This window comes from Streptomyces jeddahensis (assembly GCF_001642995.1).
Taxonomy (GTDB): domain Bacteria; phylum Actinomycetota; class Actinomycetes; order Streptomycetales; family Streptomycetaceae; genus Streptomyces; species Streptomyces jeddahensis.
Genome location: NZ_LOHS01000030.1, coordinates 1 through 50,188 on the forward strand (window position 1 = coordinate 1; position 50,188 = coordinate 50,188).

At 70.2% G+C, this 50,188-nt stretch carries 36 protein-coding genes and 5 pseudogenes; 22 read left to right on the forward strand and 19 right to left on the reverse strand.

The genetic code is table 11. The features are described 5' to 3' along the window. Positions 1-270: 270 nt before the first annotated feature. Together STSP_RS41105 and wrbA are read left to right on the forward strand one after the other, a co-directional pair. Positions 271-465: pseudogene (locus tag STSP_RS41105) on the forward strand (SDR family oxidoreductase); the annotation flags it as partial. Between the two features lie 269 nt (positions 466-734). Next, the gene (gene wrbA, locus STSP_RS03315) at positions 735-1,352 is read left to right on the forward strand and encodes an NAD(P)H:quinone oxidoreductase (protein ID WP_067271756.1); all 618 of its coding nucleotides are present in this window, start codon (positions 735-737) and stop codon (positions 1,350-1,352) included. Between the two features lie 258 nt (positions 1,353-1,610). Here wrbA and STSP_RS03320 read toward each other — a convergent pair. After that, positions 1,611-1,970: pseudogene (locus STSP_RS03320) on the reverse strand (transposase); the annotation flags it as partial. 8 nt (positions 1,971-1,978) lie between these two features. On the opposite strand from STSP_RS03320, the pseudogene STSP_RS03325 reads away from it, so the two are divergent. The 4 genes and pseudogenes from STSP_RS03325 to STSP_RS03340 all read left to right on the forward strand — a co-directional run. Then, positions 1,979-2,272: pseudogene (locus tag STSP_RS03325) on the forward strand (transposase); the annotation flags it as partial. A gap of 759 nt (positions 2,273-3,031) precedes the next feature. Then, entirely contained in the window at positions 3,032-4,102 is a 1,071-nt protein-coding gene (locus STSP_RS03330; RefSeq protein ID WP_198547248.1) for an aromatic ring-hydroxylating dioxygenase subunit alpha, read from the forward strand. Then, positions 4,099-4,284, forward strand: a complete 186-nt coding sequence (locus tag STSP_RS03335; protein WP_067271765.1) for a hypothetical protein — start codon at positions 4,099-4,101, stop codon at positions 4,282-4,284. The genes STSP_RS03330 and STSP_RS03335 overlap by 4 nt, the downstream gene beginning before the upstream one ends. Beyond that, a complete protein-coding gene (locus tag STSP_RS03340) occupies positions 4,281-5,216 on the forward strand; it encodes a PDR/VanB family oxidoreductase (protein ID WP_067271767.1) in 936 nt (311 codons plus the stop codon). Before STSP_RS03335 ends, STSP_RS03340 begins: the two co-directional genes overlap by 4 nt. Positions 5,217-5,299: 83 nt before the next feature. On the opposite strand, the gene STSP_RS03345 is transcribed toward STSP_RS03340, so the two are convergent. Further along, complete coding sequence (locus tag STSP_RS03345; RefSeq protein WP_067271769.1) at positions 5,300-6,085, reverse strand: IclR family transcriptional regulator domain-containing protein; 786 nt, start codon at positions 6,083-6,085, stop codon at positions 5,300-5,302. Between the two features lie 245 nt (positions 6,086-6,330). Between STSP_RS03345 and STSP_RS03350 the strand changes: the two genes are divergently transcribed. The 4 genes and pseudogenes from STSP_RS03350 to STSP_RS03365 all read left to right on the forward strand — a co-directional run bounded on the left by STSP_RS03350 (position 6,331) and on the right by STSP_RS03365 (position 9,999). Beyond that, positions 6,331-7,314, forward strand: coding sequence for an ABC transporter substrate-binding protein (locus STSP_RS03350; protein ID WP_067271771.1), 984 nt, complete (start codon positions 6,331-6,333; stop codon positions 7,312-7,314). Further along, complete coding sequence (locus STSP_RS03355; RefSeq protein WP_078066859.1) at positions 7,311-8,171, forward strand: ABC transporter permease; 861 nt, start codon at positions 7,311-7,313, stop codon at positions 8,169-8,171. The genes STSP_RS03350 and STSP_RS03355 overlap by 4 nt, the downstream gene beginning before the upstream one ends. Beyond that, positions 8,168-8,932, forward strand: a pseudogene (locus STSP_RS03360) (ABC transporter permease); the annotation flags it as partial. The gene STSP_RS03355 and the pseudogene STSP_RS03360, both read left to right, overlap by 4 nt. Before the next feature lie 284 nt (positions 8,933-9,216). Further along, the gene (locus STSP_RS03365; protein WP_067271774.1) at positions 9,217-9,999 is read left to right on the forward strand and encodes an ABC transporter ATP-binding protein; all 783 of its coding nucleotides are present in this window, start codon (positions 9,217-9,219) and stop codon (positions 9,997-9,999) included. 43 nt (positions 10,000-10,042) lie between these two features. On the opposite strand, the gene STSP_RS03370 is transcribed toward STSP_RS03365, so the two are convergent. Beyond that, positions 10,043-11,857 carry a LamG-like jellyroll fold domain-containing protein gene (locus STSP_RS03370; protein WP_067271776.1) on the reverse strand — a complete coding sequence of 605 codons (1,815 nt, stop codon included), beginning with the start codon at positions 11,855-11,857 and terminating at the stop codon, positions 10,043-10,045. A 374-nt stretch (positions 11,858-12,231) separates the two neighbouring features. Between STSP_RS03370 and STSP_RS03375 the strand changes: the two genes are divergently transcribed. After that, the gene (locus STSP_RS03375) at positions 12,232-13,890 is read left to right on the forward strand and encodes a PHP domain-containing protein (protein ID WP_067271778.1); all 1,659 of its coding nucleotides are present in this window, start codon (positions 12,232-12,234) and stop codon (positions 13,888-13,890) included. Positions 13,891-14,197: 307 nt separating this feature from the next. On the opposite strand, the gene STSP_RS03380 is transcribed toward STSP_RS03375, so the two are convergent. Both STSP_RS03380 and STSP_RS03385 read right to left on the reverse strand, forming a co-directional pair. After that, a complete protein-coding gene (locus STSP_RS03380; RefSeq protein WP_232789510.1) occupies positions 14,198-15,709 on the reverse strand; it encodes an MFS transporter in 1,512 nt (503 codons plus the stop codon). Beyond that, positions 15,706-16,929, reverse strand: coding sequence for a M20 metallopeptidase family protein (locus tag STSP_RS03385; RefSeq protein WP_067271781.1), 1,224 nt, complete (start codon positions 16,927-16,929; stop codon positions 15,706-15,708). The genes STSP_RS03380 and STSP_RS03385 overlap by 4 nt, the downstream gene beginning before the upstream one ends. 104 nt (positions 16,930-17,033) lie before the next feature. On the opposite strand from STSP_RS03385, the gene STSP_RS03390 reads away from it, so the two are divergent. Then, entirely contained in the window at positions 17,034-18,131 is a 1,098-nt protein-coding gene (locus STSP_RS03390) for an Lrp/AsnC family transcriptional regulator (RefSeq protein ID WP_078066860.1), read from the forward strand. Between the two features lie 45 nt (positions 18,132-18,176). Here the strand turns inward: STSP_RS03390 and STSP_RS03395 are convergent, their stop codons facing one another. After that, positions 18,177-19,181 (reverse strand): alpha/beta fold hydrolase, encoded by a 1,005-nt coding sequence (locus STSP_RS03395; protein ID WP_067271838.1) that lies wholly within the window; start codon positions 19,179-19,181, stop codon positions 18,177-18,179. Between the two features lie 417 nt (positions 19,182-19,598). Between STSP_RS03395 and STSP_RS03400 the strand changes: the two genes are divergently transcribed. The 3 genes from STSP_RS03400 to STSP_RS03410 all read left to right on the forward strand — a co-directional run bounded on the left by STSP_RS03400 (position 19,599) and on the right by STSP_RS03410 (position 23,436). Then, the gene (locus tag STSP_RS03400; RefSeq protein ID WP_067271841.1) at positions 19,599-19,838 is read left to right on the forward strand and encodes a hypothetical protein; all 240 of its coding nucleotides are present in this window, start codon (positions 19,599-19,601) and stop codon (positions 19,836-19,838) included. A gap of 389 nt (positions 19,839-20,227) precedes the next feature. After that, on the forward strand, positions 20,228-22,063 hold the full coding sequence (locus STSP_RS03405) for an AMP-dependent synthetase/ligase (RefSeq protein WP_067271783.1): 1,836 nt from the start codon (positions 20,228-20,230) through the stop codon (positions 22,061-22,063). A 209-nt stretch (positions 22,064-22,272) separates the two neighbouring features. Then, positions 22,273-23,436, forward strand: a complete 1,164-nt coding sequence (locus STSP_RS03410; protein WP_067271786.1) for an ATP-grasp domain-containing protein — start codon at positions 22,273-22,275, stop codon at positions 23,434-23,436. A 117-nt stretch (positions 23,437-23,553) separates the two neighbouring features. Here the strand turns inward: STSP_RS03410 and STSP_RS03415 are convergent, their stop codons facing one another. After that, positions 23,554-25,347, reverse strand: a complete 1,794-nt coding sequence (locus STSP_RS03415; protein WP_067271788.1) for a bifunctional sugar phosphate isomerase/epimerase/4-hydroxyphenylpyruvate dioxygenase family protein — start codon at positions 25,345-25,347, stop codon at positions 23,554-23,556. 87 nt (positions 25,348-25,434) lie between these two features. After that, on the reverse strand, positions 25,435-26,319 hold the full coding sequence (locus tag STSP_RS03420; protein ID WP_067271791.1) for a shikimate dehydrogenase: 885 nt from the start codon (positions 26,317-26,319) through the stop codon (positions 25,435-25,437). 235 nt (positions 26,320-26,554) lie between these two features. Between STSP_RS03420 and STSP_RS03425 the strand changes: the two genes are divergently transcribed. Next, a complete protein-coding gene (locus STSP_RS03425; RefSeq protein WP_067271799.1) occupies positions 26,555-27,220 on the forward strand; it encodes a TetR/AcrR family transcriptional regulator in 666 nt (221 codons plus the stop codon). A gap of 214 nt (positions 27,221-27,434) precedes the next feature. After that, positions 27,435-28,775, forward strand: coding sequence for an MFS transporter (locus STSP_RS03430; RefSeq protein ID WP_067271801.1), 1,341 nt, complete (start codon positions 27,435-27,437; stop codon positions 28,773-28,775). A gap of 70 nt (positions 28,776-28,845) precedes the next feature. On the opposite strand, the gene STSP_RS39020 is transcribed toward STSP_RS03430, so the two are convergent. The 7 genes from STSP_RS39020 to STSP_RS03465 form a co-directional block, all read right to left on the reverse strand. Continuing rightward, positions 28,846-29,160: an RICIN domain-containing protein gene (locus STSP_RS39020; protein ID WP_067271803.1), complete on the reverse strand. Its 315-nt coding sequence runs from the start codon at positions 29,158-29,160 to the stop codon at positions 28,846-28,848. Further along, positions 29,142-30,140, reverse strand: coding sequence for an arabinan endo-1,5-alpha-L-arabinosidase (locus STSP_RS03440; protein ID WP_078066861.1), 999 nt, complete (start codon positions 30,138-30,140; stop codon positions 29,142-29,144). Before STSP_RS03440 ends, STSP_RS39020 begins: the two co-directional genes overlap by 19 nt. A gap of 327 nt (positions 30,141-30,467) precedes the next feature. Continuing rightward, the gene (locus STSP_RS03445) at positions 30,468-32,924 is read right to left on the reverse strand and encodes a CBM35 domain-containing protein (protein ID WP_067271804.1); all 2,457 of its coding nucleotides are present in this window, start codon (positions 32,922-32,924) and stop codon (positions 30,468-30,470) included. Between the two features lie 109 nt (positions 32,925-33,033). Continuing rightward, the gene (locus tag STSP_RS03450) at positions 33,034-33,879 is read right to left on the reverse strand and encodes a carbohydrate ABC transporter permease (RefSeq protein ID WP_067271847.1); all 846 of its coding nucleotides are present in this window, start codon (positions 33,877-33,879) and stop codon (positions 33,034-33,036) included. Positions 33,880-33,893: 14 nt separating this feature from the next. After that, complete coding sequence (locus STSP_RS03455) at positions 33,894-34,829, reverse strand: carbohydrate ABC transporter permease (RefSeq protein ID WP_067271806.1); 936 nt, start codon at positions 34,827-34,829, stop codon at positions 33,894-33,896. Between the two features lie 46 nt (positions 34,830-34,875). Beyond that, positions 34,876-36,198, reverse strand: a complete 1,323-nt coding sequence (locus STSP_RS03460; protein ID WP_067271807.1) for an ABC transporter substrate-binding protein — start codon at positions 36,196-36,198, stop codon at positions 34,876-34,878. 131 nt (positions 36,199-36,329) lie between these two features. Next, a complete protein-coding gene (locus tag STSP_RS03465) occupies positions 36,330-37,367 on the reverse strand; it encodes a LacI family DNA-binding transcriptional regulator (RefSeq protein WP_067271810.1) in 1,038 nt (345 codons plus the stop codon). 115 nt (positions 37,368-37,482) lie between these two features. On the opposite strand from STSP_RS03465, the gene STSP_RS03470 reads away from it, so the two are divergent. Together STSP_RS03470 and STSP_RS03475 are read left to right on the forward strand one after the other, a co-directional pair. After that, on the forward strand, positions 37,483-39,612 hold the full coding sequence (locus STSP_RS03470) for an alpha-galactosidase (protein ID WP_067271813.1): 2,130 nt from the start codon (positions 37,483-37,485) through the stop codon (positions 39,610-39,612). A gap of 67 nt (positions 39,613-39,679) precedes the next feature. Then, a complete protein-coding gene (locus STSP_RS03475) occupies positions 39,680-41,371 on the forward strand; it encodes a BCCT family transporter (RefSeq protein ID WP_067271816.1) in 1,692 nt (563 codons plus the stop codon). 7 nt (positions 41,372-41,378) lie between these two features. Here STSP_RS03475 and STSP_RS03480 read toward each other — a convergent pair whose 3' ends face one another. After that, positions 41,379-42,020, reverse strand: coding sequence for a CBS domain-containing protein (locus STSP_RS03480; RefSeq protein WP_067271818.1), 642 nt, complete (start codon positions 42,018-42,020; stop codon positions 41,379-41,381). A 284-nt stretch (positions 42,021-42,304) separates the two neighbouring features. Between STSP_RS03480 and STSP_RS03485 the strand changes: the two genes are divergently transcribed. Then, positions 42,305-42,793, forward strand: coding sequence for a hypothetical protein (locus STSP_RS03485; protein ID WP_067271826.1), 489 nt, complete (start codon positions 42,305-42,307; stop codon positions 42,791-42,793). Between the two features lie 225 nt (positions 42,794-43,018). After that, positions 43,019-44,266, forward strand: a complete 1,248-nt coding sequence (locus STSP_RS03490) for an ROK family protein (protein ID WP_067271828.1) — start codon at positions 43,019-43,021, stop codon at positions 44,264-44,266. Positions 44,267-44,386: 120 nt separating this feature from the next. On the opposite strand, the gene STSP_RS03495 is transcribed toward STSP_RS03490, so the two are convergent. The 3 genes and pseudogenes from STSP_RS03495 to STSP_RS03505 all read right to left on the reverse strand — a co-directional run. Next, entirely contained in the window at positions 44,387-45,775 is a 1,389-nt protein-coding gene (locus tag STSP_RS03495) for a GH1 family beta-glucosidase (protein ID WP_067271829.1), read from the reverse strand. A gap of 8 nt (positions 45,776-45,783) precedes the next feature. Next, entirely contained in the window at positions 45,784-46,677 is an 894-nt protein-coding gene (locus STSP_RS03500) for a carbohydrate ABC transporter permease (protein WP_067271831.1), read from the reverse strand. Continuing rightward, positions 46,674-47,300, reverse strand: a pseudogene (locus STSP_RS03505) (carbohydrate ABC transporter permease); the annotation flags it as partial. The pseudogene STSP_RS03505 and the gene STSP_RS03500, both read right to left, overlap by 4 nt. 479 nt (positions 47,301-47,779) lie before the next feature. On the opposite strand from STSP_RS03505, the gene yicI reads away from it, so the two are divergent. Continuing rightward, on the forward strand, positions 47,780-50,068 hold the full coding sequence (gene yicI / locus STSP_RS03510) for an alpha-xylosidase (RefSeq protein ID WP_067271849.1): 2,289 nt from the start codon (positions 47,780-47,782) through the stop codon (positions 50,066-50,068). Positions 50,069-50,188: the final 120 nt, after the last annotated feature.

Consider the following 50,188-nt stretch of genomic DNA (forward strand, 5'->3'; position numbering starts at 1 on the left):
CATGCAAGCATCAACGCATTGGCGTTCGGCGTGATCCTGCACGTGGCGGTCTGCCACCGCTGGCCACTGGACGACAAGACCTCGGCACTGCGGCAGTCCGAGGCGCCCGACCAGTCGCCGTGAGCCGGACCGGACCGGCGTCCGCCCGGCGCCACAGATACCGGTGCAGCGGCTCCACCACCTGCCCAAACTTCGCGCCTTCGCCGCCGCGGATGTCCGGTTACGTGGTCTCCAAGCGGGGGAGCCGCGGACTGGCCAAGACCCGCCGCACTGGAACTGGGCGCCTACGGGATCCGAGTGAACGCAGTCCACCCGGGGCAGACCCGCACGCCGATGACCGAGGGCGTCACCTTCGACACAAGCAACATCGCACTCGAACGGGTCGGCGAGCCCGATGACGTCGCCCACACGGTGCTCTTCTTCGCCTGCGACGACTCTCGATTCGTCACCGGGAGCGAGGTCGCCGTCGACGGTGGGCAGATCGCCTGCCAGGCGACAACCAGGGTCTTCCCGACTAGCGGCAGCGCTTCCCGCGTCACCCAGTGGTGCCGATACGCAGCAGCACGGACGGATCCGTTCATGCCGGTTGTGTGCAACCAGGCGGCACAGGCCGCCGCTTCCGATCCGAACCACCGAGTTCGGTTTTGCAGCTCACGGCACTGGTCAGACAAGACCATCGCCCGGGCGTCATACGCCCCACTTCACCATCACCTTCAGCAAATCGGAGTACAACTGTGTCCACCCCCGTCAAGCTCGCGGTCATTTACTACTCGTCCACGGGTTTCAGCGCCGAGATCGCCAAGGAGATCGCCCAAACCGCCGAGACGGCGGGCGCCGAGGTCCGCCTGCTCAAGGCCGCCGAACTCGCCCCCGAGGCCGCCATCGCCTCCAACGAGGCCTGGGCCGCGCACGCCGCCGCCAGCGCCGGCATCCCGGTGGCCACCCCCGCCGACGTCGAGTGGGCGGACGCCGTGATCTTCGGCTCTCCAACCCGCTTCGGCAACATCTCCTCCCAGCTCAAGCAGTTCATCGACACGCTCGGCGGCCTGTGGGCGCAGGGCAAGCTCGCGAACAAGGTGTACAGCGGCTTCGTCACCACCGCCACAGCCCACGGTGGACATGAGTCCACCCTGCTGGCCCTGTACAACTCGATTCACCACTTCGGCGGTCTGATCGCCTCCCCCGGCTACACCGATACCGTGAAGTTCGTCGACGGCAACCCTTACGGCACCTCTCACACCGACGCCCAGGGCAATAACCCCGTCGGCGAGCAGACCCGCAACGCCGCGCGTCACCAGGCAGAGCGGGTGGTCCAGATCGCGGCCGCTTTGAAGGCCGGCCTCGCCGCCTGACCGGCTCACCACGTCCCCGACGTATGACGTCGGGGACGTGGTGCCATGCACCACTCGGGTGTCTGAGCCCCTTTCCAGCGGCCGAAGGTCCACCATCTCTGCTGACTCTGTGACGGTAAGGACATCCAGCACAGGGGGCCACACTCCTTGAACAAGGAGGCGCTCGTGGCTGAGCTCGCCACCCTCATAGCCGGTGGAGCTGTCCTTCTCGCAGGGGCCGGGTGTGTCAATTAACGGCTGATCTTGGTTGCTGAGTGATCAGTTGTTGCTCGGGTTCAGGTGGCCCTCGAAGGCGATCTGGAACGCGTTGAGGGGTGCCTTCCAGCGCATGGTCCACCTCATGCGGCCCTTACCCGTCGGGTCCAGGCTCATCAGCGCCATGTAGATGCACTTGAGGGCCGCGGCTTCGTTGGGGAAGTGGCCGCGGGCGCGGACGGCCTTGCGGATGCGGGCGTTGACGCTCTCGATGGCGTTCGTACTGCAGATGACCTTGCGGATCCCGACGTCGAAGGAGAGGAAGGGCACGAACTCGGCCCAGGCGTCCGACCACAGCTTCACGATCGCCGGATACGTCCGGCCCCACGCCTCCTGGAACTCCAGGAGGCGTTCCGTCGCCGCGTCCTCGCCTGGAAGCGAAGGAGGACTTGACCGCGTTCGCGGACTTCCCTGATCGGCACTGGAAGAAGATCCAGTCGACCAACCCGCTGGAGCGGATCAACCGCGAGATCAAACGCCGGACCGACGTCGTGCAGATCTCCCCCAACCCCGACGCCCTCGAACCTCTCACCACCGCCGTGCTCATCGAGATGCACGACGAGGGGATCGCCTTCCCACGCCGCTACCTCCCCGAAGGCAGCATGGACAAGATCTACCCCAACAACGATCAGATCGGTCCGGCTACACCACCACAGGGGACATGACCCCTCCGGCCTCAACTTCTTGCGGAAGGCCCTCCGCTCGTCGGCCAGCCCGCCCATTGCGCATACCTCATCCAGTCGGCAAACCGGAGGGATCATGAGCCGTCAGCCCCTGCCGACACCACGCTATGAGGCTCAGTAGCCCTCGCCTCTCCCTCCTCCGACAGGAGGCCTAGACAGGGGCGAGCCCAGCCGTCCACGGCGGCCCTCACCACCGCAACTTGCCCCGTCCGTTCCCCCAACCCACTTCTGCGAGGACGCCAGCAACTGTGCCGTGCAGCCGTCCGCTTCTCCCCACGCGGTTTGATCCTGCCTGTCGCCTCCCTGACCTGCGATAACTCAACCAGGTACGCCAAGACGGGCCAATTCGACCCGGATTCGACCCAGCACGCCCTCGCCACTGCACTGACCAGTCTTGAACTGCAAGAATGCAACTTCTGCCGGTGTACCGCTCAAGAACCAGCAAGAAGTTGGTGCGTTAACCAATAAGAATCCCACTTCCGGACAATTACGACAGCACCACGATCGGACGTGCTCGCCAAATGCATCAGCGGCCGCCTCGGGAGTGATCCACCCAGCGGCGTCACTCCGCAGCCGCTGCCAGTGATACGCAAGGCGGATGGCAGGGCCCTGACCAGCTCTTTCATAGAGACGCTTCCGCCTGGCGGAAGCCGCCTTGCGCGGCAACCGCAGTCGTCAGGAGCCTGATCCCAACCACGGCACGCGGGGCGAAGACGCCCCGCCGACAGGGACGGGAACCCCATGCCTCACATGACCGCCTTCGCCAGGAACCAGTGGTACGTCGCCGCCTACGCGCACGAGGTGGGCCGCGAGCTGCTCGGCCGGACGATCCTCGGCGAGCCCCTCGTCTTCTACCGCACCGAGGAGGACGGGACGCCCGTCGCCCTGCACGATCGGTGCGTGCACCGCCGCTTCCCGTTGTCCGAGAGCCCGACCCGCCTCGACGGCGACCGGATCGTGTGCGGCTACCACGGCTTCACGTACGACACGACGGGCACTTGTGTGTACGTGCCGGGTCAGAAGCGCGTCCCGCGCACGGCCCGCGTCGCCTCGTACCCGGTGGTCGAGCAGGACTCCCTGATCTGGGTGTGGATCGGGGACCCGGCCCTCGCCGACCCGGGAGCCATCCCGCGGGCGAAGCACCTGGACTCCCCCGGCTGGGTCACCGTCCGCGGCATGGAGCCCATCGACTGCGACTACGGGCTCCTGGTCGACAACCTCCTCGACCTCTCCCACGAGACGTATCTGCACGGCGGTTACATCGGCACCCCCGAGGTCGCCGAGACGCCGATCACCACCGAGGTCGACGAGGGCGCGGGCATCGTGCGCGTCAGCCGGCACATGGACGACGCCGCATGTCCGCCCTTCTACGCCAAGTCCACCGGCATCGAGGGCCGCATCACCCGCTGGCAGGACATCGAGTACCACGCGCCGTGCCTGTACCTGCTGCACAGCCGTATCGCCCCGGTCGGCGTGCTGCCCGAGCCGGACGGCAGCGACCCGAACGGCTTCCACACCGAGATCACGTACGCCATCACGCCGTCCGCCGACGGCAAGGTGTACGACTTCTGGATGGTCTCGCGCGACTGGGCGACGGATGATGAAGAGGTCACCGAGTTCCTGCGGGGCAACAACCACACGGTCGTCATGCAGGACGTGGACGCGCTGAACCTGCTGCAGAAGACCCTGGTCACCGAGCCCGCCGGCTACCAGGAGCTCAGCATCAACATCGACACCGGCGGTCTCGCCGCCCGCCGCATCCTCGCCCGGCTGGTCGAGGAGGGCGCGAAGCCCATGGAGAAGGTCCAGTGACCGCACCGACCGGAGAGATCTACCGCATCGACTGGCTGCCGGGCACGGACATCCTGCACGGCACCTGCCACTGCGGCCGCGAGCACACCGCGCAGGACCCCATCGAGATGTGGGAGTGGATGCTCGCCCATCCGCAAGGACACGAGCCGCACGGACACGAGCCGCAAGGAACCAGCTCATGACCTCGTACGAAGCCGAACTCGTCGTCGACCGCCGGGAGTCCGCGGCCGACGGCGTGCTCGCCCTGACGCTCCGCCACCCGCTGGGCGAACCGCTCCCGGTCTGGGAGCCGGGAGCACACATCGACGTGCTGCTCGGCCCCGGCCTGGAGCGGCAGTACTCGCTGTGCGGGGACCCGGCGGACCGTGGCGTCTGGCGGATCGCCGTCCTGCGCGAACCCGACGGGCGCGGCGGATCTGCTTACGTCCACGGGGAGTTGAGGGAGGGCGACAAGGTCCGCGTGCGCGGCCCCCGCAACCACTTCGCACTCGAGCCCGCCCCGCGCTACCGCTTCATCGCGGGCGGCATCGGCATCACCCCGATCCTGCCGATGCTGGCCGCGGCCGAGGCGGCGGGCGCGGAGTGGACGCTGCTGTACGGCGGCCGGACGCGCGGATCAATGGCGTTCACCGACGAGCTGGACGCGTACGGGGACAGGGTCACGATCGCTCCGCAGGACGAGACGGGGCTGCTGGATCTCGGCTCCGTCCTCGACGACGTTCCCGAGGGCACCCTCGTCTACTGCTGCGGTCCGGGACCGCTGCTGGACGCGGTCGAGGCGCGGTGCCCGGGCGGGCTGCTGCACGTCGAGCGGTTCCAGCCGAAGGAGCAGGAGACCGGCCCGGACACCGCCTTCGAGGTGGAGCTGTCCCGCTCGGGCAAGACGGTGACCGTGGCCGAGGGCGTCTCGGTACTGGATGCCGTGCGGTCGGCGGGTGTCGAGGTGCTGTACTCCTGTACGGAAGGGACCTGCGGCACGTGTGAGACCGACGTCCTCGAGGGCACACCGGACCACCGGGACTCGGTACTCACCGATGAGGAGCGGGAGGCGGGCGAGACGATGATGATCTGCGTGTCGCGCTGCCGAGGGCCACGGCTCGTCCTGGACCTCTGACCTGCAGGAGACCGCGCACGGGCCGTCCGTCGACCGGCCGTCGGCGACCAGCTGTCGGCTGTCGGCCAGGCCGGCCGGTGCGCTCAGCGCCGCCGCGCCACCACCCGCAGATCGGCCTCGATCCGCGCCACCGCGGCCAGCAGCGGCGGCAACAGGTCCCTGCGAACGGACTCGACCGAGTTCCGGCTGGCGTGGACCGGGATGTTGACGGCTGCGACGACGTCGCCGTCCCGGTCCCTCACCGGGGCGGCCACCGAGCGGAGCCCTTCCTCCAGTTCCTGGTCGACGATGGCGTACCCGTGGCGGCGCACGCGTCGGAGCTCGGCGCGCAGCAGGCCGGTGGTGACGATCGTGCGGGCGGTCAGCGCGCGCAGTTCGGCGCGTGCGAGCCGGGCGTCGATCTCCTCGTCCGGCAGGTGCGCGAGCATCACCCGGCCCACGGACGTCACATGGGCCGGGAAGCGCGTGCCGACCGTGATCGACGCGGTCATGATGCGGCTGGTGGGCACCCGTGCGACGTAGACGATGTCGTCGCCGTCGAGCACGCACAGCGAGGAGGACTCGCGTACCTCGGCGACCAGCTGCTCCAGATGCGGTTCGGCGATGTCCGGGAGCGAGAAGCTGGAGAGATACGCGTAGCCGAGCTCCAGCACGCGGGGGCTGAGCCGGAACAGCCGGCCGTCCGTTCGTACGTACCCCAGGTCGGAGAGCGTGAGCAGGAAGCGGCGCGCCGCCGCCCGCGTGAGGCCGCACGTACGCGCGACCTCGCTGAGGGTCAGTTCGGGGTGGTCTGCGTCGAAGGCGCGGATGACGGCCAGTCCCCGTTCGAAGGACTGCACGAAGTGCGGTTCCCGTGCTCCGGCGCTCATGGCTGCCTTCCCGAGAGCGGACGAGGGTGCGCTGTGCGCACGCTAGGAGCGCGCTTCACGCGTGTCAACGGACAGGAAGACTCCTCCCAACTCCCTTGCGAAGAGGGGAAATCGACAGTTTCGGCACGCCCCATTGACCCTCGCTTGTGCGGGCTCTACGTTCGCGCTCAGCACTGCCGTGCGGCCTGCGCACACTCGCTCGGAGCGATGTCCATCCGGTCCATCCGGTCCCACAAGGGGGATTCATGCGTCGTCTGCTCATCGGCTTCGCCGTCGGCGCGTTACTGGTCGCCACGACGGCCTGCGGCTCGTCCGAGTCCCCCGGTTCGTCCGGGCCCTCCGGTTCCGGCAAGGGATCGGGGAGCGGTACCACCACGCTCAAGGTCGGCGTCATCCCGATCGTCGACGTCGCGCCCCTCTACCTCGGCCAGGAGAAGGGCTTCTACAGCAAGCGCGGCATCAAGCTGGAACTCACCACCGCCCAGGGCGGCGCGGCGATCGTGCCGGGCGTGGTCAGCGGCCAGTTCCAGTTCGGGTTCTCCAACATGACCTCGCTGATGATCGCCCAGACCAACAACGTGCCCGTGAAGGCCGTCGTCAACGGCGCCTCCTCGACGGGCGTGGAGGGCGAGGACTTCGGCGCGCTCACCGTGAAGAAGGGCAGCGCCATCAAGACGGCGAAGGACCTGGAGGGCAAGAAGGTCGCCGTCAACACCCTGAAGAACATCAACGAGACAGCGGTGCGCGAGTCGGTACGCAAGGCCGGCGGCGACCCCGACAAGGTGAAGTTCGTCGAGCTCGCCTTCGACCAGATGCCCGCCGCCCTCGACAAGGGCCAGATCGACGCCGCCATGGTGGTCGAGCCCGCGCTCGCCACCATCAAGGGCCAGGGCGGCAGCGCGATCGCCTCGTCGCTGGTCGACGTCGCGAAGGGCCTCACCGTCGCGATGTACTTCACGTCGACGCAGTACGCGCAGCAGAACCCGGAGTTGGTGAAGAAGTTCCAGGAGGCCACCGCGGAGTCTCTCGCCTACGCGAGCGAACACCCGGATGAGGTCCGCGAGATCGTCACCACGTACACGAAGATCCCGGCGGCGACGCTGGAGAAGGTGACCCTGCCGAAGTGGCCCGCCGAGCCGAACCGCGCCTCGATCGAGGCGCTCGCCGCACTCGGTGAGAAGGACGGCCTCTTCAAGTCCTCGCCGGATCTGGACACGCTGCTGCCATGAAGGAGAGGCGACTCAGCGACCCCGGGGCGGGGTCGGGACCGCTCGTCAGCCTGACGAACGACGAGCGCCCCGGCCGCCCGCGTCCGGGGCTGACGAACGCCGTTCTCGGTGTGGCCGGGCTCGCGGCCTTCCTCGCCCTGTGCGAGGCGGTGCCGCGGCTCGGCATCGTCTCCGCGGAATTCTTCCCGCCGGCCAGCCGCATCGCCCGCGCCCTCGTCACCGAGCTGGGCGACGGGGCGTTCTGGACGGCGCTCGGGGACACGCTCACCGGCTGGGCGCTGGGACTCGCGATCGCGGTGACGGCGGGAATCCTGACGGGAGTCGTCGTCTCGGTCGTCCCGTACCTCCGCGAAGCGACCGCCTCCACCATCGAGTTCCTCCGGCCGATCCCCTCCGTCGCCCTGATCCCGCTCGCCGTCCTGCTCTTCGGCACCGAACTCCGCTCGGTCCTCCTCCTGGTGGTGTACGCGTCCTTCTGGCAGGTCGTGGTCCAGACGCTGTACGGCGTCCAGGACGTCGACCCGGTCGCCGAGGAGACGGCCCGCAGCTACGGCCTTGGCACCTGGGCGCGGATCCGTCACGTGCTGTGGCCCACCGCCCTGCCGTATGTCATGACGGGCGTCCGCCTGGCCGCCGCGGTCGCCCTCATCCTGGCGGTGACCGCCGAACTCGTCATCGGCGCACCCGGGTTGGGCTCGCGCATCGCCGTCGCCCAGACCTCCGGAGCCGTGCCCGCGATGTACGCCCTGGTGGTGGTCACCGGCGTGCTCGGGCTGCTGATCAACGTGGGTGCGCGCACGGTGGAGCGGCGGGCGCTCGCCTGGCACCAGTCGGTGCGCGGGGAGGTGGCGGTATGAAGCACCTGGCGCTGCGCTTGTTCTTCGTCATCGCTCTGCCCGCGCTGCTGGTGGCGACGTGGTGGCTGGCGTCGGATGACAGCACCGACGTGTACTGGCCGCCGCTGCGGACGATCCTCACGGCGTTCCCCGAGGTGTGGACGGGCGAGCGGCTGCGCGACGACGTACTCCCCAGCGTGCTGCGGCTGTCGGCCGGCTATGCGTCGGCGGCCGTCGCCGGCGTCGTGCTCGGCACGGTCATCGGCTCGTACCGCCGGGTGCGGGCCGTCTGCGAGCCGGTTCTGGAGTTCCTGCGCGCTGTGCCGCCGCCCGTCCTGGTCCCGGTGATCATGCTCTTCGCGGGCATCGGCGACACCATGAAGATCGCTGTGATCGCGAGCGGCTGCGTGTGGCCGGTCCTGCTCAACACGGTCGAAGGGGTCCGGGCGGTGGACTCCGTGATGTCCGAGACCGCACGCTCGTACGGCATCACGGGCGTCGCGCGACTGCGCCATGTGGTGCTGCGCTCGGCGAGCCCGCAGATCTTCGCCGGGCTCCGCCAGGCCCTGTCCATCGGCATCATCCTCATGGTCATCAGCGAGATGTTCGCCGCCAGCAACGGCCTCGGCTTCACCATCGTCCAGTTCCAGCGCGGCTTCGCCATCCCCGACATGTGGACGGGGATCCTGCTGCTCGGGCTGCTCGGCGTCCTGCTGTCGCTCCTGTTCCAGCTGGTCGAGCGGCGGGCGCTCGGCTGGTACCACGGCCTTCGCGCCGCTTCCCTTTCAAGGCTCGGTTCGCCTCCGGGGCGCAGAAGTCGGTTTCGAGTGACCGACCGTGCTCAGCCCTCCTCCGTCGGGCCTCCGCGCTCCCCCAAGCTCTCGGCTTCGCTCGAGCAGGGGGGACCCCCACGCCCCCTCGAAACCGACGCGCCCCTTCGGCTCACTCGCCGCCGGCGGTCGCAGTGAACGTTCCGGACACTCCTGCAACTCTGGCCGATTCCCCAGCGAGGCCCCTCGCGAAGTCCCGCCCACTCCGTGGCGAAGCCCTTGCGAAAGGACGCTCCATGCAGCCCCTGCTCGCCGTCTCCGGACTGCAGAAGGTCTACGAAGGGTCCGGGCGCCGGGTGGAGGCGGTCCGTGATCTGACCTTCACCATCGAGCCGGGTGAACTCGTCTGTCTCGTCGGCCCGTCGGGATGCGGCAAGACAACGCTGCTGAAGTGCGTAGCCGGACTACTCACGCCCACCGGTGGTGAGGTCCTGCTCGAGGGGCGCCGGGTGAGCGGGCCGCCGCCCGGCATGGCCGTCGTGTTCCAGGAGTACGGCCGCAGCCTCTTTCCCTGGATGCGGGTGCGGGAGAACGTCGAGCTTCCGCTCAAGCAGAAGAGTCCGCTGAGCAGGGCTCGACGTCGTGAACTGGTCGCGGAGGCCCTGGAGTCCGTCGGCCTCGCGGACGCCGCAGGAGCCTATCCATGGCAGCTGTCGGGCGGTATGCAGCAGCGCGTCGCCATCGCCCGCGCCCTCGCCTACGAGCCCGGCGTGCTGCTGATGGACGAGCCGTTCGCCGCGGTGGACGCCCAGACCCGTGCGGATCTGGAGGACCTGGTGCGGCGGCTGTGGCGGGAGCGGGGCATGACGATCCTGTTCGTGACCCACGACATCGACGAGGCCGTCTACCTCGGGGAACGGGTACTGGTCCTCTCGGCGTCCCCGACCGTTGTACAGGAACAGCTGAAGATCGACCTGCCCGCTGAACGGGACCAGTTGCACACGCGCGTCGCCCCGCGCTTCGCGGAGCTGCGCACGCACGTGTACGAGCAGATCCAGGCGGCGAAGCGCGGGTCATAAGACGCCGCCGGGGGCGACACGAGGACAAGCCACAGTCACCGTCCTATGCGTTCATGAACTCCCGTACCACCAGCGCTCGGTCCACGACTCTGACGTCCCCGACCCAGGCGCTGAGCAGCTGGTCGAGGACGCCTGCGTACTCGTATCCGCCCAGCAGCCAGGGCAGACCGCGCGTGGCGACACCCGTGGACACCGCCGTCGGGTTGCGCACCACCGGGCAGCTCTCGATGTACATCGTGGTGTGCCGCCCGTCGTTGACCACCGCCACGTGCTGCCACTGCCCGAGTGGTGTCTCGTGGCCCCAGTTGGTGATCACATCGCCGCCCGCGGGCGGGAAGACCGCCCACTGTGTCTCGCGGTCGTTGGAGAGCGAGAGGGTGGCCGGGGGTTCGTCGGAGCCCTCGGCCGCGCCCGCCCTGCCGAGGATCGCGGACCAGGCGTTGCGTGAGGCGTCCCAGTCGGCCGGGAGCCGGAAGAAGGCCTCGATGGTGTAGCCGCGCGGGAACGTGGCCTGGTTCAGCGGGGCGTCGTCGGCGGTGCGCAGGTATCCGCCCCGCAGCGGTGGCTTGCCGCCGTCCAGGCGCAGGCTGCCGTGGCCGGGCTGGTCGGGGTGGTGCGCGCCCGACCAGGTGAGGGCTCCAGAGGGGCTGCCGGACACGCGTACGGCGGTGAGGTCGTTGCCGTGCCCGGACAGATCGCGGACCCGGGCGCCGTCGGCAAGCGCCGTCCCGTCCTCGCCGGTGTCGAAGCGCCAGTACGCGACCGTGCCCGGTACCAGCAGGGCTGAGGCGGGACGGGCCGGGCGCGCGGGCACCGGGGCGAAGCCGGAGAAGCGCTGCTCGAAGTCGATCGCCAGGGAGAACCGGTCGTCGGGACCGGTGAGTTCGATCTCCTCGCGCTCGAGCTCGTTCAGCTCGTCGGCGGCCTTGCTCAGCAGCCAGGGCGAGAAGGTCTCGACGTCGATCGTGCCGCGGGCGAGGTCGAAGTGGTACAGGCGGATCATCGCGGACCCGCCGTAGTAGCGGTTCTGGTAGTTGGTGAGGTGCAGATGGACCTCGCGTCCGGCGGCGTTTTTGCGGACGGTGCGGGCGGCGGGCCAGTCGTGGCCGTTGAGGGTCAGGAATATCTGGTCGTGGGACTCGATGAGCCTGTCCCACAACTCCTGTCCGTGCGCGCTGAGTCCACCGTCGCCCTCCACGAGCTGGTGGGTGGTGAGGATGACGGGCGTCCTGGGGTTCTCGGCCAGGACCTTCTTTGCCCAGTCGTACGCCCCGGCCGACGGCCGCCAGTCCAGTGCCAGCACGAGCCACTCGCGCCCGGCGGCCCGGAACACGTGGTACGTGTTGTAGCCGTCGGGGGTCGCACCGCGGAAGGTGGGCGACGAGCCGAAGCGGCCAGGACCGAACGTGTCGAGGTACGGGCTGTCGCCGCGCTGGTCGTCGGTGCTGGAGCGGATGTCGTGGTTGCCGGCGAGCACGCTGTAGCCGACACGCCGGTCGTCCAGCAGCTCGAACGCCTTGCCGATCGCGGCGAATTCCTCCGGGCGCCCGTTCTGGGTGAGGTCGCCCAGGTGGGAGAGGAACACGATGTTCTCGTCACGGCCGCGCTGGAGCAGGTAGCGCAGCGATGCCTCGACGGGGGCGGCCTGGATGCTCGGGCCGTCGAAGAGGTACTGCGTGTCCGGCATGACGGCGAGCGTGAATCGGGGGCTCTGCGGGTCGGGAGCCCATCTCTCGGCGGCCGCCTGCGCGGGTGCGGCCGCCACCGCCGTGGCCGCACCGGCGAGTGCCGTGGCGGAGAGGAACATACGACGGTTGAACCCCGGGCGCGGACCCGGTCCCTGGTGCTCTCGGCACATGGCCGACTCCTGTCTGCCGTTCGGGGGTGGCGAAGTGTGTGCGTACGGGCGTTTCGGCCGCCCGCAACAAGGCGGAGGCCCGCACGGTGTCACGCAGAGAGGTATGCGGGCCTGTTGTCGCACAGACTTACACCCGGGAACGAAGAGGTGTCAGTAGTCAGAAGTGGCACCGTCGCTGCGTCGACGGTCCGCTGCCGGCGGAGCGGCCCGGCCGCACTCCACCTCAGCCCGGCCGCGCGCCGCCTCGGCCCGGCACGCGCCCTGATGGTTCACCCATTCGCGCTGACCTGAGTGTTCACCTCCGCTTCGCCCGGCCGCTCCGTGTCACCCGTTACCGTCCGCGGCATCCCGCCTCGCCGAAGGAGAGCCCCGATATGTCCAGACCTCTGCCCGTATGGGCCGACCCGCGGGTGTCCGCGGACTCGCTCGACGCCCAGGGCCTCAGCCGGCGTGGGCTGCTGCGCCGGACAGGGCTGTTCGGCGCCGCGTTCGCGGCCGGCGCGGCACTGCCCGCGGGCCAGGCGTACGCCGCCACCGGCGGGAACGATCCCGAACTGGCCTACCTGGTGGGCGACCACCACAACCACTCCGTCTACAGCCACGACGCCAAGTACACGTTCTCCCAGATCGCCGCGGCCGCCGCCGGGTACGGCCTGGACTGGATGGTGTTCACCGAGCACAGCAACGTCGGGCACGCGAAGTACGGCGCACAGCTGGAGAACGAGCAGATCCTCCAGGCCCGCGCCGACAACCCCCGGCAGCTGATCTTCCAGGGCCTGGAGTGGTACATCCCGGGCGCCGAGCACTGCACCGTGTTCACCGCGCCAGGACCGAACGAGGTCGACGTACTGACCCGCTTCGAGACGGCCTACGACGGCAAGCTGCTCGGCTACACCGCGGGCGCGCCGGACGACCCGGCCACCGCCCGCAACGAGGGGCACGCGGTCGCGGCCCTCAAGTGGCTCGCCGAACAGCGCCGCACGGGCTACGTCGACGACGTGCTCGTCCTCGCGAACCACCCGATGCGGCTGGGCATCGACTCCCCGCACGAGATGCGCAACTGGCGCGACGCGGCCCCCGGCATCATGATCGGCATGGAGGGCGCTCCGGGTGCGCAGGGCGCGGCACTGCCCGGCTGGCGGGGCGCGAACAGCATCCGCGGCGAGTACGAGAACGCTCCCTCGGCCAACTCCTGGGCCGGTTACCCGCGCGACGCCTACCTCACCTACGGCGGTTTTGACTGGGCGACGGCGACGGTCGGCGGGCTGTGGGACGCGATGCTCGCGGAGGGCAAGCTGTTCACGATCACGTCCAACTCCGACGTGCACCGGGTCGTGTTCGACACCTGGAAGAACGGCGACTGGGCGCCGGGAGAGAACTTCGACACCACGGGCCGCCTGCCCGACCCGGTGAACACGACCGAGCCGCAGCCCGGTTCCGACTTCTGGCCGGGCCAGTTCAGCCGTACGCACGTGGGTGTGACGGGCTACGGATACCGCAGTGTCATGGCGGGGCTGCGAGCCGGCCGGGTGTGGGTCGACCACGGCCATCTCGTGGACGGCATCGACGTACGCGTGCAGGGTGCGGACGGCCGGGGCCGGGGGGCCACGCTGGGCGGGCGGCTGCACGTGCGGCGCGGTGAGCGGATCACCCTGTCGGTGACCGTGACGACGGCGTCCCGCCGCAATCCGTACGGCATCCTGCCCGAGCTCGCGCATGTCGACGTGGTCCGGGGAGCGGTGCGCGGGCCGGTCGCTGACCGCGACGAGTGGCGGGCGCCCGACACCAGGGTGACCCACACCTGGGACGTGTCGGGGCGTACGGGCACGTACACCCTCACGCTCCCGGTGGGCGCTGCCGAGGAGTCCTTCTACCTGCGGCTGCGCGGCAGCGACGGCAAGCGCAACGGCGCCGGCTACCTGGGCGCCGCGATCGACCCGCACGGGCCGGTGACGCATGAGCCGGGTAACGGCAATCCTTGGCTGGACACGTGGTTCTACACGAACCCCGTGTTCGTGGAGGTGGAGGGCTGACGACGGCCGGCCGAGCTGTGGCTGTGGCGTACCGCTACGCCTCGGCCACCGGCACCGCCCGCAGATGCGCGCCGCTCACCCCGGCGCGCCGCCCCCCGTGCGTCCGCGCGCGGGGCGCGGCGTGACTCCCTCAGCACCAGCGTCATAGCGTCCATGATGGGGTTTGTCGCGCGGGATGGCCGTGAGATGCGGGCGTACGCCGCCGAACAGTGCGTCGAAAGCGGAGTTGGCGACGCACGCCCTTGGGGGCCTCACGCCACGCGGCGATCCTCCTGCCCGCGCACCATCGTGTCTACGTTCGTGGCGTTCAGGGCCTGTTGAGGACAGCTGCTGAGGACCGGATCCCGCTCTCCGATCCTTCGCCGTCCGCCTGGCGGGCAGTCACCGCCTGGAGTGCCAGCGCCAGTACGCACAGCACTGCGCCGAGCCCCCAGAACGTCAGATAGGCGGAGAGTGCCGGGACCTCCGTACCGTCGACGACCAGAGCGCCGAGGACGACCGACGCACCCGCGCCTGCGACACTGCCGCCGAGCGTCTTGAGGTTGTTGTAGACCGCGGTGGCGCTCGCCGTACGGTCCTCGGCGCTGCCCTCCACGATCACGGTGGGCAGTCCGCCCATCGCGAGGCCCATGCCGAAGCCCGCGACCGCGAACGACAGGGCGAACAGCGGCAGCACGGCGTGGGTGGCCATGAGTCCGGCGCTGCCGGCCGCCATGAGGGCGAAAGCGAACAGGAGCGTGCGGCGGTAGCCCGTGCGTGCGGCAACCCGGGCGACGATGCTCGCCCCTATGAAGGCCAGGACATGCGGCACCCCGCCCCACATGCTGATCTCCCAGGTCGCAAGCCCGAACCCGTATCCCTCGTCGGACGGCGACGCGGCCAGATAGCTGATCGCGACAGCCTGGCCACCCAGCATCACCGCCCCGAAGACGAATCCGGAGACGTAGTACGGCGCCACCCGCCGCCCGGCCACCGCCCGCACATCCACCAGGGCATGCGGCCGGTCGCGTTCGATCCGTACCCACCAGGCCATGAGCACGGCGGCAAGAAGAAGCCCGGACAGGGTGAGCGGCGAGGCCCAGCCCCACGACGCGCCGCGCGACACCGTGCCGAGGAACAGCACCAGGGCCAGGCCGAGCAGCACGGTTCCCGCCCAGTCCATCCGGCCCTCGGCGCGGGATGGGGATTCCGGAACGCCGCAGTACGAGAGCGCCAGACAGCCGCAGGCGAGTGCGGCGAGCGCCCACAGCGTGACCTGGATGTCTCCCGTGACGTGGAGCAGCGGTCCCGCCAGGCCGTGGCCGAGCAGTGAGCCGAGGGTCAGCGCGCCTACCAGTAGCCCGACTGCGCGGCGCCCGCCCTCGAGGTCGAGCCGGCCGCGGACCAGGCCGATCTCCAGGGGCAGAAGCGCCGCCAGCGGGCCCATCAGCATCCGGCCGAGCAGCAGGACGGCCAGATTGGGTGCCACCGCGACCAGCAGCGCGCCCACCGTGATGCAGGCCAGGGAGATCCGGATGAGGCGGCGGTGGCCGTGGAGATCGCCGAGCCGGCCGAAGACGGGCACGCTCACGGCGGCCGCGAGGAACTGGATCGCCGTGAACCACTGGGCCTCGGCCGTACTGATGGACTGCCAGTCCTGGACGGCCGGGAGCAGTGCCGGGGCGGAACCCTGCAGGAACCCGCTGACCAGTTCGAAGACGACGAGCAGTCCCACGACTGCCTTGACTCTCCCGGGTCCGCCGATCACACTCCCGGGTCCGCCGCTCGCGGCGCCTTTGGGTGTCATGCCCCGGCCTCCGTCGCCGATCGCGTCCGTCATGCCCCGGCCTCCGTCGTCGTCCGCGTCCCCGTCGGCGCGAGGCGCTGCTCTGCGAGCTGCGCGAGCAGCGCCGCCTGGCGGGACAGGACGGCGTCGTCGAAGACCGCCTTCGGCGAGTGGTTCTGGGGTGCCCGCGCCACATCGGTGCCCTCGGGCGCGGCGCCGACGAGGAGCATCGCGCCGGGCACCTGGCGCAGCACCAGCGAGAAGTCCTCCGAGCCGCTGGCCGGTTGGGGGGCCTCCCACACCTCTCCCGCGCCGATCAGCTCACGCGCCGTGTCCAGCGCGAACGCCGTCTCGGCCGGCTCGTTGACCGTGACCGGGTAGAGCAGCTCGTACTTGACATCCGCCTCGAGCCCGTGTGCCTCGGCGATGCCGCGCACCAGCCGCGGCAGGCCCTCGGCGAGACGCTCGTGGTTGGCCTCCGAGTAACTGCGCACGGTCGCCTCGAACTCGGCCGTCTCCGGGATCACGTTGTGCTGCGTACCGGCGTGCAACCGTCCGACGGTCACCACCACCGGGTCGAAGATGTCGAAGGTCCGCGTCACCCAGTTCTGCAGCGCCGTGACCATCTCGCACACCACCGGGACCGGGTCCTTGGCGTAGTGCGGGGCGGAGCCGTGACCGCCCTCGCCGCGGACCGTCACTCTCAGGACGTCAGCCGCGGTCATCACCGTGCCGGGGCGGGAGGCGATCCAGCCGCCGGGCAGCCGATTGGCCGCCACGTGCAGGGCGAACGCCGCGTCGAGCGGCTTGCCCGCGGCCTCCAGGACACCCTCGTCGATCATCGCGCCGGCTCCGTTGTGGCCCTCTTCGCCCGGCTGGAACATGAGGACGACATCGCCGTGCAGAGACTCGCGCCGGTCCGCGAGCAGGGTCGCGGCGCCGACGAGACCCGCGGTGTGGAGATCGTGTCCGCAGGCGTGCATCCTGCCCGCCGCCTCGGAGGCGTAGTCGAGACCCGTCCGCTCCGCTACGGGCAGGGCGTCCATGTCGCCGCGCAGGAGCACGGCGCCACCGGGCCGCCCGCCGCGTAGTACGGCCGTGACGGAGGTGAGGTCACGGCCGAGCGTGATGTCGAGCGGGAGACCGTCCAGTGCGGCGAGCACCTTCTCCTGGGTGCGGGGCAGTTGAAGGCCGAGTTCCGGCTCGCGGTGCAGTGAACGGCGGAGCCGGACGAGATCGGGCTGGAGTTCCCTGGCGCGTTCCAGTACGGACATGCTGCGTCTACCTCCTGATACGGTTCCGGCCGTCGTGGGGCAAGGCTGCAGTCCCACGCGGTCCACCACCTCGTATGCGCAGGAAATCCGCGGAGGGATGCCTGATGGCGCAGGATTCACGGCAGGCGGGCACACAACTGTGGGGGCGGCCGCCGGTGGAGCCGCCGGTGCGGGCACTCGACGACGTCGACCAGGCCCTCGTCCACGCCCTGCAGATCGCCCCCCGCGCGAGCTGGACACGGATCGGCGCCGTCGTCGGCCTCGACGCCGTCACCGTCGCCCGCCGTTGGAACCGGCTCACCGAGGCGGGCGCCGCCTGGATCAGCTGCTATCCCGCGCCCGTCCTCGCCACCGCCGGAGAGGGCCTGCTCGCCTTCGTCGAGGTGGACTGCGCCAACGGCAGCCTGCTCACCGTCGCCCGGGCGCTGGCCGAGCAGCCTCATGTCACCGCGGTCGAGCACGTCAGCGGCGACCGCGATCTGCTGATCACGGTGCTGGCTCCGGATCTCGCCGCGCTGACCCGCTGGGTCACCCAGGGGCTCGGCTCGATGACCGGCATCGTCGCCACCCGCACCCACCTCGCCAGCACCGTCTACACCGAGGGCAGCCGCTGGCGCCTGCGCGCCCTCGACCGCGAGCAGATCGCCCGACTCGCGGACCTGGAGCCGACGCGCGGCGAGGCGCCCGTCTTCCCGCTCACCGACATGGACCACGCCCTCATGGCCGCGCTCTCGACGGACGGCCGCGCCACCTACCGCGCACTGGCCGAGACCTGCGGCGCCAGCCCCGACACAGTACGCCGCAGGCTTGGCCGCCTCTTCGCCGCCGGGATGTTCCAGACCCGCTGCGAGGTCGCGAGGCCCCTCTCGGAGTGGCCGGTCACCGTGATTCTCTGGGGGCGGGCGGCCGCAGGGCAGTTGGAGACCGTCGCGCGGCTGGTCACGGGCGTGCGGGAGGTACGGCTCTGCGCCGGGGTGACCGGCCGGCACAACGTGCTCGTTGTCGCGTGGGTGAAGTCCCTCGCGGACGCCCAGCGCTTCGAGGTCCGGCTGAACGAACGCGTCCCCGACCTGGAGATCAGAGACCGCGCGGTCGCGCTGTGGCTGATGAAGGTGAGCGGCCATCTCCTCGACGAACGTGGCTACCGGCTCGGCGCCGTCCCGCTCGACGTCCGCTCCGCGGGAGCGGTGGCCGGCGGTTGAGCGACCGCCGAAATCGCCGCCACCGTTGTTCGCCGCCTGCCCGACCTACGTCGCGCTGCGCTCGCTCGCCTCACGCAAATCACGCTCCACGTCTGCGGAGACCCCGGACTCGGCCGGTCCTTTGGCGACGGGCAATCCCTCCCGCAACAGCTCACGCCACCGCTCCCGGCTCCAGTCCGCCGGCCGCGTCGTGGCCATGAAGTCCTCGACGAGCGAGAGGAACCGCACGGGATCGGCGTGAAACGGAAAGTGCCCCGCCCCCTCGAAGATCTCCAGCCGGCTCCCCGGCATCGCGGCATGCGCCCCGTACGCGTGCCGCACCGGCACCACGCTGTCCCGCGACCCCCACATGAGCATCGTGGGCATGCCCTCCGTCAGATAGCAGCGGTCGAGCATGGTCACGACCTGACCGCGCCAGTCGACGACGGCCCGCAGCGTACGGATGAACGCGCTGCGCGACGTGGCGTCGGGCAACGCGTCGACGAGCGTGAACAACTCGGGGGCGTCCTGCCCGAGATCGGTGTCGAGCAGCCGCATCAGCCGGGCGAAGAGGCCCGCCTGCAGCCGCATACCCGGCAGCCGCAGCGTCGACAGCAGCAGATCCGCACCCGGCAGGGACACCGCGCGCAGAACGGGGTTGACCTCACGCCCGACACCGCCCGCGCTGACGAGGATGAGCCGGTCGGTGCGCTCGGGGAACTGGTAGGCGAACTGCATCGCCACGCCACCGCCGAGCGAGTGCCCGATGAGCGTGGCCCGTTCGATCCCGAGTACGCCGAGCAGATCCCGCATGCCGTTCGCGTAGGCGGCAACCGAGTAGTCCGCGCGCGGCTTGTCCGATGCGCCGTGGCCCAGGAGGTCGGGGGCGATGACGGTGTGGCTGCGCGCCAGGCCGGGGATGATGTCCGCCCAGGTGGCCGAGGAGTCCCCTATCCCGTGGATGAGCAGGATCGCGGGGCCTTCGCCGGCGATCCGGTACGCGCGGCGGTAGCCGTGCACGACACGATGGTGCAGCCGCGTCTCCTCCGCGTCCACGGAGCGCAGCCGCAGCCGCCCCGTACGCTGCTGCGGGCCCCGGCCTGGTTCGCCGAACACGGGCTCGCCTCCGTTCTTTGCAAGTCCCCGACACGGTGGTTCCGTTCGCCGGACGGTGGTCGGCCGCCCGGCTCCTCCGAGCGTAGAAGACCTACCGCACAAGGGATTTCCGTAACGTTTCACCTCGGATACAGCGCATTCCCCGCCTGGGCCGGCGGGACTTGGGCTCTTGGCGGAGCGGCAGGAACACGAGAACGCGGGAAGGCGGGAACACGGCTGGTCACAAGGCCTATCGCGGGGATTGTCAGTGGTGCAGGGCAAGCTGGGCGGTGACAGAACGCTGTGCGCCACTCCGGTCCGTCACCGCGGCGGAGCACGGCACACGGCACACGGCACGAAGCGATGCGATACGGGGAGAGCCGACCCATGCACATGTCCAGCGCCGTCCTGACCGGCCACGAACGCACCGCGGTACAGGCGTATCTCCGCCTGCTGCACACCGTCCGCGCCACCCTCGACAGCCCGGCGAGCGCGCCGCGACCGGTGATCGTCCCGGCCTCCGCGCTCGCGGAGGCCGACGATGCGCTGGCGGTGGCCGGGCTCGCGGGCAACGAGGAGGCGTTCTTCGCGCTGGTACGCGGCTGGTGCTCCGAAGGCTCCGAGGGCGGCTGACGCGGCGTCACCCGAGGACGCCGGTCACGCGGGTACGTCACCGTGCGGTTCAGGCGAGACCTTGCGGTTCAGCCAGGTCACTCGCGGCGGTACCGATGGCGTGGCAGCGCCCGATGCTGCCGGCGACGTACGCCACCTCACGCAGGTCCCTGACGGCGGCCAGGGCCTTGAGCTCCAACCCCGCGAACCGGCCCTTCCTGTGAACCGGTTGGGCTTTCCTATCGATTCGGACGCGAGTTGAGTGACCGCGCCGGTGCGGACCGTATTCTTCCTGTAGGCATCCCCCATACGCAGGGCGGGCGTTCGACGCTGCCTGTCGGCCGGCGCACGGCGCCGCTGTGCGGGGGTCTGACGCGCGGCGCGGCCGTGCGCGGGAAGGAGGCGGGCGAGTGCAGGAGGTCAGCCTCCCGCGGCTGGTGGAGCCGCTGCGCTCGGGCGGGCTCGCGGACTCCGTCTTCCAAGTCGCCGAGCAGACCCCTGAGTTCGTGCAGTTCTCGCGCCGCTCGGAGAGGCAGCCGGACGAGTGGTATCCGGTGACGGCGGCCGAGTTCCGCGACGAGGTGCTGGCCGCCGCGAAGGGGTTCATCGCGAGCGGCATCCGCTTCGGCGACCGGGTCGCGCTGATGTCCCGCACGCGCTACGAGTGGACGCTGCTCACGTACGCCCTGTGGGCCATCGGCGCCCGCGTCGTACCCGTCTATCCGACCTCCTCGTCGGAGCAGGTGCGCTGGATCCTGGACGACACCCAGGCGGCGGCCATCGTGGTCGAGCACGAGGACCACGCGATGACGGTCGGTGCGATCTGCGGCTCGGTGCCGCGGCTGGCCCACATGTGGCAGCTGGACTCCGGCGGAGTGCGCCGGCTGGTCGAGGCCGGCCAGGACGTCCCGGACGATGCGGTCACCAGGCGGCGGGCAGCGGTCCAGCCGCAGCACATCGCCGCGATCCCGTACACCTCCGGCACCACGGGGCGGCCGCGGGGCTGCCTGCTCACCCACGCGAACCTGGCCGCCGAGTGCGACACGCTCATCGCGGGCTGGCGCGAGCTCACCGCCGAGCCGGGCGAGGAGCCGTCGATCCTCACGTTCCTGCCGGTCGCGCACTGCTACGGGATCATGGTGGTGGTCTCCTGTCTGCGCGGCGGCGTCCGGCTCGGCCACCAGCCCGACATGACGCCCGCCGCGCTGCTGGCCGCCCTCGACTCATTCCGCCCGACGTTCCTGTTCGCCGTGCCGTACATCTTCGAGAAGATCTTCCAGCGCGCTCGGCTCGCCGCCGCGGAGGCGGGCAAGCTGGCCGTGTTCGACAAGGCCGCGGACGTCGCCGCACGTTACGCGGAGGCGCTGGAGCGGCAGGCCTTCGGCAAGGGGCACGGTCCCGGCCCGGCGCTGAGAATGCAGCACGCGCTGTACGAGCACGCGGTCTACGCGCGGATACGGGCCGTGCTCGGCGGCCGCGTGCGATACGCCGTTTCCGGCGGTTCGACGCTGCGCCGCCGCCTTGGCCTGTTCTTCGCCGGTGCCGGCATCACGGTCTACGAGGGGTACGGCCTCACCGAGACGTCCGCAGCGGTGACGGCGCAGCCCGTGCACCGGGTCAGATTCGGCACCGTCGGCAAACCGATGCCCGGCAACACGGTGCACATCGCGCTGGACGGCGAGGTGTGGGTGCGCGGCGACGTCGTCTTCCTGGGCTACCTCAACAACCGTGAGGCCACGGACCAGGTGCTCCGGGACGGCTGGCTCGCGACCGGTGACGTGGGGTATCTCGACGCGGACGGCTATCTCGTCATCACGGGCCGCAAGAAGGACATCATCATTACGAGTGGCGGCAAGAGCGTCGCCCCGCTGGTCCTGGAGGAGCAGCTGCGGGAGGATCCGATGGTCTCGCAGTGCCTGGTCGTCGGCGACAACCAGCCGTACGTCGCCGCGCTCGTCACGCTCGACCCCCAGGCCGTGGCCAACTGGCGGAAGCTGATGGGCAAACCGCAGGCGAGTCCCGAGGCGATGACGGACGACGATGACCTGCGGGCGCTGATCCAGCGGACCGTGTCGCGCGTCAACACCGGTGTCTCGCGGGCCGAATCCATCCGCGCGTTCCGCATCTTGCCGCAGGAGTTCAGCGCCTCGAACGGCCTGATGACACCGTCTCTGAAGCTCCGGCGCAGCGCGATCGTGAGCGCTTTCAAGCGGGAGATCGACGACCTGTACGCCCGGAACCGGTGACTCCGCCCGTGTCCCGGCAGCATGGGCCGTGGCCAGGGATTTCTTAACACGTACGTAGCAGCACAAGGCGCGTTGGAGCCCTATGATCGGCCCAACACGGGCCGCAACGACATCGGTTGTTCGGACGGCGGTTCCGTGCCCTTCATCTCCCCTGCCCGGGTGCGGCATCGCTGTGCCGTGCCCTGCCCGACCCATGGAAGGCGGCCTGAATGGTCTCTCGCGTACGCGTCTGGCTCAACCGCACGTACGCGGAGAACGTCTTCTTCATGGATCAGCTACGGGGTAATCCCCATGGCGCGCGGGTCGAGATCCATGCCACCCACGGCGACCCCGACTCGCCCGTCCTGGCCGCCGCGGACGCCGCGGCACTGGAACCCGAGGGCCTGTCCCCCGCCGCCTACGTCGAATACGCGCTGGCGCAGTGCGCCCAGCACGCGATCGACGTCTTCGTGCCGGTGCTGCACCAGGGCGTGATCGCGGCGCATCGCGAGGAGTTCGCCGCCCTCGGCACCGTGCTCCTCGCCCCGCCGGCCGAGGCGATCGCCACCTTCCAGGACAAGGCCGCCGCCTATGAGGCGGCGGCGACCGCGGGTGTTCCGGTGCCGCCGTGGTGGCGGGTGCACACCGAGGACGAGCTGGTGACGGCCTTCGAGGCGATCGAGGCGACGGGTCACAAGGCGTGCTTCAAGCCCGCGGCCGGTGCGGGCGGTGTCGGCTTCCGCGTCGTCACGCGCTCCCCGTTCTCGCTGATGCACCTGACCGGATTCCCCAGCCCGTACGTCCCGTTGAACCTGGTCGTCGACGCGCTGCGGCACGCCGACGAGCCCGTGGACTGGCTGGTGATGCCGCGCCTGGACGAGCCCGAGGTGTCCGTCGACTGCCTCACCGGCCCGGACGGCCGGGTCCGTATGGCGGTGGGCCGCACCAAGCACGGCCGCCGCCGCGGCTTCACGCTCCACCCCTCCTGGATCGAGCCGTCCCGCCGCCTCGCCGAGACCTTCGGCCTGCACTGGCTCACCAACATCCAGTACCGCCTCCATGACGGCAAGCCGGTCCTCATGGACGTCAACACCCGCCCGGCGGGCGGCCTGCACCAGCTCTCCCAGTGCGGCCTGAACGTCCCGTGGTCCGCCGTCCGCCTGGCACTCGGCGAGGACCCGGGCGATCTGACGCCGGACTTCCTCGGCCCGGACTACGCGGTGGTCGCCGGACCACGGCCGGTCCGCCCGGTGACGCTCCCCCAGCAGCGAACGGACTCACTACCGCTGATCCCGGCGCCGTCGTCGGGCCCGGGTCCCGACGAGGCACCGCCTGCCTCGCCAGCACAGGCCGCCGCGGTCACCCCGGCGGACGCGGGCCTGCCGATCGCCTAGGGGGCGCCCCTTCGGGGCGCGCCCCGAAGGGGCGCGGGGAACTGCGCGACCAGCCACGACGGCGCCGCAGACGACCGACGGCACATCACGGCACTTCCAGCGGGGCGCGCCCCTCGGTCAGCGCCCCAGTCGCAGGGCGTGCTGCGCAGCCAGCCGCACGGGCGCGTTCTGGGCGCCATAGCCGCGGTAGCCGCCATCGCGCTGGACGAGCTCGAAGAAGACGCGTCCGACGGTCTCGGTGTAGCAGTGGCGGAATTCGCCGTGCTCGTCGCGGTCGTAGAGGATGCCGAGTTCGCGGTAGGTCTCCAGCTCGCCGGGGGCGAACTCGTAGCGGGCCGCCAGGTCGTCGTAGTAGTTGACGGGCACCGGCAGGAGCCGGCCGCCCGCCTCCCTGACCCGGCGGACGGCCGTGACGAGATCGTCGACGGCGAACGCGATGTGCTGGGCGCGGCCGCCCTCGTCGGTGGGGGCGGGCCCGACGCCGAGCGCGATCCGCACGCCCCCGTCGGGGGTGGTGACGGCACGGCTGCGCAGCAGTCCGTACGGGTCGGCGACGTCGACGCTCTCCTGCGCCTGGAGCCCGAGCACACTGCGGTGGAAGAGGGCGGCCTCGTCGAACTGGTGCCAGGGCTGGGTGAGCGCCAGGTGGTCGATGCGACGGATGCCGGTGCCGGGTGCGGGGGCGTACTCGACGGGCGTGAAGTCGCCTGTCCAGCTGGGGAGTTCGGGCTGGTCGGTGGCGCAGAAGAACAGCTGTGTGCCGTCGGGGGCGGCCACCGCGTCGAGCGGCGCGTCCTCGGGGGCGCGGCGGCGCGGCAGCACGGGGGCGAGCAGCGCCTCGGCGCGCCGGGCTGCGGCGGCCGGGTCCGGGGACTCCAGGCCGATGGCGGCGAGGGAGAGGACGTCGCGGCTGCCGACCGGACCGGTGTTGAGCAGGACGCGTGCGTCGCCCTGCTGCCACAGCTCCACCGGCTTGCTGCGGTGCCTGGCGGTACGGGCGAAGCCGAGGGCGCCGAGCAGCGCGGAGGCCGGTTCGGCGTCGGGCGTGACGAGTTCGGCGAAGGCGACTCCGGTGGGCACGACCGGGTCCGGCGGGGCGACCAGCCCGGTGGCCTCCTGCAGGACGATCAGTGAGCGCTGGGCGTCGACGGCGGTCGGGCGCGCGTCGGCCTGCCGGAACACGTCGTTGAACACCTCGAGGGACAGCGGCCCTTGATAGCCGGCACGCACCACATGGCCGAGGAACCCGGCGACGTCGAATCCGCCCTGCCCCGGGAAGCAGCGGTAGTGGCGGCTCCACTGCAGCACGTCCATGGCCATCAGCGGCGCGTCGGCCAGCTGCAGGAAGAAGATCTTCTCGCCGGGGATCTCCTCGATACCCTTGGGATCCGAACCGCGGGCGAGGATGTGGAAGCTGTCCAGGCAGGTGCCGAGCGCCGGATGATCGGCGGCCTCGACGATGCGCCAGGCGTGGTCGTACGTGTTGACGTGGCGGCCCCACGCGAGCGCTTCGTAGGCGACGCGGATGCCGTACTCCTCAGCCAGCTCGGCGAGTCGGCGCAGCTGGGCGGCGGCGAGGGCGTCGTCGTCCACGGCGAGCGGCGAGACGCTGGAGCACACGAGCACCGTGTCGGCGCCCAGCCGCCGCATCAGCCGGAACTTGTGCTCGGCCCGCCGCAGATTGCGGGCGAACTCGTCCTCCGGTACGGCCTCGATGTCGCGCATCGGCTGGTAGAGGTCGATGGTGAGGCCGAGGTCGGCGGTGCGGGCCCGGATCTCCTCCGGGGTGAGGGGGCTGGCGAGCAGATCGTTCTCGAAGATCTCCACGCCGTCGAAGCCGGCCCGTGCCGCCGCCGTGAGTTTCTCGGTGAGGGGGCCGCTGAGCGAGACGGTGGCGATGGACGTACGCACGGCGGTGCTCCTTCGATGAGTTCTTATCGGGCTCGGTGCTGTCCCGGGACTGCTTCGGACGCCCTGTCAGGCTCGGGCTCGGCCCTCTCAGGCGTGGGCTTCGGCGGCGCCCGCCAGTTCCGCGATGTCGGCGAGCATCCGGGCGCTGTCGGGCTCCCTGCCGGTGAACAGCCGGAACGCGTCGACCGCCTGGAAGACGGCCATGCCGCCGCCGTCGAGCGTGGCGCAGCCGAGAGCGCGGGCGGTCCGCAACAGCTGGGTCTCCAGCGGCCGGTAGACCACCTCGGCGACCCACAGGCCCGGGTGGAGCAGCTCGGCCGGGAACGGCAGTCCCGGATGCGCGGCCATGCCGGTGGGTGTGGCGTGCACGAGGCCGTCGCCCGCCGCGATGAGGGCCGGGAGCCGGTCCGGAGCGGCGGCCGTCGCCCGCCCGTCGCCGAAGTGGCGGTTGAGCGATGCGGCGAGATCGGAGGCCCGTTCCGGCAGCGCATCGACGACGGTGAGCCGTCCGGCGCCGAGAGTCAGCACAGCGTGCGCCACCGCGGCCCCGGCACCCCCCGCCCCGAGCTGTACGACATGGTCGAGCGAGGCGTCCGGCAGCCCACGGGCGAACGAGGCGGCGAAGCCCGTGACGTCGGTGTTGTGTCCGACGGCCCGGCCGTCCTCGAAGACGACGGTGTTGACCGCGCCGAGGGCCTCGGCCCCGGGTGAGAGCGCGTCGAGGTGCTCGATGACGAGCTGCTTGCACGGGTGGGTGATGTTCAGCCCGTCGTAGCCGAGGTCGCGGGCGGCCCGGAGCAGATCGCCGACCCTGTCGGGCGTGACACCGAGGACGTCGATGTCGATCAGCCGGTAGAGGTAGCGCAGGCCCTGGCGGTCGGCCTCACGTTCATGGAGCGCTGGGCTGAGCGAGGGCCCGACGCCGGCGCCGATCAGGCCGATGAGGAAGGAGTCCTGGGTCGTGGGTGCCATCGCTGCCTCTCGCCGTCTTCCAACGTAATGTACGAACTGGTTCGTTAGTCATATCAGGCGCTCGGCTCGACAGGAAGCCCCCTCCGGAAACTCCGGGGGCTGCGCGGACCGTTGATCTACACGGGCCCGCGAGCGGGACCGGCTTCTACAATCGCCACCATCGGGCAGGACCCAAGCCCCGCCCGGCGGCACCAGTGCCCCACACCGGCTTCACCCACTCCGAAGGAACCAACGGATGACCACTGTCGAAGAACCGGCCCGACCCGGCGGACGCATCCGCGACGCCGCCCGCACCAAGGCCGAGATCCTCGACGTGGCGACCCAGGAGTTCGCCCGCGCCGGGTACACGGGTGCCCGCGTCGACGAGATCGCGGCCCGCACGCGCACCACGAAACGGATGATCTACTACTACTTCGGCGGCAAGGAGCAGCTGTTCACGGCCGTACTGGAGCGTGCGTACTCCGTGATCAGGCAGGCCGAGCAGGAGCTCGAAGTCGAGCATCTCGACCCGGTCGCGGCCATCCGCCGGCTGGCCGAGCTCACCTTCGACCACCACGAGGCGCACCCGGACTTCATCCGGCTCGTCAGCATCGAGAACATCCACGAGGCGGAGCACATCGCCGCGTCCGAGGCGCTCGGCAAGCTCAGCTCGCCCGCGATCGAGGTGATCCGGCGGATCCTCGAGGCGGGCCGGGCATCGGGCCTGTTCACGGCCGATGTCGACGCGGTGGACCTGCACGCGATGATCAGCGCGTTCTGCTTCTTCCGGGTCGCCAACCGACACACGTTCGGCGCCCTCTTCGGCCGCGACCTGGTCGCCGCGGACCAGCGGGAGCACTACCGGAACATGCTCGGCGACATGGTCATCGCCTACCTCACGGCGGACCGCTCGGCGGACTGAACGCCAGAGCCACGCAGGACCGGTTTCTGCGCGACCCCTTGACAGGCGGGATACGCGAGCGCAACATCCGTAGCCACTCGCTATTAACTATCCAGTGAGTTAATCACCCGCCTTCCGACCGGAGCGCCGGTGACAGCCGCCCCCGACCCTGAGGGGCCCGGCTCTCCTCACCTCACCCGCTCTACCCTTCTCCGGAAGCCCCCAAGGAGCCGCCGTGACCGTCCCCGACGCCCACCAGGGCCAGCCGCGAAAGGCTGCGCTCGCTGCCTGGATCGGCAGCGCCCTCGAGTACTACGACTTCTTCATCTACGGCAGCGCCGCCGCGCTGATCTTCCCCAAGATCTTCTTCGACGAGTCGGACCCGGCCACGGCGACCCTGCTGTCGCTGGCCACCTTCGGCGTCGCGTACGCGGCCCGTCCGATCGGCGCGCTGTTCCTGGGCCATGTCGGAGACCGTCTGGGCCGCAAGAAGATCATGGTCTTCACACTGATCCTGATGGGCGTGTCCACCTTCCTCATCGGCTGCCTGCCGACACGGGCGCAGGTCGGCACCCTCGCCCCCGTCCTCCTGGTGCTGTGCCGCATCCTGCAGGGCATCTCGGCCGCAGGTGAGCAGGCGAGCGCCAACTCCATGACGCTGGAACACGCACCGCCGCACCGCCGCGGCTACTTCACGAGCTTCACGCTCAACGGCACGCAGGCGGGCCAGCTCCTCGCCACCCTCGCCTTCATCCCGGTCGCGGCCCTGCCCGAGGACCAGCTGCTCAGCTGGGGCTGGCGCGTCCCGTTCTGGCTCAGCGTCGTCGTCGCCGTCGTCGGCTACGTCATCCGCCGCACGCTCGAGGAGACCCCGGCCTTCACCCAGCAGGCCGCGACCGAGGGCGTGGCCAAGCTTCCGCTGCTGGTGCTGTTCCGCGAGCACTGGGCGGACGTGCTGCGCGTGATCGCCGGTGCCCTGGTCGCGTCGGTCAGCACGATCTTCACCGTCTGGGCCCTGGCGTACGCGACCAGCGACTCGGTCGGCCTGGACCGCTCGAGCATGCTGTGGGTGGGCGCGCTCGCCAACCTGGTCGCCCTCGGCGCCATCCCGCTGTGGGCCAGGCTCTCCGACCGCATCGGCCGCAGGCCGGTCTTCCTCACGGGTGCCGCCGGCAGCGCGATCATGATGTTCGCCTACCTCTGGGCCATCTCCACCGGCTCGTACCCGCTGGTCCTGATCCTCGGCATCGCCACCTTCGGCATCGTCTACAGCGCCGCCAACGGCATCTGGCCCTCCTTCTACGGCGAGATGTTCTCCACGCGCGTACGCCTGTCGGGCATGGCCATCGGCACGCAGATCGGCTTCGCCGTCGCCGGGTTCGCCGTGACGTTCGCCGCGGAGATCGCCGGCCCGAACGGTGACGACTGGTCGGCCGTGGCCCTGTTCACGGCGGTGCTCTGCATCCCGCCGGTGCTCGCCGCGCTCACCGCGCGCGAGACGCACAAGGTGCCGACGGAGCAGCTGGGCCTGCGGCGACCGCAGGAGGCGGCAGGGCGCGAGACCGTGGCGGCCTGACATTCGGGCGCTTCGGGGCCGGGCTCGGTGAGGCTGGCCCCGAAGCATGTTCACGCGGCTTGTGCCGGGCTCACGCCGGCTTCAGCTGCCACTGCTGGCAGGTGTTGCTCAGCCACGACCACTGCCGTACGTCGGCTCCGTCCGCCGTCGAGCAGTTCGCGACGTCGGCGACCTTGCCGGTGGCCTGGTTGACGATGCGCACCCAGCCGCCCGACGCTGTGGCGACGAACCGGAACTTGCCGCTGTTGCGGTTGACGATGGTGTACGTCGTGGAGGCGGTCGACGGTTCTCCCGACGGCCCCGCGAGGGGCGTACTGAGGGGCGCCCGAGCTGCACTACTCGGGCGGGCGCAGGCCGCCAGCAAGGTCAGTAGGCGACGGGCCATCCGCTGCTCCAGTTCAGAAGGTTGATCCCGAGCTTCGGGGTGCCGTTGTCGTTGGCGTCGTAGTAGTGGTAGACGATCAGGTCGCCGTCCACGTCGTTCATGATCGACTGGCCGCCGGGGCCGATGATGCTGCCGTGCGACTCGAGGACGGGCGTGCCGCCGTTGTTCATCATGGCGACTCCGTTCTTGTCGTAGTACGGGCCGGTGATGCTGGTGGCGCGGCCCACCTTGACCTTGTACGTCGAGCTGGTGCCCGCGCAGCACGTGTCGTACGAGGCGAAGAGGTAGTAGTAGCCGTTCCGCTTCACGATGTACGGCGCCTCGACGGCCTTGGTGCCGGTCGGGCGGGAGGCGAGCGAGTACCGGGTGGTATTCGTGGAGAGCTGCTTCCCGGTCGACGGGTTGATCTGGATCATCTTGATCCCCGTCCACCAGGAGCCGAAGGACAGCCACCACTTGCCGTCACTGTCGACGAAGAGGTTCGGGTCGATGGCGTTGTAGTCGTTGAACGAGTTCGACGTGTAGACGATGCCCTGGTCCGTCCAGCTGCCCGGCTGCCCTGTGGTGGAGGTCGCGAGCCCGATGGCCGAGGTGTTCGAGCCGAACTTCGAGACGGAGTAGTACATCAGGTACTTGCCGCCGTGGTACGAGATGTCGGGCGCCCAGGCCTCCGGGACGGAGGAGTAGCTCGACCACCAGCTGGGGCGCGAGCCGAACGCGTCGGCGCCGGCGCTGAAGGCGATCCGGTCGGTCGAGGTGCGGTTGCTGATGCCGCCGCCGGTGGCGTAGAGCAGGTATTGGCCGGACGAGGTGCGGATCATGGTCGGGTCGTGGACGACGGTCGCGCCCGTGACACGGCCCGGGTTGGGGTACGCGTTCGCGGTGCTGGGGATCAGGGCGAGCAGCGCGGCTGCCGGGACGGCGAGGAGCACCCGTCCGCGGGCGCGGCCGGTGCGGGTACTGCGGGAGGTGCGGCTCACTCGGGACCTCCTGGGCGGTTGTGGGGGTTGTGGGTGGTGGCAGGCGGCAACAGACACCTGCCACCAAGCAGCCGGACAGAGGCCATGGGGCGTCCGAAATACCGGACAGCGGCCGCCTGTTCGGACACTTACGGCTCGGAAACGTAGAATCGAAGCGCTTTCGCGTCAACGCTTCTCACAGCACGACTTCCGCCACTCGCACGCCATTTCACGCCACACGTCACGACACCTGCCGTCACGCGCAGTGCAGAAAGCCGGGCCCGCGCCACGCGACCATGGATCACAAGTCGCGCGGCGCGGGCCCGCTTCATGTTCGGCGACCGTACGTCAGCCGCGTACCGGAGCCACCTGTATCCGGTCGATGTTGGGCGCCCACGCGGACGCGTTGCCGAAGGTGACGGTGTTCGAGCCCTCCTTCAGCTCGACCGGGACGCCGAGGGTCCAGTAGTCGTCCCAGCTCCAGGTGTTCTTGAAGGTCACCGTCCGAGTCTCGCCGCCGACCGTGACGTCCGCGGTGCGGGACATGATGTCGGTGTTGTACGCATGGCCGTTGTCGCGGCGGTCGTTGTGGCTGTAGTCGACGACGAGGACGTACGTGCCGGTGCGCGGCGCGTCGACGGTGAAGGTGGCGGTGCTGGAGGCGCTGTTGCCGAGCCAGCCGATGTACGACCCCGACGAGGCGTACGCGCTGTCCACGAGCCGGGCGCCACCCGCCAGCGTCGCCTGGGCACCCTCGTACGTGAGCGTGCCGGACGACGAGCCCGAGCCCGTCACGTCGAGGGACCGCAGCGCCGCGTGCCCGGTGGCCGTGATGCGGTTGTTGCCTGCGACGAGGTACAGCTTCAGCGGCCGGTTCGGGGCGGCCGCCACCGTCTCGCCGTGCAGCGACAGCTGCACGGCCGCCGACGCGCGCGACGTCACGGTGAAGTAGCCGTCGCGCGGTGCGTAGACGTCGAACACCGCCTTGTCGCCGGAGTCGAGGACCAGCGCGCCCGTGCCGGTCCCGGACGAGTCGCCGTAGTCGTACGACACGTTGCCGGAGATGTCGGCGAGCGTGGCCTCGTACGACGCCGCAGGCGTGACGTGCGCGGTCAGGTCGATGCGGTCGAGCGTGGCCTCGCCCCTGTCCCGGGCCAGGGTGAGGGTGTGCGTCCCGGCGGTGAGGTCGACGGTCAGGTCCTTCTTCGCCCGGTAGGTCCAGTTCTCGGTCGACGGATACGTGACCGTGGTCGCCGGGCCGCCGTCGACGGACAGCTTCTGGGTGGAGGGGGCGCCGGACTGGTTGCCGTACAGGATCGACAGGTCGTACGTGCCGGTGCTCGGCACGGTGACGGTGAAGTCGACCTTGCTGTCGGCGGTCTTCAGCGAGCCGACGTCCTTGGTGCCGGAGGCGGCGTAGCCGTTGGCGTTGGAGACCGTGCCCTGGGTGTAGACCTGGCCTCCGGTGATCTTCGCGTCCTCGGCCTCGTACGAAGCCGACCACGGGACGCTCGCCGCGGCCGGGGTGCCCGAACCCGCCGGGGTGAGCACGATCCGGTAGGCGGACATCTGCTGCATGCCCTTGAGCGGGACGGTGACGCTGCCGTCCGCGCCCACGCTCAGCTTCACCCGCGACAGCACGCGCGGCGCTGCATGCTGACCCTCGTACCCGGACCAGGCCGCCTCGGCCACGGTCGCCGTGACCGAGGTGCCGAAGACCTTCGGGTCGACGTGCTGCACGGCGACGTCCGCGTCACCGGAGGCCCCGCCGACCAGCACCTGCGCCTGCCGGCGTGAGGTGTCGAGCGAGGCCAGGCCCTGGAGTGTGTCGATCGTGTTCGGCGACGGCGGGGTGACCTTCACCGTCTGGCCGGTCATCCCCGCGTACCAGCGGAAGAGCCACCAGCTGCCGTTGGGGATGTTGGTGCGTACGACGTTGCCGCTGAGGTTGCCCGCGGCGTCCCAGTAGGCCTGGTTGGCGAGAACCTTGTTCCGTTCGAACATCGAGACCCACTGCACCAGTTGTCCCGGGACGGACAGGTCGCGGCGGTTGGCGTACTCGTCGATGTTGACGGGCAGCGGCGGGATGCCGAGGGACTTCTCCAGGGCGCGGTAGTGGTCGTAGTTGGACTGGAAGTACCTGAGCGAGTCCGGGGACAGCTCGTGCCAGGTCATCACGTCGGGCAGGACGTCGTTGGCCTTGGCGTAGGCGAGGAAGTCGGGCAGCAGCCGCTTGTCGTAGTAGGCCTCGTTGGGGCCCGCGATCCGGGCGTCCGGGTCCTGGGCGCGGATGCGCTGGTAGACGGTCTTCCAGTCGGCGAGGAAGCGGTCGCGGTTCTTCTCGTACTGCGCCGGGTCCTTGGTGTTGAGGCCGTACCAGATCCAGTCGGGCTCGTTGAACGGGACGTAGACGAAGCGGTCACTGTGCTCGGCCGCGTTGACCTTCTCGACGATGGAGTCGACCTTGGTGAGGTAGTCGTCGAGGCCCAGGTCCTCGTACGGCCACTTCTGGTAGATGTCCTGCATCATCACGTTGACGTCGCCGCCGCCGTTGCGGAAGAAGGACTTCGAGACGGCGATCGCGTCGCCGTTCGGGTGCTGCAGTCCGCCGTCCGGCTTCTGCGAGATGGACGTGATCTTCAGCGGGGCGAGGGCGGCGTCGCTCGGGACGCCGTCGTCGCCCAGTCCGTAGAGGGCGCCGTTGGCGCCGTACATGACCTTGCCCTCGGGGGCGCCCAGATCGACGGTGATGCTCTGGGCGGCTGCCGCCCGGGCGGGCTGGGCGGTGGGCAGGGTGCCGGCCATCGCTGCCGCTCCCATCACTGTGGTCAGTAAGACGGTCGATATCCGCCTTGTTCTTCTCTTGCCGGGTGTACGTGACGTGCGGCTCGTTCTGCTCACAGGGACCTCCTGGTTACTTGACGGCTCCACTGGTGATTCCGGAAACGATCTTTCGTTGGGCCACCAGGAACACGGCGACCATCGGCAGGCTCATCACCACCACGTACGCGAAGATGAGGTGCCAGTTGTTGAGGTAGAGCTGGGCGCTGGCGACCTGGTAGAGGTTGATCGGGAGGGTCGCCGCATCTCCGCCGCCGAGGACGAAGAAGGCGTAGAAGATGTCGCTCCAGGCGTAGAGCATCACCATGATCGTGGCGGTGGCGATGACCGGCCGCAGCAGCGGCAGGATGATGCGTAGGAAGATCCGCAGCGGCTTCGCCCCGTCCATCCGGGCGGCCTCCTCCAGCTCGGCCGGGATGGAGCGGATGAATCCGGTCATGAAGAAGATCGACGTCGACAGATACATCCCGGTGTAGACGGCGATCATGCCCGGCCTGGTGTTCGCCAGGCCGAACTGGCGCAGCTCCATGACGATGGTGATCACGGCGGGCGGCAGCAGCAGTCCGCTGATGGTGAGGGCGTACGCCGCGGAGACCAGCTTCGACGTGCGGCGGGCGAAGACCCAGGCCGCGCCCGCGCCGAGGATCAGCACGAGAACCACCGAAGGCACCACGACCGCAAGGGAGTTGAGCAGGCCGCGCAGCATCTCGCCCTGGCTCACGGCGTCCGCGTAGTTCTGGGCGGGCTGCCAGTGGTGCGGCAGGTCGAGGTTGGGTTTGACCGCCTCGCCCTGCGGCTTGGCCGAGGTGACCAGGACCAGCCACAGCGGCACGCCCACGGCGAGGCCGGCGAGCAGCAGGACGAGTGCGGGGCGACCGAAGCGCCAGACACGGGCTCCCGAAGACCCGGTTCCAGACATCACGGAGAGCGCGCTCACAGCATCTGCTCCCTTCGGCGCAACCCGATGACCAGCGGGATCGCGATCGCGACCACGATCAGGAAGAGGACCAGGCTCATCGTGGACGCCTGCGCGTACAGGCCCTGCCCGAAGACCCGGAACATGTAGATGTTGAAGACCTCGGTGGAGGCGGCCGGGCCGCCGCCGGTGGTGGCCTGCACGATGTCGAAGGTGTTCATCGAACCGATCAGCGCGGTGGTCACGTTGAACGTGACGGCCGGTGCGAGCATCGGCCAGCGCACCGACCAGAAGGTCCGCCAGGGACCGGCACCGTCCATCCTCGCCGCCTCCAGCATGTCGCCCGGGATGCCCTTGAGCCCGGCGAGATAGATCAGCATCGACAGGCCCATCCACTTCCAGCCGTGGATGACGGAGACCAGGACGAGCGTCCAGGTGGTCGAGCCCAGCCAGGGGACGTCCATGCCCAACACCGAGTTGACCGCACCGTCCTGGTCCAGGAGCGCCTGGAACACGTATCCGACGGCGAGCGCCGAGATCAGGACGGGCAGGAAGAAGACGGCGCGGAAGAACCGGTTGAAGCGGGTGTCCTCCTCCAGGAGCAGCGCCAGGCCGAGACCGAAGCCGTTCTGGAAGAGGGCGGCGAGGGCCGCGTACACGAGCGTCGTCCTGATGGCCCTCAGCAGCGAGCCGTCGTCCACGACCGTCTTGAAGTTGTCGAGGCCCGTGAAGGCGATGTCCGCGTGGTACGAGGACCAGTTGGTGAACGGGTAGTAGAAGTTGAGCAGGTTGGGCACCAGGAAGAAGGTCACGAAGACCGCGACGGCCGGGAGCGCGAACCACCAGGGGTGGTGGACGGCCGCGCGCGGCAGCCGTCCCACGTTCTTCTGCGTCCTCCGCTGCTTCCGGGCGGACGGTGCCGCCTCGTCCATGCGTATGGCTGTGTCCGCCACGACGGGAACTCCTCGTTCCGAAGCGTTTCGCAGATCAGAAAGCAGATCAGAAACCGGGCGCGCCCTGGGCCTTGGCCACCTGCGCGAACTGGTCCTGGATCGCCTGGGCCACCTGCTTCGGGGTCTTCTTGCCGTAGAGCATGTCGGCGAGATACAGGTGCGTGTCCGGGGCGACGATGGCCTTGGCCTGGAAGACGCCGTTCGCCGTCGGCAGCGCGTTCATCTGGGCCTTCGAGGTGTCCGGGAGCCCGTCGGGGCTGGGCACTCCGGGCTGCACCGAGGGGATCTTCATCGCCTTGATGTACGAGGCGTAGTCCGTGTCCAGCCAGAAGGCCAGGAACTGGCGGGCGGCGTTCTCCCGCTTCTCGTCGCCGGTCTTGAAGGCGACGACGCCGTTCGTCTGGTCCGGCGAGTACATGCCGGTGTCGTCGGAGTTGGAGATCGGGAACCAGCCCAGCTTCTTGTTGATCTCCTCGGTGCTGTGTTTGGCCTGGATCTGCGTCTGGAAGGAGGTGACGTTGAGGACCATGCCGACGTCGCCGTTCCAGAGTGCGTCGGCGGAGCCGGTGAAGGTGCCGGTCTTGTAGTTCTTCTGCGCGAGACCGGCGTCGAGCAGCTTCTCCTTGTACTTGGTGATGGCGTTGACGACGACCGGGTCGGTCCACTTCTCCTTGTTCTTGTTGAGGTCTGCCCACCACTGCTTGTCGAGGTCGGTGAGCTGCACCTGCATCTGCCACTGCAGGGGCCACTTGTCGGAGCCGGACTCGTAGAAGGCGGCGGCGTCCGTCTTGTCCTTGATCTTGTGGCCGAGGGCGAGCAGCTCGTCGTAGCTCTTGGGGAACTGGTCCTCGGTGATGCCCGCCTTCTTGAAGACGTCCTTGTTGTAGTAGACGCCGAGCATGGCGGGGACGGTGACGATGGCGGCGTAGCGCTTGCCGTCGATGACGCCGAGGGACTTCTCGGTGTCGCCGAGCTTGTTCACCCAGGGCTCGTCGTCGAGGGTGAGCAGGTTCTGCTGCGGCTGGATGAACGGCAGCGTGGAGATGGACGGCTGCCAGAACATCAGGTCCGGCTTGTCGCCCGAAGCGAGCTTCGTCGGCACGTTCTGTTCGTACAGGTCAGGGATCGCCTGGGTGTCGACCTCGGCACCGGTGGCCTTCTCGAAGGCGTCGATGACCTGCTTGGGGGCGTTGACGGTGTTCTGCGCCGTCCACATGGTCAGTTTCACGCCGTCGAGCTTCGCCGTGGGGTCGACCTTCGACTGGGGCGCGGAGTCGGCGCCGCCGTTCCCCGCGGTCGGATCGCTGCAGGCGGTGGCGGTGAGGGCGGTGGCGCATATCAGCACGAGGGCTGGGAGAACTCGCTTCATCGGGGCTCTGCCTTCGCTGCGTGGACGGGTCTGGAGAGGGGTGTGAGCGGGGGCTTGGGAGGGGCTTTGGTCGGCGGGGCGGGATGTCTGGCGCTGAATGTCGGTCGCTCGGAGCACTCTCTGACGGGTGGTCAGGCTGCGCTCTGCGGCGGACCGGAGCTCTCCCTGACGACCAGTTCCGGTACGGAGACGGGGTGCGGGGCCACGGGAGCGGACTGTTCGACGACCCCGTGCAGCAACCCGAAGGCCGCCCGCCCGAGGCCGGTGAAGTCCTGTCGTACGGAGGTGAGCGACGGGGTGAGGTACGCGGCGTGCGGGGCGTCGTCGAAACCGACCACGCTCACATCGCCGGGGATACCGCGGCCCGCCTCGTGCAGCGCCCGCATCACCCCCAGCGCGAGGTCGTCGTTGCCGCACAGGATCGCGGTGACGGACGGATCGGCGGCCAGCTTGCGGCCCGCGGTATGGCCGCCCGCCGGACCCCACGTGCCCTGCACGGGGCGGGGTTCGGTGGCTCCCGCCTCGCGGAGCGCGGCCCGCCAGCCCGCCGTACGCGCCGCGGTGCGCCGTGTGCTCGAGGGGATGGCGACGTAGTGCACGGTCTCGTGGCCGAGTGACAGCAGATGGCGGGTGGCCTCGTAGGCCGCCACGCGGTCGTCGGTCCACACCCAGGGCAGGTCGCCGCCGGGTGTCCGCGCGGGGGTCTCGACCACGCCCACGACGGGGATTCCTGCGGGTACCTCCTGCAGGGCCCGCACGCCGGCCGGATCGTATGCGATGACGATCAGCCCGCCGCCGGCGTCGGCGGCGCGCTGCACGTCGGCCCGTACCGCGGTCTCGTCGGCCGACTCCAGCACGCCGATGGCCATGGTGTACGAGGCCGAGCGGGCGGCCTCCTCGATGCCCTGCAGGATGTTGGCGTAGCCGTGGTGGGTGATGTTGGCGGTGAGCACGGTGACCGACCGGGAGCGGCCGCTGGCCAGCGCGTGCGCGGTGGCGCTGCGCCGGAACCCCAACTCCTCGATGGCGGCGAGCACGCGCTCCCGGGTCGACGGCTTCACGCTGGGGTGGCCGTTGATCACGCGGGAGACGGTCTGGTACGAGACGTTCGCCGCGGCTGCGACGTCCCGGATGCTCGCCGTCCTGCTTGTGTGACCGGTCACATTCATGCCAGGATTGTGACCGGTCACACAGACCCCGTCAAGAGACCGTAACGACGGATTCACACGTAGGACGACGCACGCCGTCGGCAGCGGCGGACACAGGAATTCAGGAGGGTCCACGTTGACCGGTGACGCACCCACCAGCCCCGCCACCAGTCCCGAGGAGAAGTTCACTTGGGGTCACGCGGGACTCGAGGCCGAGTTCGCCACCGGTCCCGACGGGGCACTGAGGGTCACCCGACTCGCGAGGCCGGAGGAGAGCGCCCTCACGACCGTCGACTCCGCATCGGCGCTGCCCCTGGTGGAGATCACCGCGCTGGGACACGGCAACGGCTGGTCGGGGCCTCGGTTCATCGACTCGGCGCTCGGCGGGCGGCTGCGGCACCGCGCCCACCGCTCCGAGCGGGACGGCGTCTGGCACCGACTGCATGTCGAACTCCTCGACGAGACCACCGGCTTGGCGGCCGAGGTGGTGTACTCCTCACCGGACGGCATCCCGGTCATACGCTCCGAGGTCCGGCTGCGCAACGAGGGAGCCGAGCCGCTCGTCCTGCGATCCGTGTCCAGCCTGCTGCTCGGCGGCCTGCCCTCGCCCGACGTCCTCGACGTGCACCGCGCGCGCAACGACTGGCTGGCCGAGTGCCGCTGGTTCACCGAGCCACTGCGCGCCCATGTCGCCGACATCGGCCGGGAGTTCCACGAGCACGACAGCCGCGCCTGCCTGGCGGTGAGAAGCCGGGGCAGCTGGCCCACCGACGGCCATCTGGCGATGGGAGCACTCTCCGACCGCACGGACGGCCGGACCTGGCTGTGGCAGATCGAGTCGGCGGTCGCCTGGCGCTGGGACACGGGCGAGTGCGGGGGCGGTACGTATCTGGCGCTCGGCGGGCCCACAGATGCCGAACACCAATGGCGCGAACACCTCGCTCAGGGAGCGGAGTTCACGACCGAACCGGCAGTGCTCGCCCTCGGTTCCGGCTTCGAGGACGCCCTGGCCGCGCTCACCGCGTACCGCCGTGCCGCGCGCCGGCCGCACCCCGACCACACCACCCTGCCCGTCGTCTTCAACGACTACATGAACACGCTGATGGGCGACCCGACGACGGAGAAGCTGCTGCCGCTGATCGACGCGGCGGCCTCGGTCGGCGCCGAGTACTTCTGCATCGACTCGGGCTGGTACGACGACGACGCTCGAGGGTGGTGGGACAGCGTCGGCGAGTGGCTGCCCTCAGAGCGCCGCTTCCCGGACGGCGGGATCACGGCAGTCCTCGACCACATCCGCAGCCGCGGCATGGTGCCGGGACTGTGGCTGGAGCCGGAGGTGGTGGGCGTGCGCAGCCCGGTCGCCCGGTCCCTGCCCGACGAGGCGTTCGTGCGCCAGGACGGCATGCGCGTCACCGAGCACGGCCGCCACCAGCTGGACTTGCGCCACCCGGCTGCCCGCGCCCACCTCGACGCGGCGGTCGACCGGATCGTCGGCGAGTGGGGCGTGGGCTACCTCAAGCTCGACTACAACATCACGGTCTCCCCCGGCGGCCCACTGCTCGGCCATTCCCGCGCCTGGCTGGACTGGCTGTCGTCCCTCCTCGACCGCCACCCCGGCCTGGTGATCGAGAACTGCGCCTCCGGCGGCATGCGCATGGACGGCGCCTCGCTCGCCGTCACCCAGCTCCAGTCCACCAGCGACCAGCAGGACCCCCTCCGCTACCCGCCGATCGCAGCCGCCGCGCCCACCGTGGTGCCACCGGAGCAGGGCGCGGTGTGGGCGTATCCGCAGCCGGAGTTCACGGACGAGGAGATCGCCTTCACGCTCGGCGGTGCGCTGCTGGGGCGGATCCATCTGTCGGGCTATCTGAACCACATGTCGCCGGGCCAACTCGCCCTGGTACGGCAGGCCTTGGACACGTACAAGTCGCTGCGCCAGGACCTGCCGCGGACCGTTCCGTTCTGGCCGCTCGGGCTGCCGGGCTGGGACGACGCGTGGGTGGCACTGGGGCTACAGGGGGAGGACGCGACGTATGTGTCGGTGTGGCGCAGAGGTGGTGCAACGGGCCGGACGCTGCGCGTGCCGCACCTCGCGGACCGTGCCGTGCGCTCCGAGATCCTGCACACGTCGATCCTGCACACGTCATCGCCGCAGGCCACCGCAGTGTGGCATGCCGACCGGTGCGAACTCGCCGTCGACCTGGCGGGGGATCCGGCTTGCCTGCTCGTCCGGTTGACGGAGATGGTCCCCGGACAGGCGGCGTGAGAGGAGTCGCCGACGAACGGCGTGCCAGCCCCACGAATCCCCTGTTATCCCACCATAGTGGGATCCCATGAGCACGGACTCCACGGCCCCGGCCGGCCTCGACCAGCAGCCGAAGGATCACCCTCCGGACCCGGCGATCGTGACCATCGGCGTGGTCGCGGTGCTGGTGGTCGTGGCGTGGGCGGCCATCGGCAAGGACAACTTCGCCGCTGTGTCGGACAGCGCCCTGAACTGGGTCCTGTCCAACTTCGGCTGGCTTTTCGTGGTGGCCGCCGACTTCTTTCTGGTGCTGTGCCTGATCCTCGCCTTCAGCCGGTTCGGGATGATCCGCCTGGGCCGGGACGACGCGGAACCGGAATTCACCAATACCGCGTGGATCGCGATGATGTTCAGCGCCGGAATGGGCATCGGCCTGATGTTCTACGGCGTGGGTGAGCCGCTGCAGCACTATGTGGAGCCGCCGCCCGGCTCGGGCGTGGAGCCCCGTACCCCGGGCGCGGCCCTCACGGCCATGGAGTACTCGTTCTTCCACTGGACGCTCACCCCGTGGGCGATCTACGGGGTGGCCGGTCTCGCCCTCGCGTACGCGGTCTTCCGCAAGTCCCGGGGGAACCGTCTGAGCTCGGCTTTCGTGCCGCTCATGGGCGAGCGGTGGGCGGACGGCTGGCCCGGCAAGGCGGTCGATCTGCTGGCGGTCTTCGCGACCGTCTTCGGCACGGCCACCAGCCTCGGCCTCGGCACCCTCCAGGTCGCCAAGGGCCTCGATCTGACGGCAGGGGTGCAGGAGTCCAGGGCGCTCGACATGATCATCATCGTGTCGCTGTCGGCGGCCTTCGTGATCTCGGCCTTCTCCGGTGTCCACCGGGGCGTGAAGTGGCTGAGCACCCTCAACGTCGTGCTGGCAGCGCTGCTGATGCTGTTCGTGTTCGTGGTCGGCCCCACCGTGTACGTGCTGGACAGCATCCCGGCGAGCGTGGGCGGGTACTTCAGCGAGTTGCTCCCCATGGCCTCCCGGACCGGCGTCTTCACGGACCCGGAGTGGACCGGCCGGTGGACGATCTTCTACTGGGCGTGGTGGCTGTCGTGGGCGCCGTTCGTCGGCACCTTCCTCGCCCGCATCTCGCACGGCCGGACGATCCGCGAGTTCCTCGTCGGGGTGCTGCTGGTGCCCAGCGGCGCGACCATGATCTGGTTCTCCGTCATGGGCGGCAGCGCGATCCGGATGGACGCGACCGGGCAGGCGAACCTTGCAGAAACGGTTCAGGAGGGCGCGGAGGCCTCGCTGTTCGGGCTCCTTGACAACCTGCCGCTGGGCACGGTGACGTCGTGGATCGCGATGGCGCTGGTGATGATGTACTTCGTGACGAGCGCCGACTCGGCGTCCATCGTGATGGGCTCGCTGACCAGCCGGGGAGCGCTGCACCCCCGTACCTGGCTGGTCGTCCTGTGGGGCGTGCTGATGGCCGCGGTCGCGGCGGTGCTGCTGCTCGCGGGCGGGCTCGCCTCGCTGCAGACGGCGACGATCCTGGTGGCGCTGCCGTTCGTGATCGTGATGCTGATGGTGTGCTGGGCGCTGATCGCCGAGCTGCGCGAGGATCCGGGGGCCGGGCCCCCGCGGCACGCCCTGCACGGCTTGCGGGACGCGGTGACGGCGATGCTCGGCGACGAGATCACCGAGCACGGCCACGCCCGCCATCCGCGGCGTGGGCGGGGAGAGGGCGCTCGCCGCGACGGCGGCGGCGACGGCCCGGGCGTATGAGCCCTGGCTAGCCCGCCCGGGCGGCGAGGTGGGCGTCCACAGCGACGACACCGTCGACGCCTTGGCAGAGGCCCACGACCACCGGGACGAGACGCGGTTCCGGGACGTGCCCCCGCAGGGTGACGGCCCCGTCCCGGACCTCGACCGCGACGGTGCCCTCGTCCAGGCCGAGGATGCGCCCCAGGACGTCCCGCTCGACCTCACCGCGGATCTCGGCGTCGGAGCGGATGTAGGCGTCGAGCAGGTCGCTACGGCTGACGATGCCGGTGAGGAGCCCGTCGTCGCCGACCACCGGCAGCTGCTTGACGCGCCGCTTGCGGAGTTCCCGCGCGGCCCGGGGGATCGTCCAGTCGGCGCGGGCGGTGAAGACGGGGCTGCTCATGAGTGCGCCCGCGGTCCGGGCCCGGGCCTTGCCCCAGGCGCGCTCCTCGTTCCCGTCACGCCCCAGCGGGTCGGGCATGCCGGTCTCGTGCCGCAGCACGTCGGATGCGGTCACGACGCCGACGGGGGCGCCGTCGTCGTCGACGACCGGGGCCGCGGCGATGTCGTTCGCGTCCAGCAGGGCGGCCACCTCCTGGAACGGTGTGCTGGGGCGGAGGGTGACGACCTCCTCGGTCATCACGTCACCGACCGTGCGTCGGTGCAGCATGGCATCGGCCTCTTCCGCTGTGCGACGGGGCGGCCGCGGTCGGACCGCCCGGGCGGACGACGCGCGGGCGCCGGCCTCCGCGGCCTGTCGGCTCGTCCGCGCCGTCTCCTCTACCCATCACAGCACCGCGCCGCTCCGGCGACCAGTGACGTTCGGCCCGGCGGGGAGGGTCGGCGGTCCCACGGCCAGGAGCGCGGACGGCGACTTCGTCGTCGCGTCGGCCGGAAAACCGGGTGCGGAAAACAAGGTGCATCCGGCAGCGACCGTCTCCTACGGTTGCGGGCATGCGCGTCGTTTTCACCAAGGGCCCCGGTACGAGCTACGACATCGCGGTGCACCGCGAGACCGGGGCTGCGCTCGCCCCGCGCAACGGGCCCGGCGGGCATCCTTATCTGCCGCACGACCTGGTGCACTTCCTCGTCGAGGCGGAGGCGGGCATCAAGCTCGGGGTCTACGGGCGGCTGGCCGCCGGTGACAACGGCATGTTCTGGCCGGCCGACCCCGCGGAGCGCGCCAGGGCCGCGCGACGCCGCAAGTCGAAGCGGGTGAAGTCGTCTCCCCAGGCGCAGGCGGACATGGCCCTGTCGGAGGAGCTGGCGGGCATCGCCGTGCCCGTATGGGAGGTGCGGCACGGCCATGCGCAGGAGCTGCCGGCTTATGTCACGGCAGGGGAGATCCCCGCGGTGGTCGACCGGATCGTGTCCCGGTTCGAGGACTACGCCGACCGCTGGCACACGCTGCCGATCGGGGGTTCGCTGACCCTGACGTGGTGAGGCGGGCCCGGGCCGTGCGTACGGCAACCGTCGGGTTGCCGTACGCACGGCCGGGCGCGGCGCTTGCCGTCGCTCGTCTGCGGCACCATCGTGGCTGGTCGCGCCCGCGCGGCGGAGCCGCATATGTCACAGCCCCGCGCCCCTTCAGGGCGCGTACCGGGCAGGACCAGGGGGCGATGTACCCCGCCACAGCCGCCAACACGGTCGCATAGGCTCGGCCGCACCATGAGCAACCACCTCACTCCCCTGGAGCCAAAGGCCGACAAGGCCACGGTGCGGCGGCACAATCTGAGTCTCGTGCTGCGGGCCGTCCGTGACGCGGGCGAGGTGACCCGGGCCGGGGTCGCCGCGCACGTGGGGCTGACCAGGGCGGCCGTCTCTTCGCTGGTGGAACAGCTGCTGGAGGGCGGGTTCCTCACGGAGTCGGGCAAGACGTTCAGCGGGCAGGCGGGGCGGCCCGGGACCGCGTTGAAGGTGGCCCGCACCGGACCCGCCGGGCTGGGCGTCGAGATCAACATCGACTATGTCGCGGTGTGCGTCGTGGACCTCGCCGGAACCGACCGGGTGCGGCTCGTCGAACGGCTCGACAACCGGGGCGTACCGGCCGCCGACGTACTGGCCCACGCGGCCCGGATCGCCTCCCGCGCGCTGGAGTCGGCCGCCGAGCAGGGGCTGCGGCCGGTGGGCGTCGAGCTGGCCCTGCCGGGTCTGATCTCCGGTGGCACGGTGCGTCAGGCGCCCAATCTGGGCTGGCAGCGCGTCGCCGTCGAGGGCCTGTTCGCCCAGGCGCTGTCCACGCTGCGGCGCACCGAGCGCGCCCTGCCGGTCAGCGCCGACAACGAGGCGAACGTGGCGGCGCTGGCCGAGCTGTGGTTCGGCGGCGCGCCGGAGGGCGCCCGCACCTTCGTCTACGTGAGCGGCGAGATCGGTATCGGCGGCGCACTGGTGCTGGGCGGTGAACTGCTGCGCGGCGCCCACGGTTTCGCCGGTGAGATCGGCCACGTGGCGGTGGACCAGCTCGGTCCCCTGTGCCGCTGCGGTGCGCACGGCTGCCTGGAGCAGTACGCGGGCCAGGCGGCCCTTCTGAAGGCCGCGGGCCTGGACGACGTGGCGGCGGGTCCGGGGGTGGCCGAGCTGGAGCGCCGGGCACGGCGCGGCGACGAGCGGGCCGTGACGGCGCTCGAGCAGGCCGGGCAGAAACTGGGGCTTGTGCTGTCCGGCGCGGTGAATCTGTTCGATCCGGACGCCGTCGTCCTCGGTGGCATCTACCGCGAACTGATGCCGTGGCTGGCGCCTGCCGTTGACCGCGAGCTGACCGTACGCGTCGTATCGGGGCTGTGGGAGCCGGGCAGCGGACGGCTGCGTGCCTCCTCCTCGTCCGGGGATGCCGCTCGGGGCGCGGCGGCTCTGGTCGTACGCGAGGTACTGGCCGATCCGTTGGCCTATGCGCAGCACGGGAAGCCGACGGAGTGACGGCCCTGGGTGCGCGGGGCCAACTGACGGCGCCGGGTGCGGGGCGGACGTGACGGCGCCAGGTGCGCGGGCGGGCGCCTGCGCCCTGACGCGTCCGCCCCGCGCACCACAGCCCGCCGATCAGCCCCGATGGGCCGCGATCAGCTGCTGGTACCAGCGGTAGCTGTCCTTCGGGGTGCGCTCGAGGGTGTCGTAGTCGACCCGGACGATGCCGAACCGCTTGGCGTAGCCGAGGGCCCACTCGAAGTTGTCGAGCAGCGACCAGACGTAGTAGCCGCGCACGTCGACCCCGGCGTCCATGGCTGCCCGCAGAGCGGTGAGGTGGCTGCTGAGGTACTCGACGCGGTCCGTGTCGTGCACCGTGCCGTCCGCGTCGACCGTGTCGTGCTCGGCGGAGCCGTTCTCGGTGATGTGGACGGGCGGCAGGGCGTCGCCGTAGCGCTGCTTCATGGCGACGAGCAGGTCGGTGAAGGTCTCGGGGACGACCGGCCAGTTCATCGCGGTGTGCCGGACACCGGGGTAGGCGACCTCCGTGTACCGGTTGTCGGTGGCGACGCGCTTCGCGGGATCGGCCTCCCGGTGCGGGGCCGCCGCGACCACGATGGGCCGGTAGTAGTTGACGCCCAGGAAGTCCAGTGGCTGCCCGATCAGCTCCAGGTCGCCCTCGCGGCGGAAGTTCTGGCCGGTGATGAGCTCGCCCCAGGTCTCCTCCTCGGTGGCCGGGTAGCGGCTGGCGAACAGCGGTTCCGTCCACACCAGGTTGTGCAGGGTGTCGGCGCGGACGACCGCGGCGAGGTCGGCGTCCGAGTCGGAGGCGGGGACGTTCCAGTCCGGGTTGAGGGTGATCCCCACCTCGCGTACGCCCGCGGCGCGCAGCGCCTTGACCGCGAGGCCGTGGCCGACCAGCAGATGGTGTGCTGCGGCCAGCGCGCCCGTGCCCTCCTGCGCGCCGGGCGCGTGCCGCCCGACCGAGTAGCCGAGGAAGGCGCTGCACCACGGCTCGTTGAGGGTGATCCAGCGGGGTACGCGGTCGCCAAGGTGCTCGGCGACGATCGCGGTGTACTCGGCGAACCGCTCGGCGGTCTCGCGCACCCGCCAGCCGCCACGGTCCTCCAGCGCCTGGGGCAGGTCCCAGTGGTAGAGCGTTGCGGCCGGTTCGATGCCCGCCTCCAGCAGCTCGTCCACCAGCCGGGAGTAGAAGTCCAGGCCCTTGGGGTTGACCGGCCCGGAGCCGTCCGGCTGGATGCGCGGCCAGGCGATGGAGAAGCGGTAGGAGTCCACGCCGAGTTCGCGCAGCAGCGCCACGTCCTCGCGGTAGCGGTGGTAGTGGTCGCAGGCCACGTCTCCGGTGTCGCCGCGGTCCGTTCGGCCGGGGGTGTGGCTGTAGGTGTCCCAGATGGAGGGCCCGCGGCCGTCCTCGTTCGCCGCGCCCTCGATCTGGTACGAGGCGGTGGCGGCGCCGAAGACGAAGCCGGGCGGGAAGCTCGGGAAGCTGGGGAAGTCGCTCATGTCTCCCTTTACTTGACGGATCCGCCGGTGATACCGGCTGCGATGTACTTCTGGGCGAGGACGAGCAGGATCGCGGCCGGGACGGCCGACAGCACGGATGCCGCCATGACCGAGCCCCAGTCGCCGACGTGCGCGCCGATGTACTGGTAGATGCCCAGCGTGATCGGCTTCACGTCGTCCGTGGTGTTCAGCGTGAGGGCGAACATGAAGTCGCTCCACGCGTACAGGAAGGAGAACAGACCTGCGGTGATGAGGGAGTTGCGGCTCATCGGCAGCACCACCTGGACGAAGGTGCGGACCCGGCCCGAGCCGTCGACCTGGGCGGCCTCGATGACCTCCCTGGGGATGGCCACCATGAAGGACCGCATCAGCACGATCGCGAAGGGGATGCCGAGCGAGGCGTCGGCGAGCATCAGGCCGAAGTACGAGTTGACGAGGCCGAGGTCGACGTACGCGCTGTAGAGGGCGTTGGCGATGACGATGCCCGGCACCATCTGGGTGATGAGGGTGCCGAAGACGATGGCCTTGGTGCCGGGCAACCGGAACTGGGCGAGCCCGTAGGCGGCGGGCGCGGAGATCGCCAGGCAGATGGCCACGGCGCCGAGTGCGACGGCGAGCGAGGTGAGCAGGTTGGTGCCCTGTTCGGTGACGGCGGAGCTGAAGCCGGACAGGTCCAGGCTGCTCGGGAACGGGTCCACCTCGAGCAGTCCGGCCTCGGGCTGCAGCGCGGTGTTGACCATCCAGTACAGCGGGAACAGCATCACGGCCAGGACGGCGACGCCGAACGCGGTGGCGCCCCAGCGGCGCTTCGGCTTGTTGACGGCCGCGGCCGGAACTGCCGCGGCCGGAACTGCCGTGGGCGGGACGGCGGCGGTGCGGGTGGTGGTCGCCATGCCGGTCACTTCCCCTCGTTGCGGTTGGCCCACAGGTAGAACACCGCGAAGACGGCGGAGATCAGGATCAGGACGTTGCCGACCACGGCACCGGCTCCGAAGTCCAGCTGAACGAAGGAGTTCTGGTACGTGAGGGTGCCCAGGGTCTGCGTCGAGTCGGCGGGGCCGCCGTCGGTGAGGGCGAGGATCAGGTCGAGGATCTTGACGGTCGACATGAAGCCGAGCACCAGGACCACGGTGATGACGGGCTTCAGCAGCGGCAGGGTGATGGAGCGGAAGGTACGCCAGGCGGAGCCGCCGTCCAGCGAGGCCGCCTCGTAGAGCTCCTTCGGGATCTCCTGAATGCCGCCGTAGAGGATCACCATGTTGAACGGGATGCCGATCCAGATGTTGACCAGGACGACCGCGAGCAGCGCCACGCTCGTGCTGGTCAGCCAGGGGGTGTCCCCCAGGCCGAACAGGCCGAGGAACGAGTTGAGGACCCCGGTGTCCTGGTCGAGGATGCGCCGCCAGACGATGCAGGAGACGACCATGGGGACGAGCCACGGCAGTGGGATCAGCGAGCGGAGCACGCCGCCCAGCGGGAAGTGGCGGTTGAAGAAGACCGCGAGGGCCAGGCCGATGCAGAACTGTGAGCGCCGAGACGACGGTGAGCGGGACCAGAGCCCGCCTGGAACGCCGCCGCGGTGGGCGCGGGGCGGCCTGGGAGTGTGCTGTCACGGTGGAGTGTGCTGTCACGGTGGTGCCCTTGCGTGGGAGGTACGCCGGCCCGCAGGGACGTCCCGTGTCCCGGCGGGTGGATCTCTGCGCGCGTACGGCTCCGGCAGTTCCGCACGGCGGTGGGTCGACGAGTGGGGTCTGCGAAGGTCGGGCCAGGCGACCCGTCCACCGGCCCTTGGTTTGTTTACGATCCTGACTAATATCGCTGTCGAAGCGCTTCGACACCAGACCCCGACGCTGATACCGTCGTCACAGTCAGACGCGCCGCCTTGTGATAGAGACACAGCGTCGAAATCGAAGCGCTTCGACACAATGTTCTGAGTACGACCAAACCCGCTGGCAGGAAGTCCGGGTGTTCGTCTGCACCTGCCACGCCCGACCGAGGACGATCATGAAGTTCACTGACGGCTTCTGGCTCATGCGTGACGGCGTCCGCGCCTCGTACGCCACCGAGGTGCGCGACGTGCGCGCCACCGCCGACCGTTTCACCGCGTACGCCTCCGTCAAGCGGGTGCAGCGCCGGGGCGACACGCTCAACTCGGCCCTGCTCACCGTCGACTGCTTCTCACCGGCCGAGGGCGTGATCGGCGTACGCCTCACGCACCACGCCGGACGGCGTCACCGCGGACCGGACTTCGAGCTGCCGGGAGCCGCCCTGGACGCGGGCGCCGGCCGTGTGCGCCGGGACGGGTCGGTGACCGAACTCGTCAGCGGCCCTCTCACCCTGCGGCTGGACACGGCGGCACCTTGGGGCCTCACCTTCCTCGGCGAGGACGGCCGCGAACTGACCTCCGCCGGACACCGGGGCACCGGCTTCGTCACCACGGACGACGGCTCGCACCAGATGCTGGCCCAGCTGGCCCTCGGTGTCGGCGAGAACGTCTACGGCCTCGGCGAGCGCTTCACCCCGTACGTGAAGAACGGCCAGGTCGTCGACATGTGGCAGGCCGACGGCGGTACCAGCAGCGAGCAGGCGTACAAGAACATCCCCTTCTACCTCTCCTCGCGCGGCTACGGCGTCTTCGTCAACCACCCGGGCAAGGTCTCCTTCGAGGTCGGCTCCGAGTCCGTCGGCCAGGTGCAGTTCAGCGTCGAGGACCAGTCGCTGGAGTACTACGTCGTCGCCGGGCCGTCACCGAAGGACGTGCTCAGCCGGTACACGGCGCTGACCGGACGTGCCGCGCTGCCGCCGGCCTGGTCCTTCGGGCTGTGGCTGACGACCTCCTTCACCACGTCGTACGACGAGGAGACGGTGACGTCCTTCGTGGACGGCATGGCCGAGCGCGACATCCCGCTCACCGTCTTCCACTTCGACTGCTTCTGGATGCGCGAGTACCAGTGGTGCGACTTCGAGTGGGACCCGGAGGTCTTCCCGGACCCGGTCGGGATGCTCGCGCGGCTCAAGGAGCGCGGCCTGCGGATCTGCGTCTGGATCAACCCGTACATCGGGCAGAAGTCCGCCCTCTTCGACGAAGCCGCCGAGAAGGGCTACCTGGTGCGCACCGCCGACGGCGACGTGTGGCAGTGGGACCTGTGGCAGGCCGGTATGGGCCTCGTGGACTTCACCAACCCGGAGGCCTGCGCCTGGTTCCAGTCGAAGCTGAAGGTGCTGCTCGACCAGGGCGTCGACGGCTTCAAGACGGACTTCGGCGAGCGCATCCCGACGGATGTGGTGTGGCACGACGGCTCCGACCCGGAGCGTATGCACAACTACTACACCCAGCTCTACAACCGCACCGTCTTCGAACTCCTGGAGAAGGAGCGCGGCCAGGGCGAGGCCGTCCTCTTCGCCCGCTCCGCCACGGCAGGCGGACAGCAGTTCCCCGTGCACTGGGGCGGTGACTGCTGGGCCTCCTTCGAGGCCATGGCCGAATCACTGCGCGGCGGACTGTCCCTTGGCCTGTCGGGCTTCGGTTTCTGGAGCCACGACATCGGCGGGTTCGAGGGCACGCCCGACCCGGAGGTCTTCAAGCGCTGGCTCGCCTTCGGCCTGCTGTCCTCGCACAGCCGGCTGCACGGGTCGTCGTCGTACCGGGTGCCGTGGGCGTTCGGTGACGAAGCGGTCGACGTGGCCCGGCAGTTCACGCTGCTCAAGCACCGTCTGATGCCGTATCTGTACGGTGCCGCCGTCGAGGCCCACCGCACCGGCGTGCCCATGATGCGGCCGATGCTGCTTGAGTTCCCGCAGGACCCGACGTGCCGCACCCTCGACCGGCAGTACATGCTCGGCCCCGACCTGCTCGTGGCGCCCGTCTTCACCGCCGAGGGCGACGTCGAGTACTACCTGCCCGAGGGCACCTGGACGCACCTGCTGACCGGAGAGACCGTCACCGGCCCGGTGTGGCGCGCCGAGAGGCACGGCTTCGACAGCCTGCCCCTCTATGTGCGCGAGGGCGCCGTGCTGCCGCTCGGCGCGGACGACCAGCGCCCCGACGGCGACTGGCTGGACGGCCTGACCCTGCGCGTACACGCCGCCGGCTCCCCTGCGTACGAGGCCGAGGTCACGGTGCCGGACCACAGCGGCGCCCCCGCGGCGACGTACCGCGTCGTGCGCGAGGGCGAGGTGCTGCGGGTCACCGCGCACGGTACGGACAGGGCGTTCCGTGTGGAGGTGCCGGGCGGTGGCGAGGCCTCGGCATCGGCGGAGGGCGCGGGCGAAGTGGTTCTGCGCCTGGGGTGAGGCGCGGGCTGAGGTGCTGTCCTGCCTGACCGGCCGCCCCCGCCAGGCAGGACAGCTCTCTTGCGCCTTACGGCAGGTTGCGGGACATCACGATCCGCTGGACCTGGTTGGTGCCCTCGT

Coding starts and splice junctions, on each gene's coding strand:
- STSP_RS03330 (WP_198547248.1), top strand. CDS start 3,032: ATGCCTCACATGACCGCCTTCGCCAGGAACCAGTGGTACGTCGCCGCC.
- STSP_RS03340 (WP_067271767.1), top strand. CDS start 4,281: ATGACCTCGTACGAAGCCGAACTCGTCGTCGACCGCCGGGAGTCCGCG.
- STSP_RS03345 (WP_067271769.1), bottom strand. CDS start 6,085: ATGAGCGCCGGAGCACGGGAACCGCACTTCGTGCAGTCCTTCGAACGG.
- STSP_RS03350 (WP_067271771.1), top strand. CDS start 6,331: ATGCGTCGTCTGCTCATCGGCTTCGCCGTCGGCGCGTTACTGGTCGCC.
- STSP_RS03355 (WP_078066859.1), top strand. CDS start 7,311: ATGAAGGAGAGGCGACTCAGCGACCCCGGGGCGGGGTCGGGACCGCTC.
- STSP_RS03365 (WP_067271774.1), top strand. CDS start 9,217: ATGCAGCCCCTGCTCGCCGTCTCCGGACTGCAGAAGGTCTACGAAGGG.
- STSP_RS03370 (WP_067271776.1), bottom strand. CDS start 11,857: ATGTGCCGAGAGCACCAGGGACCGGGTCCGCGCCCGGGGTTCAACCGT.
- STSP_RS03375 (WP_067271778.1), top strand. CDS start 12,232: ATGTCCAGACCTCTGCCCGTATGGGCCGACCCGCGGGTGTCCGCGGAC.
- STSP_RS03380 (WP_232789510.1), bottom strand. CDS start 15,709: ATGACGGACGCGATCGGCGACGGAGGCCGGGGCATGACACCCAAAGGC.
- STSP_RS03385 (WP_067271781.1), bottom strand. CDS start 16,929: ATGTCCGTACTGGAACGCGCCAGGGAACTCCAGCCCGATCTCGTCCGG.
- STSP_RS03390 (WP_078066860.1), top strand. CDS start 17,034: ATGGCGCAGGATTCACGGCAGGCGGGCACACAACTGTGGGGGCGGCCG.
- STSP_RS03400 (WP_067271841.1), top strand. CDS start 19,599: ATGTCCAGCGCCGTCCTGACCGGCCACGAACGCACCGCGGTACAGGCG.
- STSP_RS03410 (WP_067271786.1), top strand. CDS start 22,273: ATGGTCTCTCGCGTACGCGTCTGGCTCAACCGCACGTACGCGGAGAAC.
- STSP_RS03420 (WP_067271791.1), bottom strand. CDS start 26,319: ATGGCACCCACGACCCAGGACTCCTTCCTCATCGGCCTGATCGGCGCC.
- STSP_RS03425 (WP_067271799.1), top strand. CDS start 26,555: ATGACCACTGTCGAAGAACCGGCCCGACCCGGCGGACGCATCCGCGAC.
- STSP_RS39020 (WP_067271803.1), bottom strand. CDS start 29,160: ATGGCCCGTCGCCTACTGACCTTGCTGGCGGCCTGCGCCCGCCCGAGT.
- STSP_RS03445 (WP_067271804.1), bottom strand. CDS start 32,924: ATGGCCGGCACCCTGCCCACCGCCCAGCCCGCCCGGGCGGCAGCCGCC.
- STSP_RS03450 (WP_067271847.1), bottom strand. CDS start 33,879: ATGTCTGGAACCGGGTCTTCGGGAGCCCGTGTCTGGCGCTTCGGTCGC.
- STSP_RS03460 (WP_067271807.1), bottom strand. CDS start 36,198: ATGAAGCGAGTTCTCCCAGCCCTCGTGCTGATATGCGCCACCGCCCTC.
- STSP_RS03465 (WP_067271810.1), bottom strand. CDS start 37,367: ATGAATGTGACCGGTCACACAAGCAGGACGGCGAGCATCCGGGACGTC.
- STSP_RS03475 (WP_067271816.1), top strand. CDS start 39,680: ATGAGCACGGACTCCACGGCCCCGGCCGGCCTCGACCAGCAGCCGAAG.
- STSP_RS03480 (WP_067271818.1), bottom strand. CDS start 42,020: ATGCTGCACCGACGCACGGTCGGTGACGTGATGACCGAGGAGGTCGTC.
- STSP_RS03485 (WP_067271826.1), top strand. CDS start 42,305: ATGCGCGTCGTTTTCACCAAGGGCCCCGGTACGAGCTACGACATCGCG.
- STSP_RS03490 (WP_067271828.1), top strand. CDS start 43,019: ATGAGCAACCACCTCACTCCCCTGGAGCCAAAGGCCGACAAGGCCACG.
- STSP_RS03495 (WP_067271829.1), bottom strand. CDS start 45,775: ATGAGCGACTTCCCCAGCTTCCCGAGCTTCCCGCCCGGCTTCGTCTTC.
- yicI (WP_067271849.1), top strand. CDS start 47,780: ATGAAGTTCACTGACGGCTTCTGGCTCATGCGTGACGGCGTCCGCGCC.